We start from the raw sequence: 57,127 nt of genomic DNA on the forward strand, positions 1-57,127 counted from the left end.
GCAAACATGCACTTGCGCATGCAATTTGCCGAACTCTTAAAAATCTTTTCCACACCCTCTCCACCCTCCCGCATAATCCCGCGCAGTTTCTCCTGCCGGGAACGTTCCGGAGTCGTTCGAAGCGGGGAGAGATCGGCGCCTCCGGTTATGGGTTTACGAAGCCCGTTGCCCGGGGAGGCTGCGGCCAGAGGGTCACCCGTGGGTAATACGGCCCATGCGTGCTGGAGCGAGCACACAAGCTTTTCGGGCGCAAATGCCCAAAAAAGCGTAGCGGACCGGACGCAGACTTAAAAACGCCGGATGGGCGGTCGCGAGATCGCACTAATATAGAAAACGAGCGATCCCGCGACCGCCCGTCTTCCCGGAATACCCATGACGCCTCGACTGGGCAAGCCAGGTCGAGAACGCGAGTCATGCGCACCAGGAAATGCCAAAGCCCGGCCGTCAGGCGCGGCAACGGGAAGTTGAGCGCAAAGCTGGGCGGTCCAGAGAAACTGCAGCGTTAGGGGCGAACCAACAGATCGAAGGAGGCCGGCACGATGAACCCAAAACCCATTCTTTCCACCGCCGGCAATCCCTTCCCGCCGGGGCTGAAGCCGGTTTTCGTCCGGCTCGACCCGATACCGGGCATCCCGCCCGAGCGCATGCTGCCGCGCCCGCTCGATCCGAACCCGCCAAAATCGGATTTTTCGCATCTGGTCACCACCGAAACCTACCTCTACGCGCAGCCCGATGCCGGTACGCCGCGCTTCAAGCTCAGGTTCCAGCCGCGTGGCAGGGGCGTGAGCGAGGCGCAACATGCCGCCTACCGGCGCTCGCTCGAGCGGCATTTTCGCGCCCGCGGCGTCTATCTCAAGCTGATGCAACTCCTGTGCGGCGCGCTCGGCAATTTCCAGAGGTGCGGGCAGCATCAGTGCCGGCGCGAAAAGGCCTGCCGTGCCCGCCGCGACGAGGATGCGTTCAACATCGATCTCGCCGTCTTTCCGCCCTGCGTGCCGCTCGATCTCGACATCATCGCAAGCTACCGCGAGGCGGTGCGTGCCGAGGTCGACCGTCTGTGCGCCTGGCATGCGAAGCAGGATTCCGGTCCGGGCGATTTCGTGGCATGATCGCGTGGTTAGCCGGGGAAACGCCATGATTCGCTTCGTCATCATCGCCTTGGTTCTCGTAAATCCCGCTTTCGCGGACGACATGAATTTCTACATGAAGAACCAGCAGGATCGCGGGGTTGCGGTCGAACTGTTCAGCCATGACCGCAATGTGGTGTGGCCGGGCGACAACAAGGTCTATTTCCTCGAAGCCAAGGAAAAGAAGTCGGTGCCGGTGAGTTGCGAGGCCGGCGAGCGGATTTGCTATGGCGCCTGGATCAATGGCGACGACAGCGTTTTCTTCGGCGTCGGGCCGGACAATGACCAGCCGCCTTGCGAATATTGCTGCTTCCTGTGCCTGGCCAAGTCGACGCAGGTCATCTCCATCACGCCCTGAAAGGGCTGCGAAACAGCGGCAATGCGCCGTCCGGCGTCGTGGTCGTGGCTTTATCCCAGGGCCGCTATGGTCTAGGGCTTGAGGATCATTCCTCCAACTTCCCCGGACCGCATGTAAAATGAACGCTCGCCCGAAGCCCTCGCCGCTTGTCCCCGCTCCCCTTTTTCTCGGCATAGATACCGGCGGCACCTACACCGATGCGGTGCTCTGGTCGGACAGCGGCGGTGAAAAGGGGACGGTTCACGCCAAGGCGAAGTCGCTGACCACGCGCCACGATCTGGCGGTCGGTATTTCGGGCGCGGTCGACGCGGTTTTGCAGAAAGCCGGCACCGATCCGGCCGGCATCAAGCTGGTGTCGATGTCGACCACGCTTGCCACCAATGCGCTGGTCGAAGGGCAGGGCGGGCGCGTGGCGCTGGTCATGATCGGGTTTTCCGAGGCCGATCTCGACCGCGACGGCCTGCGCAAGGCGCTGGCGTCCGATCCCGTGCTTTTCGTGCCCGGCGGCCATGACGTGCATGGCAACACCGCCGATCTCGATCTTTCCGCACTGGAGGCAGCGCTGCCCGAGTTGGAAAAATCGGTGTCGGGCTTTGCCGTCTGCGCCTACTTCGCCACCCGCAATCCGGCGCATGAACTGGCCGCGCGCGACCTGATCCGCGAACGCACCGGGCTGCCGGTTACGGCCAGCCACGAATTGTCGGCCAAACTCGGCGGACCGCGCCGGGCGCTGACGACGCTGCTCAACGCCAGGCTGATCGCCATGATCGACCGGCTGGTCGCCGCGACTGAGGGTTTTCTGGCAGCGCGCAACATTTCCGCGCCGCTGATGGTGGTGCGCGGCGACGGCGCGCTGGTTTCGGCGGCCTTCGCGCGCCAGCGCCCGATCGAGACGATCCTTTCCGGCCCGGCCGCCAGCCTCGTCGGCGCCCGCCACCTGACCGGCCTCGCCAACGCCATCGTTTCGGACATCGGCGGCACCACGACCGACGTCGCCGTGCTGGACCGCGGCCACCCCAGGCTCGACCCGGAGGGGGCGACGGTTGGCGGGTTCCGCACCATGGTCGAGGCTGTCGCGATGCGCACCTTCGGCCTTGGCGGCGATTCCGAGGTGGGATTGCAGCCGGGTGCGCTCGATCCGAAACTCCTGCTCGGGCCGCGCCGGCTTGTCCCGCTGGCGCTCGCCGGGATGATGAACGCCGACGCGGTCACGTCCGAACTGGAGCGCCAGTTGCGCGATCCGAACCCGAGCCGCATGAGCGGGCGTTTCACCATCCGCACCGGCGTTCCCGAACGGCTTGCGGCGGGCTTGTCGAAGGCGGAGGCGCATCTCTACGAGGCGATCGGCACGGTGCCGCTGGCGCTGGACCGGCTGCTCATCTCCAATGCCCAGAACGCGACCTTGAACCGGCTGGTGGCGCGGGGCCTTGTCCATGTATGCGGTTTCACGCCGTCGGATGCCGCCCATGTGCTGGGCCGGCAGGCAAACTGGAATGCAAAGACCGCCCAACTCGGTGCCGAACTGTTTGCCCGCAAGCGTGACGGGCGCGGGCAGCTCATCGCCACTTCGGCCGAGCATTTGGCGCAGCGCGTGCTGAGCACGCTTACCCGGCGTTCGGCTGAAGCGGTCCTGGAAACGGCCTTCGCCGAGGATGGGATGGACGGCGCCGCGACGGTCGCGCATGCGCTGGTCCAGCGCGCGCTCGATGCACATGGGGACATCGCGCGCCTTGCTGTCTCGCTCGATCGGCCGGTCATCGGTCTCGGTGCGTCGGCGGCGCTGCATTATGCCGGCTTGCCGGCGCTTGTCGGCAATGAATGTCTGGTGCCGGACGATGCCGGCGTCGCCAACGCGCTGGGTGCGGTGGTCGGGCAGGTGCGGGTTTCTGCGGAAGCGCGCGTCAGCCAGCCGCAGGAAGGCGTGTTCCGTCTCGCCTCGGGCGAGACCATTCGCGATTTCGAGACCGAAGAGCCGGCTATCGCCGCTGCCCGGGAAGACGTGCGCCGGATCGCCGCCGGCCGTGCCGAGGAAGCCGGCACCGACAATGCCGAGATCGAGGTTACGTGCCAATTCCACGTTTCGATGGTGCAGGACCAGCGCATGTTCGTCGAGGCGCTTGTCGTGGCGGTCGCATCGGGCAGGCCGCGGATCGCGGTTTGATCCATTGCGCGCAGGCAAAGCGGAAGGGCGTATGATCGGGCTTCATCGTAAGCCGAATTGACCGTTTCGCCCGGTCATGGCAAACGCCCCTCATGCTGCGCTGAAATAGCTGCGATAAGGACTTGGAGAAATTTGAAATGACTGAACGTATCGAAATAGCCGGACTGAAGGTTGCGCGGGAGCTTCACGATTTCGTCGTGAACGAAGCGCTGCCCGGCACCGGCATCACGGCCGATGCGTTCTGGAACGGCTTCTCGGCCATTGCCCATGACCTCGCCCCGAAGAACCGGGCGCTGCTGGCAACCCGCGATGCCATGCAGGCAAAGCTGGATGAATGGTACCGCGCCAACGGCGCGCCGATCGACATGGAGGCCTATAAGGGTTTTCTGAAGGAGATCGGCTATCTGGTGCCGGAAGGGCCGGCCTTTGCCGTGACGACGACGAATGTCGACCCGGAGATCGGCGTCGTCGCCGGTCCGCAACTGGTCGTGCCGGTGATGAATGCGCGCTATGCGCTGAATGCCGCCAATGCGCGCTGGGGCTCGCTCTACGACGCGCTCTACGGCACCGACGCGATACCCGAGACGGACGGGGCCGAAAAGGGCAAGGGCTTCAACCCCAAGCGGGGCGAAAAGGTCATCGTCTGGGCCAAGGCGTTTCTTGATGAAAGCGCGCCGCTTACCACGGGTAGCTGGGCCGGCGTCAGCGGGTTCACGGTGGCGAACGGCATGCTTCGGCTGGCAGCCGGTAGCGGCACCACCACGCTTGCCGATCCAAAACAGTTCGCCGGCTATCGCGGCGACGCCGCCAACCCGCAAGCGGTGCTACTGGTCAAGAACGGCCTGCATGTCGAGATCGTGGTCGACCGGAACAACGCCATCGGCAAGACCGATGCGGCCGGCATCGCCGACATGATCGTGGAATCGGCGCTGACCACCATTCAGGATTGCGAGGATTCCATCGCGGCCGTCGATGCCGAGGACAAGGTCGTCGTCTACCGCAACTGGCTTGGCCTGATGAAAGGCGACCTTTCCGAGGAAATCAGCAAGGGCGGCAAGAGTTTTACCCGCAAGCTGAACCCCGACCGCGCCTATACCGCACCCGACGGCGCTACGCTTTCGCTGCCGGGCCGTTCGCTGATGCTGGTGCGCAATGTCGGCCACCTGATGACCAACCCGGCGATCCTTCTGTCGGACGGCACGGAAATTCCGGAAGGCATCATGGATGCGGCGATGACGGCGCTGATCGCGTTGCACGACATCGGACCGAACGGCGCGCGCCGGAACTCGCGCGCCGGTTCCATGTACGTGGTCAAGCCGAAAATGCACGGGCCGGACGAAGTGGCGTTTGCTGTGGAGCTTTTTGCACGGGTCGAGAAGCTGCTCGGCCTGCCGGAAAACACCATCAAGATGGGCATCATGGACGAGGAGCGGCGCACCACCGTCAACCTCAAGGAAGCCATCCGTTCGGCCAAGGATCGCGTCGCCTTCATCAATACAGGTTTCCTCGACCGTACCGGCGACGAGATCCACACCTCGATGGAAGCCGGCCCGATGATCCGCAAGGATGACATGAAGCAGGCCGCGTGGATTTCAGCCTATGAGGACTGGAACGTCGATACCGGCCTCGAATGCGGGCTTGTCGGCCACGCGCAGATCGGCAAGGGCATGTGGGCGATGCCCGACATGATGGCGGCGATGCTGGTCGAGAAGATTGCCCACCCCAGGGCAGGTGCGAATACGGCATGGGTGCCGTCGCCGACGGCGGCGACCCTACACGCCACGCATTACCATCGGGTCGATGTGCAGGCTGTGCAGGAGAAGCTGAAGAACCGGCCGAAGGCAAAGCTCGAAGACATCCTGTCGGTGCCGGTAGCGGTGCGCCCGAACTGGTCGCCCGAAGATATCCAGGCCGAGTTGGACAACAACGCGCAGGGCATTCTGGGCTATGTCGTGCGCTGGATCGACCAGGGCGTCGGCTGCTCCAAGGTGCTGGACATCCACGATGTCGGCCTGATGGAAGACCGCGCCACGCTGCGCATTTCCTCGCAGCACATCGCCAACTGGCTGCGCCACAAGGTCTGCACCGAGGAGCAGGTCATGGAGACGATGAAGCGCATGGCGCTGGTGGTGGACCGCCAGAACGACGGCGATTCGCTCTATCGGCCGATGGCCAAGGATTTCGACGGTTCGATCGCGTTCAAGGCCGCCTGCGACCTGGTGTTCAGGGGCCGCGAGCAGACCAACGGCTACACCGAGCCGTTTTTGCACGCACGGCGTCTGGAGTTGAAGGCGCGCGAGAAGGGTGCTTCGTAAACGGCCATGATCGTCCTCGCCATCGATTGCGCTGCCAGCCTGTGCGCGGCTTGCGTCTATGATGCGGTCGCGCAGAGGGAACTCGGCCGCAGCGTGCTCGATCTCGGCAAGGGCCATGCCGAACACTTGATGGCGGTAATTGCCGACGCTCTGAAAGAAGGCGGCGTCGGCTACCCCGACCTCGGCGCGATTGCCGTCTCCACCGGGCCCGGTTCCTTTACCGGCGTGCGCGTCGGCGTCTCCACCGCGCGCGGACTGGCGCTGGCACTGAAAATCCCGGCCATCGGCGTGACCACGCTGGAAGCCCTGGCGCAGGAAGCGCGAACACAATTTCCGGGCCGTGCGGTGCTGACGGCGTTGGATGCCGGGCGCGAAGAATTCCACGCCGCTTTCTATGATGAAGCAGGGATCTTGCGCCATGGCCCGGCCATAGCGACGCTGTCCGAAATGACCGGCATGGCCAACGCCAGCGCTCCGGTGCTGGCCGGGACGGCGGCGGAAAAAATCGCGACCGGCGCTTTCGACCTTGGGCCGACCGCGGCGACAGCCGATATAGCAATATATGCAAGGCTGGCGATCGCCAGGGGCGCTGGCGAAAAACCCCATCCGGTCTATTTGCGCGAAGCCGATGCCAAGCCGCAGGCCGGTTTCGTCCTGCCGAGGACTTCCTGATGCGCATCCCTTTCCTGTCGTCGGGGCGAAAGGAGTTTGCGTTGGAACCGTTGACGGTGGCCGACAGCGAGGCCGTGTCCGCGCTGCATCGCGAGGACTTTGTCCGGCCATGGGACGCGGCCGAATTTTCTTCGCTGCTCGAACAGAACACCGTCTTCGGCTATGGTGTGCGCGAGGTCGGCCACGGCGCCAAGGCTCCTGTGGGCTTCGTTTTGGCGCGGCTGGCTGCGGGCGAGGGGGAAATCCTGACCGTCGCCGTCGCCCGTTCGCATCGCCGGCGTGGCTTGGGCTGGCAGTTGATGGACGCTGTCTTGCGCGAACTGCATGCTCACCGCGCCGAGGCGCTTTTTCTTGAAGTGGACGAAACCAATGCTCCGGCGATCGCGCTGTACCAGCGGCTTGGCTTTCGCGAAGTGGGCCGGCGCGCCAATTACTACCGCTCCAGCGAACACGGACCGACCGGCGCGCTCGTCATGCGTCGCGATCTGCGGTAGCGACGGATAATGATCGTAAGAATCCGGATTTTCGTTGCCGTGGCGTTCATCGCAATCAGCACGCTGGCGCTTGCGCCGCTGCAGATTATCGCGATGAAAACGGGCCTATGGCGCGAGACGGTCATTTTGAAATGGTGGCACCGCGCCATGCTCAAGGGGCTGGGCATTCGCGTCCATGCGGTCGGGACGCTGTCGGACAAGCGCCCGCTGCTGGTCGCCTCGAACCATATTTCCTGGACCGACATCATGGTGCTGGGCTCGCTGGTCGACGTAAAATTCATCGCCAAGTCCGAACTGGAGGGATGGCCGCTGCTGGGCTGGCTGTCGAAGCTGCAACGCACCGTGTTCATCGAGCGCGAGCGCAAGCGCAAGTCGGGCGACCAGGCGAGCGAAATCGCGACAAGGCTGGGCAAGGGCGACGCCATGGTGCTGTTCGCCGAAGGCTCGACCGGCGACGGCAATATCCTGCTGCCGTTCAAGAGCACGCTGTTCGGCGCTGCTTCGATGGCGATCGGCGAGGGCGCGGTCGAGGAAGTCTTCATCCAGCCGGTGGCGATTGCCTATACCCGCCTGCATGGCGTGGCGTTCGGCCGGCATGACCGAGCCATCTCCGCCTGGATCGGCGATCAGGATCTGCTGCCGCACGTCAAGGCGCTGCTTTCGCAGCGCGCGCTCGATGTGGAAGTGCATTTCGGCGAGCCAGTGGTGTTTGCGCGCGGCTCGAACCGCAAGGAGGCGGCGAAATCGGTGGAGTGCCGCGTCCAGGGCATGATGGAAACCGCATGGCGCGATCCGCGCCCCAGCCGCTCTTCTGCCCCCAATCGCCCGCAACCATAGAATCGTCTGTTTTTTGTCATGGAAAGGCGTTAGAAGCCGCCGCATGGAATTGGACATTACAGTATCGCCGGCCAATGAGGTTGGCTTGGCGGACAAGGGGCCGGGCGCAGGGACGAAAAAAGTCTTCGTCAAGACCTATGGCTGCCAGATGAACGTCTACGATTCGCAGCGCATGACCGATGCGCTGGTCGCCGACGGCTATGTTGCGACCGACGCCATCGGCGAGGCCGATCTGGTGCTGCTGAACACTTGCCACATCCGCGAGAAGGCGGCGGAAAAGGTCTATTCGGAGCTTGGCCGCATTCGCGACATGAAGGCCGAGCGCGCGCTGGAAGGGAAATCGCTCACCATCGGCGTTACCGGCTGCGTCGCGCAGGCGGAAGGCGCGGAGATCATCCGCCGCGCGCCTTCCGTCGATCTGGTCATCGGCCCGCAGACCTACCACCGGCTGCCGGACGTGCTGGCCAGGGTGCGCGGCGGCAAGAAGGTCGTCGAGACGGAATACGCGCTCGAAGACAAGTTCGAGCACCTGCCGCAGCCGAAGCGCGCCGAGATTATCCGGCGCGGCGTCACCGCGTTTCTCACCGTGCAGGAGGGCTGCGACAAGTTCTGCACCTTCTGCGTGGTGCCCTATACGCGCGGCTCGGAAGTCTCGCGCTCGGTGAGCCAGATCGTTGCGGAAGCGGAGCGGTTGGCGGAGGCCGGCGTGCGCGAGGTGACGCTGCTCGGCCAGAACGTCAATGCCTGGCACGGCGAAGGCGAAAGCGGGGCAGAATGGGGCCTTGGCCGGCTTTTGACGCGGCTGGCGGAAATTCCGGGGCTGGCGCGCCTGCGCTACACGACCAGCCATCCGCGCGACATGGATGACGAACTGATCGAGGCGCACCGCGACCTGCCCCAATTGATGCCCTATCTGCACCTGCCCGTGCAGTCCGGTTCCGACCGTATCTTGAAGGCGATGAACCGCAGGCATACGGCGGCGGATTATCTGAAACTGCTCGACCGCGTCCGCGCCGCGCGTTCTGACATCGCCATCTCCGGCGATTTCATCGTCGGCTTTCCGGGCGAGACGGATGCCGATTTCGAGGCGACGATGCAACTGGTCCGAGACGTAGGCTATGCCTCCGCCTTCTCGTTCAAATACTCGCCGCGCCCCGGCACGCCGGGCGCGGAAATGGATGGGCATGTGCCGGAGCAGGTCAAGGACGAGCGCCTGCAGCGGCTTCAGGCATTGCTGGTGGAACAACAGCAGGCGTTCACCGTTTCAATGGTCGGCAGGACGATGCCAACCCTGATCGAGAAGCCGGGCCGACAGGCCGGCCAGAAGGTCGGCCGCTCGCCCTGGCTGCAGCCCGTAATAGTTGATGAAAAAGCCGGCGAGATCGGCGACATTATCAATGTGCGAATCACTGGAACGGGCTTCAACAGCCTGCATGCCGAATTGGCCGCCGAAAGCCCCGCATGACGGGTTCGGCAGATGAGGAGAGACGGTTGAGCGCAACTGAACTCAAGGATACCCCCCCAGTCGGGGCTTCCGACATGGCGCATATCGTCCTCACCTTCGACAACAACAAGCTTGCGAGCGCTCTGTACGGCCAGTTCGACGAGAATCTGGCCCGGCTCGAGCAGAAGTTGGGCGTCGATATCCGCTCGCGCGGCAACCAGTTGACGATCAAGGGTTCCGCGTCCGCCGCCGAACAGGCGCGCCGGGCCCTGGATAATCTCTACGGGATTTTGCAGAAGGGCGTCGATATCGGCCAGTCGGACGTGGACGGCGCCGTGCGCATGGCCATTGCCGCCGACGATCAACTGACCCTGCCGACACTGGAGCGCAAGGGCAAGATGGCCGCCGCCCAGATCACGACCCGCAAGAAGACCATCTACGCCCGCTCGCTCAACCAGGACGCCTATATGCGCGCGCTGGAACGCTCCGAACTGGTGTTCGGCGTCGGCCCGGCCGGCACCGGCAAGACCTATCTGGCGGTGGCGCATGCGGCGATGCTGCTGGAGCGCGGCATGGTCGAGCGCATCATCCTGTCGCGTCCAGCGGTGGAGGCCGGCGAGCGGCTTGGCTTCCTGCCCGGCGACATGAAGGAAAAGGTCGATCCCTATCTGCGCCCGCTTTACGACGCGCTTTATGACATGATGCCGGCCGACAAGGTCGAGCGCGCCATCGCCGCCGAAGTGATCGAAATCGCGCCGCTGGCTTTTATGCGCGGCCGCACATTGGCGCATGCCGCCGTCATTCTCGATGAGGCGCAGAACACCACGCCGATGCAGATGAAGATGTTCTTGACGCGCCTTGGCGAAAATTCGCGCATGATCGTGACCGGCGATCCGACGCAGATCGACCTGCCGCCGAACACCAAGTCCGGCCTGGTCGAGGCCTTGAGGGTGCTGGACGGCATTCCGGGCATGGTGACGGTGCGCTTCAACGACGGCGATGTCGTGCGTCATCCGCTGGTCGCCGAGATCGTCAAGGCCTATGATCGCGACGGCAAACTCGCCCGCGGCCTTGGCGGCGGGAACTGACACATGGCACTCGCTTGACACCCATTTCGACTGACGATCAACCGGTAGGAAAGCTGCCGGTCGAAATCGACCTTTTCGTGGAGGCCGGCGCATGGCCGGACGAAGCGGAATTGCTGCGCATGGTCGAACGCGCCGTTTCCGCAACGCTTGCCGAGATCGGCACAAAAGGCGCGTCGGAACTCAGCCTCGTCTTTTCCGACGATGCCCATGTCCAGGCGCTCAATGTCGGCTGGCGCGGCAAGGACAAGCCGACCAACGTCCTGTCCTTTCCGGCTTTTCCACCCTCGCGCGGCAGCCTGATGCCACCCATGCTGGGCGATATAGTTCTGGCTTGGGAAACGGTGGCGCGTGAAAGCGAACTGGAAAACAAGCCGCTGGCGCACCACATCACTCATCTCGTGGTTCATGGCCTGCTGCATCTGCTGGGTCATGATCACATAGTCGACATGGAAGCCGAGGAGATGGAGGCGCTGGAACGCGCGGCGCTTGCAAGGCTTGCCATTCCCGATCCCTACGCGTAACACCAAAACAGAAATTGACCGGACGACAATGAACGAAAAAGCAGAGATTGCCGCCCGCCCCGAGGCAGGCAATGGCATCAGGCCTTCCGAGAAATCGGAAGACGAATCCGGGCCTAGTACCACCGCGGCCGCAGGTGCGGCGGAGCATGCCCCTGCCGGTCCATCGCTTCTCCAGCGTGTCACAGGCCTGTTCAGGCCGCGCAACGGCCCGTCCTTGCGCGAAGAAATCGCCGATGCGCTGGCGGAAACGGCAACCGACGCAAGCGCCTTCTCGCCCGGCGAGCGCGCCATGCTCAACAACATCCTGCGGTTGCGCGAAGTGCGCGTCGAGGACGTCATGGTGCCGCGTGCCGACATCGAGGCGGTCGAGATCGATACGACGCTCGGCGAATTGCTGAGCCTGTTCGAGCAGTCCGGCCACTCGCGCATGCCGGTCTATTCCGAGACGCTGGACGATCCGCGCGGCATGGTTCACATCCGCGACGTTCTCGCCCATATCACCAAGATCGCGCGCGTCAAAAAGGGCAGGGCGACGAAGAAGGCGCCGGCGCCTACCGCCCTCGACCTGGCCAGGGTCGATCTCACCCGTTCGATCCACGAACTCACGCTCATCCGGCCGGTGCTGTTCGTGCCGCCGTCGATGCTCGCTTCCGACCTGATGGGCAGGATGCAGGCGGCGCGCACGCAGATGGCGCTCGTCATCGACGAATATGGCGGCACCGACGGCCTCGCTTCGCTGGAAGACATCGTCGAGATGGTCGTCGGCGATATCGAGGACGAACACGACGACGACGAGCCGATGATCACCCAGGCCGGCGACGGCGTGTTTATCGTCGACGGCAAGGCGGAGATCGACGACGTCACCAAGATGATCGGCGACGAGTTCGCGGCTGGCGAGCACGGCGAATCCGTCGATACGATCGGCGGCATGATCTTCAACACGCTGGGCCGCGTACCGGCGCGCGGCGAAGTGGTGCAGGCGATACCGGGCTTCGAGTTCCATGTCCTCGACGCCGACCCGCGCCGGGTAAAGCGCGTTCGCATCGTCCATAGCGGGAAGGCGGAACGCCGCCGCCGCGCCGCACGTACGGAACAGGCGTAAAACCCTTCCGACCAAGGCGGGGGATTTGCTGTTCGACCCGATAGAGCGCGCACAAGTGCCGCTGGTAGATTTAGGGCGACGCGCCATTTGGAGCGCAGGCCGCGGCCTGATAAATCTTCTGCCATGATTCGCATGACGTGGAAGCCCTGATGCACCGCCTTGCCGGTCGGATAATTCTGCTGTGGGGGTGGCGGCGCGCTCTGGCAGCGTTCCTTGCCGGAGCGCTGGCCGTGTTGGCGCAGGCGCCTTACGACTTCTTCGCCGTCGGTTTCGTTTCCTTCCCGATCCTTGTCTGGCTGCTGGACGGGGCCACCGGCGATGCCTCCGACGGCTGGCTCAAGCGCCTGCGCCCGGCGTTCGCGACCGGCTGGTGGTTCGGCTTCGGCTATTTCCTTGCCGGCCTGTGGTGGATCGGCGAAGCGCTGTTGGTCGAGGCCGACAGCTTCGCCTGGGCCTTGCCGTTTGCCGTCATCGGCATTCCCTTCGCACTCGCCTTTTTCTACGGTTTCGCAACCATGGTCGCGCGCCTGTTCTGGAGCAGCGACATCGGCCGCATAGCGGCGCTCGCCTTCGGGTTCGGTCTTGCCGAATGGCTGCGCGGTTTTCTGTTTACCGGCTTTCCGTGGAACGCCATCGGCTATGCGGCTATGCCGGTTCCCCTGCTGATGCAGAGCGTGTCGGTGGTCGGCATGAACGGCATGAGCGTGCTGGCGGTTTTCGTCTTCTCGTTGCCGGCCTTGCTGGCGGCGCGCCGGCATGTTCGATCAGGCGTCGCCCTTCTGGTTGTCCTGATCGGCGCGCATGTGGCCTTTGGTTATTTCCGGCTTACCAATCCGATGGATGCGGCGGTGAAAAGCCTCGATGTCCGTATTGTCCAGCCCAATGTCGATCTTGCGGAAAAATGGGACGCCTCGGTTCGGGACCGCATTTTTGCCGGCCTGATGGATCTGTCTGCCAAGGCGCCGGAGGATGGGCAGAATAAGCCACGGCTTATCCTTTGGCCGGAGACATCCGTGCCGTTTCTGTTTACGCAACGCCCCGATGCGTTGGCAGCCCTCGGAACCGTGCTGGGCGAAGGCCAGACGCTGGTTGCCGGCATTGTTCGAGAAGAGGGTGCGGCCGCATCGGAGGTCGACAACCGCTATTATAACTCGGTCGTGGCCATCAACGATCACGGCGAAATCGTCGATGCGGTGGACAAGGTGCATCTGGTTCCGTTTGGCGAATACCTGCCGTTTTCCGGGTTATTGCGTCGCCTGGGCATAGAGCAGCTTGTCGCTGGACCGATGAATTTCGAGGCCGGCACCGAACGGCACCCGATCAAACTGCCCGGTGGCATTAACGCTGTTCCGTTCATTTGCTACGAAGTCATTTTTCCCGATCTGGTGGCAGTTGACGTAGCGTCAGCCGACGTTATTGTGAACCTCACAAACGATGCCTGGTTTGGGGACACACCAGGCCCTTATCAACATTTCAGGCAAGCGCAGGTTCGTGCGGTAGAAAATGGCTTACCCCTGTTGCGAGCCGCCAATAACGGCATTTCTGCCGTGATCGACTCGCGCGGGCGCATCGTGGATGCGTTGGCGATCAACGTTCGCGGTGCGATCGACGTGAAGGTGCCGGTCGGCAGGCAGAGCGTGGTTTCGGCCGGCCAACGGCGTATTAACGGGTTTGCGCTAATGCTGCTGATGCTCATCGCGGCAGGCTTATTCAATGTAAGGCAAAAGCGACGTGTGAATTGACAGGATATATATATTAGAATTTCATAGTGTGCTCGCCTGACGCTTACGCATGGGCCGGAGTGACACGAGAAGCCGGCTGTTTCTTCGGGATAGAAAAGAATAATGCCGAGAAATTTCGGCGAGGAAAAGATGGCAGAAGAAAACAAGAAGCAGCCGAATCCTATCGATATTCACGTAGGCAGCCGCATCCGACTTCGCCGCAACATGCTCGGCATGAGCCAGGAAAAGCTCGGCGAAAGCCTCGGCATCACCTTTCAGCAGATCCAGAAATACGAGAAGGGAACCAACCGCGTTGGCGCCAGCCGGCTTCAGGCGATCGCTTCGATCATCGGCGTGCCGGTTTCCTTTTTCTTCGATGACGCGCCGGGTCAGGAGGCTGCCGGCAATCGCGGTTTCGCCGAGGATGCTTCAGCATCCTTCGCCGTTGAATTCTGCTCGACGCCCGAGGGGCTTCAACTCAATCGTGCCTTCTACAAGATCAGCGATAAAAAAGTGCGCAAGGGGATCGTCGACCTCGTCAAGGCGCTCGCCGCAGACGACGCGGACTGACCTGCCCCTGCCGGCAACTGGCGGCCAGTCGGTCGGTGTCGCCCTGCATGGGTTCCCTATTCCGCGGCCGGCAAGGTGTTTTTTCCGCTTTTGACGACGGAAAATGATTTTTCTTCCCACGACGCCGGGTTGCTTGCGGGTTACTTACGGTTTCGGGGCTGCCGGAATGGCCGTGGATGCACTTGACGAGCCGGGACAGGCACCGATAACAGGTGTCGCGCCTGTCGTTTGCGTCGCCTGTCTTCATCGTCCGATGCAAACCATTCAGGTCAATGTCTGAATCAGGAAACCACTGAAATCGGCAGTTTTGCAGATTGCTTTTCAAGAGGGGACACCCGTGCGCCGTCAAAACTATTTCTTTACCTCGGAATCCGTATCCGAAGGCCACCCCGACAAGGTATGTGACCGCATCTCGGACGAGATCGTCGACCTTGTCTACCGCGAGGCCAAAAAGTCGGGCATGAACCCCTGGGACGTGCGCGTCGCCTGCGAAACGCTGGCCACCACCAACCGGGTCGTCATTGCCGGTGAACTGCGCGTTCCCAATTCGCTGCTGAAGAAAGACAAGCAGGGGGGCATTCTGGTGGATGCCGAGGATTTTCCGGTCATCAACCCGGCGAAGTTCAAATCCGCCGCGCGCAAGGCCATCCGTGAGATTGGCTACGAGCAGGCTGGCTTCCACTGGAAGACGGTCAGGATCGACGTGCTGTTGCACGGCCAGTCGGCCGACATCGCGCAGGGCGTCGACAATGCGTCCGATCGGCAGGGAGAAGAGGGTGCCGGCGACCAGGGCATCATGTTCGGCTACGCCTGCCGCGAAACGCCGGATCTGATGCCGGCGCCGATCTATTACAGCCACAAGATCCTCGAACTGCTGGCCGCCGCGCGTCACGCAGGCGAGGGCGATGCCGGCAAGCTGGGTCCTGACGCCAAGAGCCAGGTGACCGTCCGCTACGAGAACGGCAAGGCTGCCGAAGCCACGCAGATCGTGCTTTCGACTCAGCATCTCGATGCAAGCTGGGACTCCAAGAAGGTTCGCAGCGTCGTGGAGCCCTATATTCGCGAGGCGCTTGGCGACCTGCCGATAGCCGCCGACTGCAACTGGTACATCAACCCGACCGGAAAGTTCGTCATCGGCGGTCCCGACGGCGATGCCGGCCTCACCGGCCGCAAGATCATCGTCGACACCTATGGCGGCGCGGCCCCCCATGGCGGCGGCGCTTTTTCCGGCAAGGACACCACCAAGGTAGACCGTTCGGCGGCCTACGCGGCGCGCTATCTTGCCAAGAACGTGGTCGCCGCGAAATTGGCCGAACGGTGCACGATCCAGCTTTCCTATGCCATCGGCATCGCCCAGCCACTGTCGGTCTATGTCGACCTGCACGGCACCGGCCATGTCGACGAAGGCAGGCTGGAAGCGGTGTTGCGTACGGTGATGGATTTGTCGCCGTCCGGCATCCGCCGCCATCTCGACCTCAATAAGCCCATTTACGCCAAGACGTCGTCCTATGGTCACTTTGGCCGCAAGGCGGGCCGCGACGGTTCTTTCTCCTGGGAAAAAACCGATCTCGTAAAGGCGCTCAAGGACGCCGTCGCAGCCTGATTGCGACCGCAGATGAGCGAACATGACAGACCGGTCCGTTCGACCGAAGCGTTCTTCGGCCGGCGGCGCGGCAAGACCATCCGCCCGCAGCAGGCGGAAGCGCTTGAACGCGGGTTTGCCGCCTACCGGCTCGACCTGACGTCGCCGCCGCCCGCAGACCTGCGTACGCTGTTTGAAGCCGAGGTCTCGACTGTCCGCCTCGAAATCGGCTTTGGCGGCGGCGAACACCTGCTGCATGAGGCGGGCAGCGACCTGTCCAGCGGCTTCATCGGCGTCGAGCCGTTCGTCAACGGCATGGCCAAGATGATGATGGCTATCCGCAAGCAACCGCTTACCAATCTGCGCGTCCATGACGACGATGCCACGCAATTGCTGGACTGGCTGCCGCAGGCTTCGCTGGACAGCATCGACCTGCTTTACCCGGACCCCTGGACCAAGAAGAAGCACTGGAAGAGGCGGTTCGTCGCGCCTGTCAATCTCGGCCGTTTCGCGCGGGTCCTGAAACCGGGAGGCCGTTTCCGGTTTGCTTCCGACATCGACAGCTACGTGAACTGGACGCTGCTGCATTGCCGGGCGCATGGCGCTTTCGAGTGGCAGGCGGCTGCCTGCGAGGATTGGCACGAGCCTTATCCCGGCTGGCCCGGAACGCGCTATGAGGCGAAGGCGCTGCGCGAGGGCCGCCGGCCTGCCTATCTGACGTTCCGGCGCCTGTGACCATGCCTGCGGGCATTGCGACAACATTGTATTGACAAGGCCCGTGCGTAAAAGTTTGTATGTCTATCCGTCCTGTCAGGGTGCCGCCGCGCACAAGCCGATCCTTTGGCCAGCCCTTTGAACGAACAAGTTGAAAAACGGGGAACATCATGAAGAAACTGACTTTTGCTCTGTCTGCGGCCTTCATTCTCGCCAGTGCCAGCGCCTGGGCGGCCGACTACAAGATCATGGCGCCGGCGGCGCCCGGCGGCGGCTGGGACCAGACCGCACGGGCGATGCAGACGGCGCTGCAGGATGAAAAGATTTCCTCCAACGTACAGGTCAACAATATTCCCGGCGCTGGCGGCACCATCGGCCTGGCGCAGTTCGTCAATAATGGAACCGGCGATCCTTCGCAGCTTATCGTCGGCGGCTATGTCATGGTCGGCGCGATCCTGACCAACAAATCGCCGGTTACCCTCGCCCAGGTTACGCCGATCGCCCGCCTGACGGGCGAATATGAGGTGCTTGTCGTTCCGACCGCATCGGACATCAAGGACATGGCCGGTCTGGTCGAAAAACTGAAGGCCGATCCGGGCGCGGTGTCCTGGGCCGGTGGCTCTGCCGGCGGCGTCGATCACATCACGGCCGGCCTGATCGCCAAGGCTACCTCCGTCGATCCCACCAAGGTCAATTACATCGCGTTTTCGGGCGGCGGCGAAGCGCTCGCAGCCATTCTGGGCGGGCAGGTGACCGTCGGCATTTCCGGCTATGGCGAGTTCGAATCGCAGATCAAGGCCGGGCAGCTTCGCCTCATCGGCATTTCCAGCGACGAGAAAATCGAAGGTATCGACGCTCCCACCTTCAAGGAAGGCGGTGTCGACGTTTCCATCCAGAACTGGCGCATGGTGGCCGCTGCTCCCGGCATCACGGACGAGCAGAAGGCGGCTATCGGCGCGGACATCGAAAAAATGGTGCACTCCGCTACCTGGCAGAAGATCCTGGCTGACAAGGGCTGGGCCGACACCTACCTCGCGGGCGATGCTTTCGCCAAGCAGCTCAAGGCCGATACGGATTCGACCGAGGCCATCCTGAAGGACATCGGCCTCGTAAAATGAGCCAGACGCCCAGCGAAGAACCCACGCCGGCGAAGGCGGGCACCCCGGACAAGGCGGTGCTTGTCATCGCGGCCGGGCTGGCGTTGCTCGCCGTCGTCATCGTCTGGAGCACGGCGTTGATGGGGACGGGCGGGGCTTATTCCCGCGTCGGCCCCACGACATTCCCCTATGTCATCGCCGCGGTGCTGTTCGTGCTGGCGATCTGCACGGTGGTGTCGGGGATGCGCGGCAGCTTTCCCGCGCGTGAACCGGAGGCGATTGCACCGGTTCTGATGATTGTCGGCGGTCTCGTCGGCCAGATGCTGCTGCTCAAGGCGGCGGGATTTTCGATTGCCACCGGCATCCTCTTCGCGGCAACGGCGCGCGCCTTCGGTCGCGGGCCGTTGTGGATGACGTTTCCCATCGGCATCGTCCTGTCTTTCGTCGTCTGGTTCATCTTTGCCAAGGGCCTGCAATTGACGCTGCCGGCCGGACCGCTCGAAACATTTATCACCTCCTGAAACGGGCTTGGTAACGCGGCATGGATACCTTTACTCTTCTCGCGCACGGGTTTCTGGTCGCTCTTGAGCCGATGAACCTGTTCTATGCCCTGGTCGGCGTCACGCTGGGCACGGCGGTCGGCGTGCTTCCCGGCATCGGGCCGGCGCTGACGGTGGCGCTGTTGCTGCCCGTTACCTACAAGCTCGATCCGGCAGGCTCGCTGATCATGTTCGCCGGCATCTACTATGGCGGCATGTATGGCGGTTCCACGACGTCGATCCTGTTGAATACGCCGGGCGAAAGCGCGTCGATCGTCACCGCGCTGGAGGGCAATAAAATGGCCCGAAAGGGCAGGGGCGGCCCGGCTCTGGCAACGGCCGCCATCGGCTCCTTCGTTGCCGGCCTCATCGCCACGCTCGGCCTTGCGCTGATCGCGCCGACCATCGTCAAGATGGCGCTGTCCTTCGGGCCGGCGGAATATTTCGCGCTGATGATCCTGGCCTTCATGACGGTATCGGCGGCGTTCGGCGATTCGGCATTGCGCGGCCTGACGGCGCTGTTTCTCGGTCTCACGCTGGGCTTGATCGGCATCGATCTTCAGACCGGACAGGCGCGGCTGGCGTTCGGCGTGCCCGATTTGCTCGACGGCATCGAGGTGACGACGCTTGCGGTTGCGATGTTCGCCATCGGCGAGACGCTGAGCGTTGCCGCCTCAAAGTCCGGCGACGACGACAAGGTCGAATCCGTCAAGGGTTCCGTGTGGATGAGCCGCGAGGACTGGTCGCGGTCGTGGAAGCCATGGCTTCGCGGAACGGCGATCGGGTTCCCGATCGGCGCCATGCCGGCCGGCGGCGCCGAGATCGGCACGTTCCTTTCCTATTCGACGGAAAAGGCATTGGCCAAAAAGCCGGAGGAATTCGGCCATGGCGCCATCGAGGGCGTTGCCGGACCTGAAGCCGCCAACAATGCCTCGGCGGCTGGAACGCTGGTGCCGCTTTTGACGCTGGGCCTGCCGACGACGGCGACCGCCGCGATCATGCTGGCCGGCTTCCAGCAATTCGGGCTACAGCCCGGACCGCTGCTGTTCACCAATAACTCCCAGCTTGTCTGGGGTCTGATCGCCAGCCTTCTGGTCGCGAATTTCATGCTTTTGGTGCTGAACCTGCCGCTGATCGGCCTGTGGGTGAAGCTTCTCACCATTCCCAAGCGCTGGCTTTATGCGGGCATTCTGGTTTTTGCCACGCTTGGCACCATCGGCGCCAATCCGTCGGTGTTCGAACTCGGCATCCTGCTGGCCTGCGGCCTGCTCGGCTATGGCCTGCGCCGGTTCGGTTACCCCATCGCCCCGGTGGTGATCGGGCTCATCCTCGGGCCGATGGCGGAGCAGCAATTGCGCCGCGCGATGGCCATCAGCCAGGGCGACGTGACCGTCCTATTCCATTCGTGGATTGCGATCGGCCTGTGGACGCTGGCGATTGCCGCCGTGGTCGTGCCGATGATCATGCGGGCGCGAGGCAAGGGCCAGGTGCTGGCCCAACTGGCAGGCGACGAAGACTGAGCTTCGTGTCTGCCATGCATGCCGGCGCTTAAAGCATCGGACCGAAAATTGGTCCCGGTTTTCGGATTATTCCGATGCTCCATCAAAGTGTTAGAGCGTCCTTTGTGCGTCCGATCGGACGCACGGCGCTCAAAAGTGCCGGATCTTGTTGAACTGGCGCGGGTCGATGCCGAGCACATGCAGGTCGCGGTCGAACGGCCGGCGGCCTCCTTCGACGGCGGCGGCAACGATGATTGCGCTGCCTAACAATTCGACCAGGCGACCGACCGACGAATTCTTCATCCTACTGATCATGGGTATACCCCTTTGTCTCAATTCTCGCGCTAATTGTGCGCTGCAACATATATGGGCGTTCCTTTGGCCGATACGAGGGGCCTTCGTGCATGGAAGCCATGCCTTTCCGGTATGGGTCGCCCTTGGGGCAAGGCGGGGCTTGAAATTTCCGGAAAGGCGGTCTATCTTCCAGTCAAATTCTTGGTCGGCATGACGAAGAGTGGGTCCAACCGGTCCCGCTCTTTTTTGTTACCTGGAGTGCGGAATCGAAAAGCCGATAGTGGCATCCGGTCATGCGTGACCGAAAAAGGAACTAGATGACAGTGACGGCAGGCGACGACATCGGCGACGACCGCATCGTCCGCGAAAGCGGCATCGAAGCGCGGGTTGCGGCGATCATCCAGCCGGTGCTGCGCGCCATCGGCTTTCGCCTCGTGCGGGTGCAGCTTTCGGCCCAGAACGGCGGGACGCTGCAGGTCATGGCCGAACGCGAAGACGGCACCATGACGGTCGAGGATTGCGAAGAGGTCAGCCGCGCGGTGTCGCCGGCGCTCGACGTCGACGACCCGATCGAGAAGGCCTATCACCTCGAAATATCGTCGCCGGGCATCGACCGCCCGCTGGTGCGCAAGTCGGATTTTTCGACTTGGACCGGCCATCTGGTGAAGATGGAGACTTCGGTCCTCGTCACCAGCAGGAAGCGCTTCAAGGGCAAGATCGAGCAGGCCGATGCCGAAAGCGTCGTTATCCGCAACGAAAAGCCGGCCGATGGCGAAGATCCGATGGTGCGCGTTCCCTACGACGCGATCGCCGAGGCGCGGCTGATCCTGACCGACGACCTCATCCGTGACGCCTTGTCGCAAGACAACCGGGCGCGCAAGGAAGCGAAGAAACGCCGCGGCGAGCCGGACGATTCGCCCAATGACGCGGCGCTTGATGACATGACGCCCGATAACGTGGCCCCCGATAACGTGGCTCGCGACGAAAACGAACTTTGAACCGTGATTGAGCAGCCGGGCGCCAAGGCCCGGTAACAGGCTCGGGAGAAAAAAATGGTTGTAAGCGCCAACAGGCTTGAACTGCTGCAGATCGCCGATGCGGTCGCGCGTGAAAAGTCGATCGACAAGCAGATCGTCCTCGATGCGATGGCCGACGCCATCCAGAAGGCGGCGCGCTCGCGTTACGGCCAGGAGACGAACATCCGCGCCGACATCAACCCGAATACCGGCGAGATGAAGTTGCAGCGCCTGATGGAAGTGGTCGAGAAGGTGGACGACTACGCCACCCAGATCGCGCTTTCCACCGCCCGCGAGCGCAACCCCGACGCCCAGCTTGGCGACTTCATTGCCGAGCAGTTGCCGCCGATGGATTTCGGCCGCATCGCCGCCCAGTCCGCCAAGCAGGTTATCGTCCAGAAAGTGCGCGAGGCCGAACGCGACCGCCAGTATGACGAATACAAGGACCGCATCGGCGAGATCATCAACGGCACCGTCAAGCGCGTCGAATACGGCAACGTCATTGTCGATCTGGGCCGGGGCGAGGCGATCATCCGCCGCGACGAACTCATTCCCCGCGAAAACTACAAATATGGCGACCGGGTTCGCGCCTATGTCTACGACGTGCGCCGCGAGCAGCGCGGTCCGCAGATATTCCTGAGCCGCACGCATCCGCAGTTCATGGCCAAGCTCTTCACCATGGAAGTGCCGGAAATCTACGACGGCATCATCGAGATCAAGTCGGTCGCCCGCGATCCGGGCTCGCGCGCCAAGATCGCCGTGATTTCCCGCGATTCGTCCATCGATCCGGTCGGCGCCTGCGTCGGTATGCGCGGCTCGCGCGTGCAGGCCGTGGTTGGCGAACTGCAGGGTGAAAAGATCGACATCATTCCGTGGTCGCCTTCGGCCGCTTCCTTCATCGTCAACGCGCTGCAGCCGGCGGAAGTCGCCAAGGTGGTGCTGGACGAGGATGCCGAGCGCATCGAAGTCGTGGTGCCGGACGACCAGCTTTCGCTGGCCATCGGCCGCCGTGGCCAGAACGTGCGTCTTGCCTCGCAATTGACCGGCTGGGATATCGATATCCTGACCGAGCAGGAAGAAAGCGAACGCCGCCAGAAGGAATTCGTCGAGCGCTCCGCCCTGTTCATGGATGCGCTGGACGTGGACGAGATGGTCGGCCAGGTGCTGGCTTCCGAAGGCTTCACCAGCGTCGAGGAAGTCGCCTATGTGGAGGCGGAAGAGATCGCCACCATCGACGGTTTCGACGAGGACACGGCTTCCGAAATCCAGCAGCGTGCGCGCGAATATCTGGAGAAGATCGAAACCGAGCACGATGAAAAGCGCAAGGCGCTGGGCGTGGCCGACGAGCTTCGCGAGATTCCGGGCGTGACCACCGCCATGATGGTGACGCTTGGCGAGGATGGCGTGAAGACCATCGAGGATTTCGCCGGCTACGCCGCCGACGACCTGACCGGCTGGAAGGAACGCAAGGACGGCGAAACCAAGGTGTTTCCGGGTGTGCTCGCCAACCATGGCGTGTCGCGCGCGGACGCCGAGCAGATGGTTCTGGCCGCCCGCCTGAAGGCGGGCTGGATCACCGAGGACGAGCTTGTGGTGGATGAGGAAGCCGCCGACGAAGCCGTCGGTGCGTGAGGTGAAACCGCATCGCACACAACCCGCTTTCCGCAGAAATGAACGATCGCACCTGCATCGTTACCCGCAAGCAGGCCGAACCGGATGATCTGATCCGCTTCGTCGTCGGCCCGGATTCGGTCGTCGTCCCGGATATCAAGAGAAGTCTGCCCGGCCGTGGTTGCTGGGTGACCGCCGACCGCCTACATATGGACAAGGCGGCGGCGAAGAACTTGTTCGCGCGCGCTTTCAAGGCGCAGGTGACCGTGCCTGCCGAACTAGGCCTCATGGTCGACGGGTTGCTCGCCAAATCCGCGCTGGGCATGCTTGGCATGGCGCGCAAGGCGGGTGCCATCGGGCTTGGCGCGACCAAGGTTGAAAGTGCGGTGCGCTCCGGCCTGGCGCTTTTCGTGCTGCATGCCACGGAAGCTTCGGAAGACGGCGTGCGCAAGATCAGCCAGGCACGGCGGGCGACAGTGCATCTGGGCGGACCTTCCGTCCTTGCCTACAAACTTTTCTCCGAGGCCGATTTGAGTTTGGCATTGGGGGGCACAAATGTGATACATGCTGCCGTTCTCGCGGGCGACGCGGGCAAGGCGGTCCTGAAGCGCATGGTTGCGCTCGACCGATACAGGGGCGGAACCCCGGATGATCTGGCAATGCTTGCGGCCGTTGCTGACGAAGATGGCGCCGCAGAGGATATGGAATGAGCGATACCAAATCGGGCGACGACAAGACACTGAGCGTCAAGAAGACCTTGACCCTGAAGCGTCCGGGCGTGGAGCAGGGCGTCGTGCGCCAGAGCTTTTCGCATGGCCGCACCAAGCAGGTCGTGGTTGAGACCAAGAAGCGCAAGTTCTCGATGCCCGGCGATAAGCCGGAACCGGTGGCCGCGCCCGCTTCCGTCTTCGCGCCGAAGCCACAGGCTCCCGTTGCCGCTCCCGTCGTTGTGGAAGCGCCCAAGGTCGTGACGCCTCCCCCCCCGCCGGTCGACCGTGGCGGCGTGGTGCTGAACGAACTGTCGCGCAGCGAAATGGAAGCGCGCCGCCGCGCTCTTGAAGGCTCGCAAGCCCGCGACATCGAGGATCGCCAGCGCGCCATCGAGGACGGCAAGCGCCGTGCCGAGGAAGACGAGCGCCGCAAGCGCGAGCGCGACGAATCCGCTCGCCGTCAGGCCGAAGAAGAGTCTCGCCTGCAGGCCGAGGCCGAATCGCGCCGTCGCGCCGAGGAAGAAGCCCGCCGCCGCGCGCCGCAGGCTGCCGACATGGTTGCGGCCGACGACGAAGAGGTCAAGCCGAAACGCGTCGGCGCCGTAGCCGGCGCGCCGGTTCGCCGCCTGGTCACGCCCGAAGTGGCGCGCCCGGCCAAGCCGACCAAGAGCGAGGAAGATCGCCGCCGTGGCAAGCTGACCCTCAACACGGCGCTTGCCGGTGAAGAGGCGCGTGCGCGTTCGCTTTCGTCGATGCGCCGGCGCCAGGAGAAATTCAAGCGCGCGATGCATAATGAGCCGCGCGAGAAGGTAATGCGCGAAGTGATCTTGCCCGAAACCATCACCATCCAGGAGTTGGCGCAGCGCATGTCCGAGCGCTCCGTCGACGTGGTCAAGTACTTCATGAAACAGGGCCAGATCCTGAAGCCGGGCGACGTCATCGACGCCGACACGGCCGAACTGGTCGCCACCGAATTCGGCCACACCGTCCGTCGCGTTGCCGAGTCCGACATCGAGGAAGGCCTGTTCAACATCGCCGATAACGAGGAAGACCTGGTCAGCCGCCCGCCGGTGGTGACGATCATGGGTCACGTCGACCACGGCAAGACGTCGCTGCTCGACGCCATCCGCAACGCGCATGTGCAGACGACCGAAGCCGGTGGCATCACCCAGCATATCGGGGCCTATCAGGTCGAGAAGAACGGCCAGAAGATCACCTTCATCGACACGCCCGGCCACGCCGCCTTTACGGCGATGCGTGCGCGTGGCGCGCAGGCCACCGACATCGCCATTCTGGTGGTGGCGGCCGACGATAGCGTCATGCCGCAGACGATTGAGTCGATCAGCCATGCCAAGGCCGCCGGCGTGCCGATCATCGTGGCGATCAACAAGATCGACAAGCACGATGCCGATGCGCAGAAGGTCCGCTCGGAACTGCTGCGCCACGAGGTGTTCGTGGAATCGATGGGCGGCGAAGTGCTGGATGTCGAAGTGTCGGCCAAGAACGGCACCAACATCGACAAACTGCTCGAAGCGATCCTGCTGCAGTCCGAAATCCTCGACCTCAAGGCCAATCCGGACCGCACCGCCGAAGGCGTGGTCATCGAGGCGCAGCTCGACAAGGGGCGCGGTCCCGTCGCCACGGTGCTGGTGCAGACCGGTACGCTGATGCCCGGCGATATTCTCGTCGCCGGCAACGAATGGGGCAGGGTGCGCGCGCTGGTTACCGACCGTGGCGCGCAGATCAAGGAAGCCCTGCCTTCCATGCCGGTCGAGGTGCTTGGCCTGCAGGGCACGCCGCTGGCCGGCGATCGCTTCGCCGTGGTCAACAACGAGGCCCGTGCCCGCGAAATCACCGAGTACCGCCAGCGTCTGGCGCACGACAAGGCGGTTGCCCGCAATGCCGGCCAGCGTGGTTCGCTCGAGCAGATGATGTCGCAGTTGCAGAACACCGGGTACAAGGAGTTCCCGCTGCTCATCAAGGGCGACGTGCAGGGCTCGATCGAAGCCATCGTTGCGGCGCTCGACAAATTGGGCACCGACGAAGTGCGGGCGCGTATCGTCCATGCGGGCGCCGGCGGCATCACCGAAAGCGACGTTTCGCTGGCCGAGACGTCCGGTGCTGCCATGATCGGCTTCAACGTGCGCGCCAATCCGCAGGCACGCGTCGCCGCAGTGGCTGCCGGCATCGAAATTCGCTACTACAACGTCATCTACGACCTCGTGGATGATGTGAAGGCAGCGATGTCGGGCCTGCTGTCGCCGGAGCGTCGCGAGACCTTCATCGGCAATGCCGAAATTCTCGAAATCTTCGACATCACCAAGGTCGGCAAGATCGCCGGCTGCCGTGTCACCGAAGGCAAGGTCGAACGTGGTGCGGGCGTACGCCTCATCCGCGACGACGTCGTGATCCACGAAGGCACGCTCAAGACGCTCAAGCGCTTCAAGGACGAAGTGGCCGAAGTGCCGGGCGGCCAGGAATGCGGCATGGCCTTCCAGAACTACGAGGACATGCGTGCCGGCGACGTCATCGAGTGCTTCCGTGTCGAGATGGTGACGCGGACGCTTTAAGGGCTCCGCACGCAACGACCATGAGGGAGGGCGGCAAGTGCCGCCTTCCCACCATTTTGAGCACCTGTCGCGGTCCCATCCCGCCACGCGTGTCTCCAGGACCAGAGAAAAATGCTCCATTCCGCAAAAGGCCCATCCCAGCGCATGCTTCGCGTCGGCGAACAGGTGCGTCATGCCCTGTCCGAGATGCTGCAGCGCGGCGACATTCTCGATCCGCTGATCGAAACGACGGTCATCTCCGTATCCGAGGTGCGCATGTCGCCCGATTTGAAGATTGCCACCGCCTTTGTTTCGCCGCTTGGCGCCAAAGACGCCGATGCGGTCATCGAGGCGCTCAACAAGCATGCGAAATTCGTGCGCGGGCGGGTTTCGTCGGCGCTCAGGCAGATGAAATACATGCCGGAGTTCCGCTTTCGGCTGGATACGAGTTTCGACAATTTCCAGAAGATCAACCAGCTTTTGCATTCGCCTGAAGTGGCGCGCGATCTCGACCGCGATGAAGACGACAAGGATGAGAAATAGTGGCGCGTCGCGGCAAGAAGAAGGGCCGGCCGATTTCCGGCTGGGTGGTGCTGGACAAGCCCGTCGGCATGGGTTCGACGGACGCCGTCTCCAAGGTGAAGTGGCTGTTCCAGGCTGAAAAGGCGGGCCATGCCGGCACGCTGGACCCGCTGGCGTCCGGCATGCTGCCGATTGCGCTGGGAGACGCAACCAAGACGGTGCCTTATGTGCAGGACGGCGCCAAGATTTACCGCTTTACCGTGGCATGGGGGCAGGAACACTCCACCGACGATCTGGAAGGGCCGGTGACGAAGAGTTCGGATACGCGCCCATCGGAAGCGGAAGTGGCGGCGCTTTTGCCAAAATACACCGGCGTCATCATGCAGATACCGCCGCAGTTTTCGGCAATCAAGATTGCCGGCGAGCGCGCTTACGATCTGGCCCGCAGCGGGGCTGCAGTGGAGATTCCGGCGCGCGAAGTTGAAATCGGCCGTCTCGAAATCATCGAGCACGGTGCCGACAGCACGATTTTTGAGACGGAGTGCGGCAAGGGCACCTATGTGCGTTCCCTGGCTCGCGACATGGGCCGCGACCTCGGTTGTTTCGGCCACATCGCCGATCTGCGCCGCATGGAGGTCGACCCTTTCACGGCGGACGATTTCGTCACGATTGCCCAGTTGGAGGCTGCCCGCTTCGGCGACCAGCCCAAGGACGTGCCGCTGGCTGAGGCGACGGGTGAAGACGTGGCCGAAGTGGAGCCTGCTCGTCTGCCGGATCGTTTCGACGACATCGACGCGCTTCTGGTCGACACGGTTGCAGCCCTCGATTGCCTGCCGCAGGTGGCCGTCAGCGACGATGCCGCGACCAAGATCAGGCTGGGCAATCCGGTCGTCATCCGCGGCCGCGATGCACCCGTCGAGGCCGAGGAGGCTTGCGCCACGGTGCGCGGCCGGCTGGTCGCCATCGGCGCGATCGAGCAGGGCATGTTCAAGCCCAAGCGCGTCTTCGGCGGCTGAAACCCCGACGCGTCTCTTGACACCGGCGATGGGTCGACGCCCATAGGAACCATCGCAAGGGCGGCCATGACCATGAAGCGTACCAAGGTGAAGAAGCGGCGGACACCGGTGGGCGCATCGCCCGGAACGCTCATCGCCGACCCGACTGCCAGCCGCAGCGAGCTTCGGCTGACGCTGATTTCGCCCGAGAAATGCAAGACCATCGACAATGCCAGCATTGCCGATGTCGCGGCTCATTGCGACAAGCAGCACACCTTGTGGCTGGACTGCGTCGGGCTTGGCAGCATCGAGCTGATCAGCGAGATCGGCCGCATCTTCAATCTCCATCCGCTCGCCCTGGAAGACGTGGTCAATACCGGCCAGCGGCCCAAGACCGACTTTTTCGACGATCATGCCTTTGTCGTGCTCTCGATGATCGACGATGTCGCCGCGCATCGCTACGAGCAGATTGCCGTGTTCTTCGGCGAGAAATTCGTCGTCACCTTTCAGGAACGCAAAGGCGATCCGTTCGACCCCGTGCGCAAACGCATTGAAAGCCTGATGCCCAATCGCCTGCGTTCGCGGGGTTCCGACTATCTGGCTTATGCGCTGATCGACGCCATCGTCGACAGCTATTTCCCGCCGGTCGAGGCGGCCAGCGAGTTCATCGACGGTATCGAGGACCAGATGATGAATTCGCCGCAAAAGCAGCAAATGCGCAAGCTTCACGAGTTGCGGCGCGGTACCAACGTCCTGAAGGGGACGTTGTGGCCGCTGCGCGACGCGCTTGCCGCCTTGATCCGCAGCGAGGCGCCTTGCGTGAGTGCCGACACGAAAATTTTCCTGAACGACACGCTCGACCACGCGATGCGCCTGATCGAACTGGTCGAGACGCAGCGCGATACGGTAACGGGCCTGATGGAGATGCACCTGTCGCTGTCCCAGGCACGCACCAACGACATCATCAGCTACCTGACCATCGTGTCCGTGATCTTCATGCCGCTGACTTTCCTCGTCGGTGTATGGGGCATGAATTTCGACCCCGACACATCGCCCTGGAACATGCCGGAACTGCGCGCCTATTACGGTTATCCGTCGGCGCTGCTGTTCATGGCGGCCGTGGCTGCCGGTCTCATCGGCTTCTTCAAGTGGAAAAAGTGGCTGTAACGCCGCTTTTCAAATGCCGCTGGCTTTTCCGGTCAAACTGGACTATATGCGCCGCAACATCGCGCCATGTCGCTTTGTTTCATTGACCCCTGCTGGACGACATCCCGGCTGTGGGCGCCTCGTTTCCTCAAACATAAAGGAAAAGTACGATGTCGATTACTGCCGAACGCAAACAGGAATTGATGGGCGAATTCGCCACGGCCAAGGGCGATACCGGTTCTCCGGAAGTCCAGGTTGCCATCCTTTCCGAGCGCATCAAGAACCTGACGGACCATTTCAAGGACCACAAGAAGGATAACCATTCCCGCCGTGGCCTTTTGGCTCTCGTCTCCCAGCGCCGCAGCCTGCTCGATTATCTCAATCGCAAGGACAGCGCGCGCTACCAGACGTTGATCGAGAAGCTCGGTCTGCGCCGCTGACTAATTGACCGGCGGGCTCTACGCCCGCCGGTCGCGCATTCGGGCAGGCCATCTGGTCGGCCCAACCCGGTTTCGAGACGGCACAGGGCCGCTCGGGACTGCCATGGACGGTCATGGGGCAGGATTGCAGGACGCTCGCGCGGCACCAGGGCCGCATTTACCGGAGCTTCCCGTTGTCTTGCCCGTGGCTGGTCCGCAAGGAAGCCAGGAAAAGAACACCCGCGCACAATCAAAGAGCGCGGCCTTTTCCCATATGAAGGACAAGAAATGTTCAATTACCACAAAGTGGAAATCGAGTGGGGTGGGCGTCCGCTTACCCTTGAAACCGGTAAGATCGCCCGCCAGGCGGATGGCGCTGTGCTCGCGACCTACGGCGAGACCAAGGTTCTGGCCACCGTCGTCTCGATGAAAGAGCCGAAGCCGGGCCTCGATTTCTTCCCGCTGACCGTGAATTACCAGGAAAAGACCTACGCCGCCGGCAAGATTCCGGGCGGCTATTTCAAGCGCGAAGGCCGTCCGAGCGAGAAGGAAACGCTGGTTTCGCGTCTCATCGACCGCCCGATCCGCCCGCTGTTCGCCGCCGGCTACAAGAACGATACCCAGGTGGTCGTCACCGTCGTCCAGCATGATCTCGAAAACGATCCGGACATTCTCGCCATCGTCGCCACTTCGGCTGCGCTGACGCTTTCCGGCGTGCCCTTCATGGGCCCGATCGGCGGCGCGCGCGTCGGCTACATCAACGGCGAATACGTGCTGAACCCGCATGTCGACGAGATGCAGGAATCCAAGCTCGACCTGATCGTCGCCGGCACCACCGACGCCGTGCTGATGGTCGAGTCGGAAGCCAAGGAACTCGGCGAAGAGCTGATGCTCGGCGCTGTCATGTTCGGCCAGAAGGGTTTCCAGCCGGTGATCGACGCGATCATCAAGCTGGCCGAGGCTGCCGCCAAGGAACCGCGCGACTTCACCGCGCCGGACAATTCCGCCCTTGAAGCCGAGATGCTGAAGATCGTCGGCGACGAACTCAGCGTTGCCTACAAGAACGTCGACAAGCAGCAGCGTTATGCCGCGGTCGATGCCGTCAAGGCCAAGGTCAAGGCAGCGTTTGCTCCGGCCGAAGGCGAAGACGCCAAATACACGTCCGAGCAGATCGGTTCCGTGTTCAAGGAACTCCAGGCCAAGGTCGTGCGCTGGAACATCCTCGACACCGGTTCGCGCATCGACGGCCGCGACCTCTCGACGGTCCGCAAGATCGTCTCGGAAGTCGGCGTCCTGCCGCGCACCCACGGTTCGGCGCTGTTCACACGCGGCGAAACCCAGGCGCTGGTCGTTGCCACGCTGGGCACCGGCGAGGACGAGCAGTATGTCGATAGCCTGACCGGCATGTACAAGGAGAAGTTCCTTCTCCATTACAACTTCCCGCCCTATTCGGTTGGTGAAACCGGCCGCATGGGTTCGCCAGGCCGCCGCGAAATCGGCCATGGCAAGCTTGCCTGGCGCGCCATTCGTCCGATGCTGCCGACCGCCGACCAGTTCCCCTACACGCTGCGCGTCGTCTCGGAGATCACCGAATCCAACGGTTCGTCCTCGATGGCCACCGTCTGCGGCACCTCGCTGGCGCTGATGGATGCCGGCGTTCCGCTGGCAAAGCCGGTTGCGGGCATTGCCATGGGCCTTATCAAGGAAGGCGAGCGCTTCGCGGTTCTCTCCGATATCCTCGGTGACGAGGATCACCTCGGCGACATGGACTTCAAGGTCGCCGGCACCGAAGGCGGCATCACCTCGCTGCAGATGGACATCAAGATCGACGGCATCACCGAGGAGATCATGAAGATCGCTCTCGGCCAGGCCAAGGACGGTCGTTTGCACATCCTGGGTGAAATGGCCAATGCGCTGACCGGCGCGCGCGCCGAACTCGGCGAATTCGCTCCGCGCATCGAGGTCATGCACATCCCGACCGACAAGATCCGCGACGTGATCGGTTCGGGCGGCAAGGTCATCCGCGAGATCGTGGAAAAGACCGGCGCCAAGATCAACATCGAGGATGACGGCACGGTCAAGATCGCTTCGTCGAACGCCAAGGAGATCGAGGCGGCGAAGAAGTGGATCCACACTATCGTCGCCGAGCCGGAAGTCGGTGAAATTTACGAAGGCACGGTCGTCAAGACCGCCGACTTCGGCGCTTTCGTCAACTTCTTCGGCCCCAAGGACGGCCTCGTCCACATTTCGCAGCTTGCCAACGACCGCGTCGCCAAGACGTCGGACGTGGTCAAGGAAGGCGACAAGGTATGGGTCAAGCTGATGGGCTTCGACGAGCGCGGCAAGGTTCGCCTGTCGATGAAGGTCGTCGACCAGGCCACCGGCAAGGAACTGGCCAAGGAAAAGAAGCCTGAAGGCGAAGAAGACGCCGCCTGATTGGGCTGATTTAGCGATCAAACGGGCGTGCCATCATGGCGCGCCCGTTTTCGTTTTATCGCCAGTTTTGATGAGATGACACTCTACGTTGCCCCTCTCTTTCCTGCCGGACATCTCCCCCACAAGGGGGAGATCATTCACCTCAGCGTGTTCGCCAATTCACGACGTCGCAGAACGGGTGGGTCCATCGCGGCCGGCTGATCTCCCTCCTTGTGGGGGAGATGTCCGGCAGGACAGAGAGGGGCGCTGTCCCGCTGCGGTCGGCCAACAGCACGAACAAAGAAACCGGTATCCATGTCCACTGAACCGCTAAAAACCCTGTTCCACCCCTTCGAGGCCGACGCGATTGCCTTGCCGGCCAAGGGCGCGAAAATTCTGTTTCTAGGCGCGGAACCCGGCTTTCGCTTGCCGGACGGGTTTGAGGCGTCGCTCGATCTCGTGCAGGGCTTTCGCCCCTCCTTGCGGGTGCTTGAAACGGCCGGAAACATGGTAACGCCTCGCCCGCAAGCCGAAGGCTGCGACATGGCGCTCATCCTCGCCGGCCGCCATCGCGGCCAGAACGAACTGCGCATCGCTGATGCGCTGGAGCGCACCGCACCGGGCGGGTTGATCCTAGTCGCCGGTAGCAAGGACGATGGCATCGCGCCCTTGCGCAAGCGCATCGGGGAATTGGTGGCGCTTGAGGGACATCTGCCGAAACATCACGGCATGGCCTTCTGGTTCCGGCGGCCGGAAAGCGACGAGGTGGCCAAGACGCTTCGTGCCGCCAATCCCGAGCTTCTGGTCGAGGATCGCTTCCATACCGCACCGGGCATGTTCTCCTTCGACCGGGTGGACACCGGCTCGAAACTGCTGGCCGATCATCTGCCCCGCGACCTTCGCGGTCACGTTGCCGATTTCTGCGCCGGCTGGGGTTATCTGTCGGCGGAAGTCCTGGCGCGCTGTCCCGGTGTGACCGGCCTCGATCTCTATGAGGCGGATTTCGAGGCGCTGGAGGCCGCGAAACGCAATGTTGTCAAAGGCGCGATCGAGCCCCGTTTTTTCTGGATCGACCTGCTTGCAGAGCCGGCCGAGCAGCGCTACGACGCCATCGTCATGAACCCGCCCTTTCACCGGGCGCGCGCCACTGAGCCTGAAATCGGTGCCGGCATGATCCGCGCCGCAGCCAAGGCGCTCAAGCCGGGCGGGCGGCTGTTCATGGTGGCCAACCGGCAATTGCCCTATGAGGCGACGCTGGACGCCGCGTTTTCGAGCTATGGCGAGATCGTCCGCGAGGGCATGTTCAAGGTGTTTTCCGCACGCCGCTGAAACCCGCTTCTAGCGCAGATTGGCGAAGCGCCGTTCCAGCACCTGGCGCTCAGCGACAGCGGTGCCCGCCTCGACCGTCAGCGGCGCCGGCAGGCCGAACAGGAAGCCTTGCACCACCTCGCATCCGGCCGCGCGCAGCAGCGTCGCCTGGTTCTCCGTCTCCACCCCTTCGGCGATGATGGAAACACCAAGGGCGCGCGAAAGCCCGACAATGGTGGAGACGACCGCGCCGGAATTCGAATCGGTATCCATGCGGCTGACGAAGGAGCGGTCGATCTTGAGTTTTCCGAACGCGAAATCGATCAGGTAGCTGAGATTGGAATAGCCGGTGCCGAAATCGTCGACGGCGACCGAAATGCCCATTTCGGCAAGCCGCTTCAGGATCGCGGCGGCGCGGACACGGTCCTGCATCATCGCCGTCTCGGTAATTTCCAGTTCAAGCCGGGAGGGCTCGATGCCGGTTTCGGCAATCGTGCTGCGGACAAGGCCGATGAAGTCCTTGGTCATGAACTGCACCGGCGAGATGTTGACGGCGACGAAGCAGTCGTCGGGCAGGTAGCGGGCATCGGTGCAAGCCTTGCGCAGCACCCATTCGCCGATGGGCACGATCATGCCGGTTTCCTCGGCGATCGGGATGAATTCCATAGGCTGGATCATGCCGCGTTCGGGATGCTTCCAGCGGATCAACGCCTCGTAGCCCACGGTGCGGCCGGTAGAAAGGTCGAATTGCGGTTGGTAGTGCAGGCCGAAATCGCCCCGCAGGAATGCCGGGTGAAGCTCGGACTCGACCCACTGGCGGTGTTCGGCGACCTTTCCCATTTCAGGCTGGAAGACGGACCAGTTTCCCACCCCGCTGGCCCGTGCATGCTGCAGGGCCAGGTTGGAATGCCGCAACAAGAGAACCGGATCGGTTCCATCCTTGGGCATGGCGACGACGCCCATGGAAATGCTGACGGCCTGCAAATGCGTGGATAGCTGGTAAGGCTCCGTCATCGTGTCGATCAACCTGCTGGCAATCGATTCCATGGAGCCGGCGGTGATTTCGCGGTCGGGAAGCAGGATGGCGAACTCGCTGGCCCCGATGCGCCCCATCACCAGGCCATCGGGAACGCAGCCTTGCAGGCGCTGCGCGAAAAGGCGGATCAGTTCGTCGCCCTGGCTGTAGCCGATTGCATCGTTGATCGCCTTGAACCGGTCGATGTCGATATCGAGGAGATAGACCGGCTCGCCCGTTCTCGCCGTCGCCAATGCGGCTTCGGCGATTTTTCCGACCATGGCGGGCCGCGCCAAAAGGCCGGTCAGCTTGTCGAAATTGGTTTCCGAGAACACATAGTCGGCGGACTCGTCGACGCCGGCATAAAACGACATCGCCGCACCGGCGGCGGCAAGCGCGCAAAGGGCGGCGATAATGCCGACCACCGTTGCGGCGTCCAGCCCGGCCAGCCCGTCGCCAAACCCGAACTTCAGGCCCCAGATACCAAGGATAAAACTGCCGATGCCGGAACTGGCAATGGTGATGAGCCGAAACGTCGGCGTCCGGTTTGGGTTTTTGACGAAAGACATAGAGCACGTCCCCTGGAAGGCGCGCTTATAGCCCAACTCTACTTAAAATGCGTTTCCGTGCTTCGCTACAATTTTAACGAAAGCTATTCCCGTCCGCCATCCATTTCCTTGAGCGCCTCAAGCGTCGGCATGGAGACGATGTGGTAGCCACTGTCGACATAATGGATTTCGCCGGTAACGCCGGAGGACAGGTCGGACAGGAGATAAAGCGCGGAGCCGCCGACCTCGTCGATGGTGACGGTGCGGCGCAGCGGCGAGTTGCGCTGCTGGTAGCCGAACATGTGGCGGGCATCGGCAATGCCGGCGCCGGCAAGGGTGCGCACCGGACCGGCGGAAATGCCGTTTACCCGGATCCCGCGCGGGCCATAATCATTGGCGAGGTAGCGCACGCTGGCTTCCAGGCCTGCCTTGGCGACACCCATGACGTTGTAGTTCGGCATGACGCGGACCGAGCCGGCATAGGTCAGCGTGACCATCGCACCGCCGTCCTTCATCAGGGCCGCGGCATGGCGCGCGACCTCGGTGAACGAATAGCAGGAAACGACCATGGTGCGCACGAAGTTGTCGCGGGTGGTGTCGGCGTAGAGGCCCTTCAACTCGTTCTTGTCGGAGAACCCGATGGCATGGACGATGAAATCCAGTCCGCCCCAGGCGTCGCGCAGCGTGTCGAATGTCGCGGCGATCGACGCACTGTCTTCGACGTCGCAGGGAACGACGAGCGACGCGCCGACCTGTTCGGCCAGCGGCTTGACCCGGCGTCCGAACGCTTCGCCCTGATAGGTGAAGGCGAGTTCGGCACCCTGTTCGGAAAGCTTCCTGGCGATGCCCCAGGCAATCGAATGATCGTTGGCCACGCCCATGACAAGCCCGCGCTTGCCCTTCATTAATCCAGTCATGGCGAGCAGTCCTTCGAGATGAGCGAGTAGCGAATAACGAATAGCGAGGTGTGAACGAAGGAAAGGTGAGCTGCGCGATAGGTAGGCATCTATCTATTCGCTACTCCCTATTCGCTCACGTGTAGCGCTGAAAGACCAGCGTGGCGTTGGTGCCGCCGAAGCCGAACGAGTTGGACAGCACGGTATCGATCCTGGCGTCGTCGATGCGCTTGCGCACGATCGGCATGCCCTCGAATTCCGGGTCCAACTGTTCGATATGCGCGCTCTCGCCGATGAACTTTCCCTGCATCATCAGGATCGAATAGATCGATTCCTGCACGCCCGCCGCCCCCAGCGAATGGCCGGTCAGCGACTTGGTCGAGGTGATGTAGGGCATCGCGTCGCCAAATACCTCGCGGATGGCGCCCATTTCCTTGGAATCGCCGACCGGCGTCGAGGTGCCGTGCGTGTTGATGTAGTCGATGGGCGTCGAAACCGTGGCTATCGCCTGCCGCATGCAGCGCTTGGCGCCTTCGCCCGATGGCGCGACCATGTCATGGCCGTCGGAAGTAGCGCCATAGCCGACGATCTCGGCATAGATTTTCGCGCCGCGCGCCTTGGCATGCTCCAGTTCCTCAAGGACAAGAACGCCCGCGCCGCCGGCAATAACGAAACCGTCGCGGCTGACGTCATAGGCGCGCGACGCCGTGGCAGCCTGGTCGTTGAACTTGGACGACATCGCGCCCATGGCGTCGAACAGGTCGGACATGGTCCAGTCGAGGTCTTCGTGGCCGCCCGCGAACATCACATCCTGCTTGCCCCACTGGATCAGTTCGGCCGCGTTGCCGATGCAATGCGCCGAGGTCGAGCAGGCCGACGAGATCGAATAGTTGACGCCGTGGATCTTGAACCATGTGGCCAGCGTGGCCGACGCCGTGGACGACATCGCCTTCGGCACCGCGAACGGGCCGATGCGCTTGGGCGAACCGTTCTTCAACGTGGTTTCGGCCGCTTCGACGATGACGCGGGTGGACGGGCCGCCCGAACCCATGACGATGCCGGTGCGCTCATTGGTGATGTCGCTTTCCTCAAGCCCGGAATCGGCAATGGCCTGGACCATGGCGACATGGTTCCACGCCCCGCCGCGCGACAGGAAGCGCATGGCGCGGCGATCGACCAGTTCCGTCGGATCGAGCGTCGGCGCGCCCCAGACCTGCGAGCGAAAGCCATGTTCGGCAAAGGATTCGGAAAAGCTGATGCCGGATCTGGCATCGCGCAGCGAAGCCTGCACCTCGGCTGCGTCGTTTCCGATGGACGATACGATGCCGAGGCCTGTCACTACGACGCGTCTCATGGGCGGGTTCCTTCCAGAGTCTCGGTGCCGGTCAGGCGGCTGCTTCCTGCTTCGACAGGCCGACCTTCAGGTCGGTTGCCTTGTAGATAGGTTCGCCATCGGCTTTCAGCCAGCCATCGGCGATGCCGAGCACCAGTCTTCCGCGCATGACGCGCTTGAAATCTATGCCGTATTCTACGCGTTTGACGGACGGCGTGACCATGCCCTTGAATTTTACCTCGCCGGTGGACAGCGCCATGCCCTTGCCGGGTTCGCCCAGCCAGCCGAGGAAGAAGCCGGTGAGTTGCCACATGGCATCGAGGCCAAGGCAGCCGGGCATGACCGGGTTGCCGATAAAGTGGCAGGGGAAGAACCAGAGATCGGGCTTGATGTCGAATTCGGCGCGGATGAAGCCCTTGTCGAATTCGCCGCCGGTTTCGCTGATCTCGGTAATGCGGTCGAACATCAGCATCGGCGGGGCCGGCAGTTGGGCGTTGCCCGGCCCGAACAGTTCGCCGCGCGCGCAGGCGAGCAGTTCCTCGTAGCCGTAACTGGATTTACCCACCATTGAGCGCCATCTCCAATCTGTTCGGGCGGCATACGCCCCTGCTTTTGGTTTTCCTGACACGTTTCAGGCCGAAAACCGACATTTGCGATTAACCTGCCACTCTTGCTGGGTCAATGCGCGCTATTGATCGTATAGCGCCGAACGAATATATGTTGAAGCACAAGCAGAGGTAATCCGTCTTCTGTTTCGACCGTTTCTGCCTTTCGGGACCGAAATGAGGCGTTTCGGTAAAAGATGACGTTGAACTGGCCAAGGGAAAGAGTTGCTGTGGACAAGCGGGTTCGAGATGCCGGCCTCAGGCCGACACGTCAGCGCATAGCGTTGGCCGACCTGATTTTTGCCAAGGGCGACCGCCATCTTTCGGCGGAAGAACTGCATGAGGAGGCGCAGGCGTCAGGCGTGCCCGTGTCGCTGGCAACCGTCTACAATGCGCTGCATCAGTTCACGCAGGCCGGTCTTCTGCGCATTCTGGCCGTGGAAGGCGCGAAGACCTATTTCGACACCAATACCTCCGACCATCACCACTTCTATGTCGAAGGCGAAAATAGGGTCTTCGACATCGACAGCGGGCAGGTGACCGTCGGTAATCTGCCGGAGCCGCCGGAAGGCATGGAAATCGTCAATGTCGATATCGTGGTGCGACTGCGCCCGCGCCGCAAGGCCGCCGATCTGGAGCCGCGCGAAGCCGATTGATCGGGCGGGAATCGCTGACCGTCTTTCAGGAATCACAAAACCGCTTGTTTCGGTCGTCTCGGGGTCGAAACGTCAGTCCTTGACCTTTTCGCCGGGATAGGCGCCCCACAGCGACGACTGGCTGAGCCAGCCGGTGTGGCCGTCGAAAGTCATTTCGCACCACTGGCCGTTGCACGCCTTGATCGAGCCGATGACACCCGGTTCGATAATGGCGATCACGGACGCTTTTTCGTCCGGCTCGCGGAGCAGGTTGATGCGGGTTTCCTTGCCTCGTTGCCAGGGCGTGACGATGGCCGTGCGCCGGCCCGACAGCAGGGACTGGTTGATCCAGCCTTCCGAGCCTTCCGCGTCGCGCACCCGCCGCCAGGTGTCGTATTCCTGCACGATCTCCATCGGCAGGCCGGATTTCGTGTACATCCATTCCACGGAATAGTTCACGCCCGGTCCGACGCGGGAGTTGACCCGGCCTGACTTGAGGCTGACGAAGCGGGGCAGGGGCAGGCCGCTGGGCCCAAGCGTCACGCTTTGCACGGGGGCCGCGGCACTTTGCGCGTCCGCATGGGTGGGGAATGCCATCGTGCCCAGGAATGCTGCGCTGAGGGCCAGGCGAAGCGACGCGAAACCAGACACTTTGTTCGTTTCTCCAACAGGACGGGCCGGCGTCAGGCGCCTTTTTCTTTGTCATCGGCGGCGCTGCTTGATACATGACATTCATGCCGCGGCCGGTTTCCAGTTTGGCTGGTCTTGGTTAAAGAGGTCTCAACAGGTTCGGGTTCGAGGATAAAATGGCCGGCAAAAAGAAGCCCCTCGTCATCATCACGCGCAAACTGCCAGACGCGGTCGAGACGCGCATGCGCGAACTGTTCGACGCGAGGCTGAACGTCGAGGACCGGCCGATGACGCAGCCCGAACTGGTTGCGGCGGTGCGCGAGGCCGATGTGCTGGTGCCGACCATCACCGACACCATCGATGCCGCGCTGATCGAGCAGGCGGGCGAGAACCTCAAGCTGATCGCCAATTTCGGCAACGGCATCGACAAGATCGACGTCGCTGCCGCCGCCAAGAAGGGCATCACCGTTACCAACACGCCCAACGTGCTGACGGAAGACACGGCAGACATGACCATGGCGCTGATGCTGGCGCTGCCGCGCCGGCTGACCGAAGGCGCCAATGTGCTGACCGGCGACAACCGCTGGCCCGGCTGGTCGCCGACCTGGATGCTCGGCCGGCGCATCTGGGGCAAGCGGCTGGGCATCGTCGGCATGGGCCGCATCGGCACCGCCGTCGCCAAGCGGGCCAAGGCGTTCGGCCTTTCGATCCACTACCACAACCGCCACCGCGTGCTGCCGGCGGTGGAGGAGGGGCTGGAGGCGACCTATTGGGAAAGCCTCGACCAGATGCTGGCCCGCATGGACATCATCTCGGTCAATTGCCCTTCGACGCCGGCCACGTTTCATCTGTTGTCGGCGCGCCGGCTGGCCTTGCTCCAGCCTACGGCCTACATCGTCAATACCGCGCGCGGCGACATCATCGACGAAGACGCGCTGGTCAAGCTGATCCACGAGGGCAAGATTGCCGGCGCCGCCCTCGACGTGTACGAAAACGAGCCGGCCCTGAACGCCAAGCTTCTCAAGCTGGCCACCAAGGGCAAGATGGTGCTGTTGCCGCATATGAGTTCAGCCACCATCGAAGGCCGCATCGACATGGGCGAGAAGGTCATCATCAACATTCGCGCCTTTGTCGACGGCCACCGCCCGCCCGACCGCGTACTGCCGCTGCGGACGTGAGTCCTAGAGGGTCACCGTCAACTCGCCATTTTCGCTGATCGCGACCGTCTTGCCGCGATATGCGTCGAAGCTTTCGCGGGCCAGCCGCAGCGCCGGCGGTGTCGGCCAACCCATCTCCCGCGCCACGATCAGCCCGAGCAGCAGGATCGCGTCAGGCTCGTGCAGCACGAGTGCTGCCGGTGCATGGCCGTTATGGACGAGTTCCAGCAGGACCGCCGAGGCGGACGACGAGCCGATGGTTCCCGGCAGGAACAACACGCGCCCGGCGATGGTCTGGCCGCATTGCGGATGCCGTACATCGGCGATCCGCCCGGTTTTTGCATCGACCCCACCCCAGAAGCTGATCGGAGCGGTCAGCACCAGCGCCTCGCCCGCACCAGCGCCTCCCGGCACCAGGATTTCCGCGACGCCGGTCATGTCGCGATGTCCTCGAAAACGGGCTTGCCAAGAACGGCGCTTTCGACGCAATCCGCCAGCGAGCCGTAGAGCACGAAATAGCCGGTATTGCCCGGCGCGTAATGGGCGAACTTGCCTGAATTGGTCATCAGCACGCCGTCAGTCAGCACAGGCAGGATCGGCGTCACCACCACGCAGGTGTCGGCGACGATGGTGACGCCGCTTGCCTCGAGCGATGCACGCCTGCCGTTCTGTTCCAGAAGCGCAAGCACATGGCGGCCGGTGCAGGCATAGAAGGGCACGCTGAGCCGCCGCCCGGCGATCAGCCGCTCCAGCGTCTCGAATTCCGCCGCCGAAAGATGCGGACTGCCGATGGCGACGGCATCGATGGCTTGCGGCTTTACCGCCGTCGAAAGGGCTGCGCGTGCCGCAGCGACCATTTCCACTGTCACGCGGATGACGGTTTCGGGTTCGACGCCGCCAAGGGCGGCATCAGTGTCCGGGGCTTCCGGGGTGACGCCGGCAATGTGAAAAAGCCCGACCGCGCCGGAAGATGCCGCAGCGGCGCCAAACGCCTTCAGCGCATCCTCGCCCGGATGGCGCGAAATGCCGGAGACGACGCCCACGGCGCTGCCTGCCTCGCGCCCGTAAAGGCTGCCGAGGATCGGCCAAGCGATTTCGGAGTGGAGGAAGGCTGCGGGCAGGCCGGAAACGTCGAACAGCAGCGTCGCGCGTCTGTTTTCCGGCCGGTGCAGCCCATAATCGGGGGCATGGCCGGCAATGGCGCAGGCGATGTCGAGAAAATCGCCATAGCGGTTGGTGCGTGCGCCCAGAACCGAATTGCAGAACACGACGGCGTTGGATTCGCCCCAGGCGACATCGCTGCCCTGCGCCGGGCGATGCCCGGCCTGATAGGGCGCGCAGGTCCAGCTTGGTTCGCAGCCGAGCTTGCGATAGGCCTCCATCATCCGCTTTGCCATGCCGCGCTGCGGCTCTTCCAGCCGGACCTTGGAGCAGCCCATCAGGTCGAGCGCGCCGACATTGAGCGTCGCGCGCACCGCGACCTTCGCGCCGCCTGCGACCAGCCTTTCGGCAAACAGCGTGCCGGAATCGCCGTGATAGAGCGCGCCGTCTATATGCGCCGAGGCGATCGGGATGAGGCGTTGCGCGCCGAGCAACCGCGCGCTTTCAGCGACGATGCGCATGGCCATGGCCGCGCCGTCGCTTCCCGCCGCGATCGAGCGCTGTTCAGGGGTAAGGTCGAGCGCCAAGCGCTATCACTCCTTCGGGCTTGAATAGCGGATGGTGTCGAAGCGGGCGGCAAGCGCATCGTAGAGCAAGAGCCGGCCGACCAGCGGTTCGCCAATGCCGGTAATGAGCTTGATCGCTTCCATCGCCTGCAGCGTGCCGATGACACCCGGCAGCGCGCCCAAAACGCCGGCGGCGGCGCAAGATGGCACCAGGCCAGCCGGCGGTGGTTCGGGGAAAAGATCGCGATAGGACGGGTTTTGCCGCCCGTCGCTTGCCCTCTCGAACGGCTTCAGCACGGTTATCGATCCGTCGAAGCGGCCGATGGCGGCATGCACCAGCGGTTTGTGTTCCGCAGCACAAGCGTCCGCAACCGCATAGCGCGTCTCGAAATTGTCGGAACCGTCGACCACGACATCGTAGCCGGCGACGAGGGCAGGGGCGTTTTGCGCCGTCAGGCGCAGGGTGTGCAATTCGACCACGACATGGGGATTGATCCGTGCAATCGACTTTTCCGCGCTTCCCCCCTTGGTCTGGCCGACGGCCGCCGTTTCGTGGATGACCTGACGATGCAGGTTGGACAGCGACACGGTGTCGTCATCGACGATGCCGAGCGTGCCGACGCCGGCGGCGGCCAGATATTCGAGCACCGGCGAGCCGAGCCCGCCCGCGCCGATCACCAGCACCCGCGCGCGCTTCAGCTTCTGCTGGCCCGCGCCGCCGATCTCCGGCAGCACGATATGGCGGGCATAGCGTTCCAGTTCTTCGTCGGTGAGGGTGGTCATGGGGAAACCATAGTGCGGGCCGGAATGCTTGTCAGTAGCCGGTCGTTGGCCCAACCGCGCCGTGATCGACGCTCAGGAACTGCGCGCGGCCCTTGAGGCTGGCAAACAGCGAGGGTTCCGTGCCGGTCATGAAGACCTGGCAGTTCAATTCCTCGAGGATGGAGAACAGGGCTGCGCGCCGCCCGCCGTCAAGATGTGCGGCAATCTCGTCCAGAAGCAGTATCGGCCGCATGCCCGACATTTCACCGGTCAGCCGCGCATGCGACAGGATGATGCCGACCAGCAGCGCCTTTTGTTCGCCGGTCGAGCAGAGTTCGGCGGGCATCGCCTTGGGCCGGTGGCGCACGACGAGGTCGGAGCGGTGCGGCCCGTCCAGCGTGCGCCCGGCGGCGCGGTCGCGCTCGCGTCCGGAGGCAAGCATCCGGCGAAACCGTTCCTCGACGTCGACCGCGGCAGCCGAGCCGATCTGCGCCTCCAGTTCGCCGGAAAGCGCCAGGTCGGCCTGCGGAAAGGGGCTGTCATTCGGCAATCTTTCGATCATGGCCGCAAGCAGGCGCGCCAGTTCGACCCTGGCTGCGGCAATCGCCACCCCGGTTTCGGCCATCTGCGTTTCGATGGCTTCGAACCAGGGGTCGTTGCGCGATCCTTCGGCAAGCAGGCGGTTGCGTCCGCGCATCGCTTTTTCATAGTCGAGCGCACGTTGACCATGGCCGGCATCGACCGCCAGGACCAGCCGGTCGAGAAAGCGGCGACGGTCGCCCGCCGGTCCGGTAAACAGCGCGTCCATGGCGGGCGTCAGCCACACGACCCGCAGCCATTCCAGCATGGCATCGGTCGAACGCGCCGACGCGCCGTTGATGCGCACCCGCCTTGCCGCATCGCCGGCAATGATGCCGGTTCCGATTTCGACATCGCCTTGCGGGCCGTCAAGTGCGGCGTGAAGGGCAAAGCCGCCGTCGCCGCCTTCGCGCGCGACATCGCCGTAGGGCGCGCGGCGCAGGCCGCGCCCCGGCGTAAAAAGTGAAATCGCTTCCAGAAGATTGGTCTTGCCCGCGCCGTTGTCGCCGGTGAACACCACCGCACCGGGCCGCAAATCTATGGCCAATCCGGCATAATTGCGAAAATTGGTCAGCGACAGTCTGGTGAGGTGGGTTGCGCCGTTAGCTGGCATAGGCGTGCGCCACAGGGTAACTGATTTCCAACGGGCGCCTACACCCGCATCGGCATCAGCACGTAGAGCGTGGTCTCGTCGCTGGCGTCGTGGATCAGCGTCGGAGAACCGGCATCGGCCAGCATGAACCTCGCCTCGCTGCCGGTCAGTTGCGCTGCGACATCGAGCAGATAGCGTGCGTTGAAGCCGATCTCGATCGGGTCGGACGAATAATCCGCCGCAAGTTCTTCGGTGGCGCTGCCGGAATCGGGATTGTTGACGGCAAGCGTCACCTGGCCCTCAGCGATGGACATCTTGACCGCGCGTCCGCGTTCCGACGAGATGGTCGAGACACGGTCGACGGCAGCGGCAAAGCTCTGCCGGTCGATGACCAGCTTCTTGTCGTTGCCGGTCGGGATGACGCGCTGGTAATCCGGGAAGGTGCCGTCGATCAGCTTCGAGGTCAGCACGACGGAGCCGATGGTGAAGCGGATTTTCGTTTCCGAAAGCTCGGTGGTGACGGCAACGTCCGGATCGTCGACCAGCTTCTGCAATTCGCTGACCGTCTTGCGCGGAATGATGATGCCCGGCATGCCTTCCGAGCCGGCCGGCGCTTCCATCTCGGCGCGCGCCAGCCGGTGGCCGTCGGTTGCCACCGAGCGCAGCTTGAGCTTGCCGCCCACTTCATGCGTGTGAAGGTAGATGCCGTTCAAATAATAGCGCGTCTCTTCGGTCGAGATGGCGAACTGGGTCTTTTCGATCAGGCCCTTGAGGGCCGTCGAGTCGAGCCGGAAGATATGCGAGAACGAACCCGCCGACAGTTCTGGAAAGTCGGATTGCGGCAGGCATTGCAGGCGGAAACTGGAGCGGCCGGAGGCGACCGTCATGGCGTTGCCGTCTTCGTCCGTCTTGAGCATCACTTCCGCGCCGTCGGCCAGCTTGCGCACGATGTCGTAGAGCAGATGCGCCGGCACGGTCGTCGCGCCACCCTGCTCGACCCTGGCGGGCGTTGCCTCTGTGATTTCCAGGTCGAGGTCGGTCGCCTTCATTTCAAGGCTGGCACCATCGGCGGCGAGAAGCACGTTGGACAGGATCGGAATCGTGTTGCGGCGCTCGACCACGCGGTGGACGTGGTTGAGGGATTTCAGGAGATTTGACCGTTCCAGGATGACGCGCATGACGATAGAGGCTCACTTGACTGAACAAGCGGGTCGCCGATGATCGGTACCCGCAGAATGTCTGAACAGGGTCAGATTTGCGCCAAACTGACAGGAAAATCCATTCAAACGCAAGCCCGCGAAGCCGGTTCAGGACGGCATCGCAGGCTTTTTGGGGATAACGCCGCCGAAACGGCGTTCAGCAGCATTCGGCCTGCGTTCAAGCCTGGTCGTTGATCAGCCTGCGCAGCAGTTCCAGTTCCTGCGCCAGCGTGTTGTCGCCGCCGGAAAGGTCCTCGATCTTGCGCACCGCATGCAGCACCGTGGTGTGGTCGCGTCCGCCGAAGCGCCGGCCGATTTCCGGCAGCGAACGCGGTGTCATCACCTTGGCCAGATACATGGCGATCTGCCTTGGCTTGACGATGGTGCGGGTGCGGCGGTTGGACAGAAGCTCGGTCTTCGAAACGTTGTAATGGCGGGCAACGATGCGCTGGATGTCCTCGATGCGGACCCGCTTCGGCTCGCCGGTGCGGTAGATATGGCCGAGGATCTCGTCGATGCGGTCGATGGTGATTTGCGGCTCGAACGACTGGCGGAACAATAGCTGGTTGAACGCGCCTTCCAGTTCGCGGCCGCTGCCGGTCACGGTGCGGGCGACATGGTTGAGGATTTCCTCGGAAATATCCAGCGGCGTGCCTTGGGCCGTCGCCGTCTCCAGGCGAAGCTTGAGCATGTCGAGGCGCATGGAGAAATCCGGCGCCGACATTTCCAGCGCAACACCGCCATTGAGGCGCGAGCGGACGCGCGGCTCCAGCGATTCCAACTCGGAAGGCGGGCGGTCGGCCGCAACCACTACCTGCTTGGCGCTGTCGAGCAGCATGTTGATGAGATGGCAGAATTCATGCTGGATCGACTTGCCCTGCAGGAACTGCATGTCGTCGATGATGAGGAGGTCGATGTCGCGCAACTGTTCCTTCAGCGTCAACGCGTTGTTGTCGCGGATGGCGGTGGCGAAGCGCCACATGAAATACTCCGCCGTCAGATAAACGACGCGCGATTTCGGGTTCTGCCGCAATGATTCGGCCGCGATAGCCTGTAGAAGATGCGTTTTGCCGAGACCGACCGAGGCGTGCAGGAACAGCGGGTTGAAGCGCACGGCATTGGACTGGGATTCCGCCACGGCGCGGGCCGCAGCGAACGCAACCCGGTTCGACGGGCCTTCGATGAAGGAGGAGAACGTATAGCGCGGATCGAGCGGCGAGCCGAGAACGCTTTGGCGCATCTCGCCATCGGCGGGACGCCCATGCGGCATGGCCGAACGCTCGGGCCGGCCCGCTACCGTGCTGGAGGCAAGCGCTGTCTGGGTCTGCCGCGTCGCCTTGGATGCGGGCAGGGCCTCGGCCTGGGGGCTGGGAATATGGCGCGTGGCCGTCCGCACGATGATTTCGATCTTCAGGAGGTCCGGATCTTCCTGCTTCCATAGTTCGCAGATGACGTCGAGATAGTGCCCGTTGATCCACGAGCGCAAGAATGCGGTCGGGACCGAGATGCGAATGATCCCCTTGGACGCTTCCGCCAGTTTCATCCGGCCGAACCAGCTTGAATAGACTTCGGTGCCAAGGCGCGCCTTCAACTGGATCTTGACGCGCTCGAACCTCGATTCCGCTTCGCTGGACGCCGCCATCCGATCCCCATGGGCCAAATTTACCTGAAGAGGGAGGTTGCCACCAAACTCCCTGTCGACGCCGCTTTGCATGCTTAAATTCCTTGTACCTGTTTGCGCCGGGGGTGCGCCTCCTGCACCCTTGGTCCGGCGATCTGCCATTCCTTGGAAATTCGCAGCCGCCGCCGGCCACAAACCCAGTCCCCCCGAGGAACTAACGCTCCTCGGAAATGCCCGCCCCGCAAGGCATAGCAACAGCGTCCGGCAAACTGCCGGACCGGTAACAATGCTACGCTACCCCAGTCCCCACGCATCGAAAGGCAAACCAAACCCGTTCGCGGAGGTTGCCCCGCGTTGTGAATTCCGCCAATTTTGGCTGGCCTATTTAGGTAGGTAGAGAGCCGCTGGCCCTTCCCTTTCGATGGAGGGACACTACCGAATTCCCTGTGGACAGGGCAAGGGCGCGACTAACACATTTTTAACGAATCTGGTTACCGGGACGGTTGCCGGGAGCTTGCCGGCAGGGTCGCTTCAGGCAAAGCCGTTGTGATTCAAACTCTTTTCCGGGAAACCGGAAAACGGGTCGCGCCGGTTAATTTTTTTTTATAATTCGCTTGACAGCAACTTGTCCCCGCTTGGCGGCCGGCGCTGTGCAGAACCTGTGCATTACCTGTTGTAAATATTTGAAAAGAATAACTTATTTGTGACAGGCGACGCGACGCTGCCGCGGTTCGGCCTGCTGCTGAAACATTCGTCTCGATGAATATGCCGGCAAAGATTTAAAGGCGTCGGGCGTCGGATACAAATTGCTCTTTTTTAAACCATTGCCGGCAAACGCAAAAAGCCCGGCGCGGTGCGCCGGGCTTTTACGAAAATCCAAAAATGCGGTCAGGCAGTCAGCGTCTTGACGCGATGGGCCAGACGCGAAACCTTGCGGGACGCGGTGTTCTTGTGCAGGACGCCCTTGGTGGCGGCGCGCATCAATTCCGGCTCGGCTGCCTTGAAGGCGGCTGCGGCAGCGACCTTGTCGCCGGCCGCCAGTGCCTCTTCGACCTGGCGGACATAGGTGCGAACGCGCGAGCGGCGGTTCTTGTTGATGGCCGCACGGCGGACGATCTTGCGCGTGGCCTTTTTGGCCGAGGAGGTATTGGCCATGACGCCTCTTTCCGATCTCTGTGGTGAGCGCCTGCGGAAGTCGCAACGCGCAAAAAACAACGGGCAGCCGCGGGGCCGCCTCGATTGGTGCGGCTTATAATTCAGCTTTCCCGGCGCGTCAACGCTGAACCCCGGTCTTTTTGCGGTCTACGATGATCTCCTTTGCGGTCTGCGACGATCATCGATTGACGAAATTCGCTTTCCGCTTCTCGGTAAAGGCGGCCATGCCTTCTTTCTGGTCCTCGAGCGCGAACATGGAGTGGAAAAGGCGCCTTTCGAAACGCAATCCCTCGCACAACGTCGTCTCAAAGGAGCGGTTGACGGCTTCCTTGGCCATCATCACCGCCGGCAGCGAAAAGTCGGCGATCTTCGTGGCCGCCTTCAGCGCTTCCTCGAGCAATGTCTCGGCCGGCACGATTCGCGAGACGAGGCCGCAGCGCTCGGCCTCGGCGGCGTCCATCATGCGGCCTGTCAGCACCAGGTCCATGGCCTTGGCCTTGCCGACGAAGCGGGTCAGACGTTGCGACCCGCCCATGCCCGGCATGACCCCAAGCGTAATCTCCGGTTGGCCGAACTTGGCGTTGTCGGCCGCGATGATGAAATCGCACATCATCGCCAGTTCGCAGCCGCCGCCCAGCGCATAGCCGGCGACCGCCGCGATTACCGGCTTGCGGGCGCGGGTAAACTCTTCCCAGCCGACGAAGAAGTCCTGCAGATAGGCTTCCACATAGGATTTGGATTGCATTTCCTTGATATCGGCGCCCGCCGCGAAGGCCTTTTCCGAGCCGGTGACGACCAGGCAGCCGATGCCGGCGTCCGCCTCGAATACCTTTACCGCGGCGAGAAGGTCGGCCAGCACCTGCGAGTTCAGCGCATTGAGCGCCTTCGGCCGGTTCAGCGTGATCAAGCCGACCTTGCCGCGCGTTTCCGTCAGGATCGTCTCATAGGCCATGGTTTTTCTCCTCGCATTCGCAACAAGCCATTCGATCTATCGCAATGCCGGCCCGCCCTCAATGCCAGCCGACTGTTGGGGCCGATAGATTGTCGGGGACGGGGCTTTCCTTCAGCGCTGGCACGTCGGGCAATAGAAGGTGGAGCGGCCGCTCTGGACGATGCGCTCTATATGGCCGTTGCAGCCGGGCGTCGGGCAGGGCGCTTCTTCGCGGTCGTAGACGGCGAAGGAATGCTGGAAATAGCCAAGGCTTCCATCGGCGTGGACATAGTCGCGCAGCGAAGAACCGCCGGCCGCGATGGCGTCTGCGATGACCGAACGGATGGCGGTGGCGAGACGCTCGCTTTGCTCACGGACCTTCTTGCCCGGCCCGGCGATGGTGCCGGCCGCCCGCAGCGGCGACAGGCCGGCGCGCCACAGCGCTTCCGACACATAGATGTTGCCAAGGCCGGCAACCAGCCGCTGGTCGAGAAGGGCAGCCTTGAGCGGTGCCTTGCGATCCTTGAACAGCGACGCGAGCAACGCGCCGTCCAGCGTATTGCCGGTCGGCTCGACACCGAGGCCGGCCAGCATCTTGTGTTCGTTGACCGGTCCCTCGGCAAACAGCATGAAGCCGAAGCGGCGCGGATCGTTGAAGATCACGCGGGCAGTGTCGCCCGCCGCCGAAACGAGGTGAAAGACGACATGGTCGTGGGCCGCGTTCTTGGAGCGGTCGTGGTGAAAAGCGCCGGGCACCTGTTCGGCGTCCTGCATCTCGATGCGGAAAGAGCCCGACATGCCGAGATGGCAGAGGAGGTTAGGCCCGCTTTCCATTTCCAGCGTCAGATATTTGGCGCGCCGGCCAAGCGACACGACCGTCTTGCCGCGGAGCCTTTCCGAAAACCGCTCGGGGAAGGGAAAGCGCAAATCGGGCCGGCGTGCCTCGACGCGCAGGATGCGCGCGCCTTCCAGAACGGGTTGCAGGCCGCGCCTTACCGTTTCGACCTCGGGCAGTTCAGGCATGGCCGCCTATCGCGTGCAGGAATGACGTGCCGTGCTCGCTGCGCGACAGGCCAAGATGTTCGGCGACGGTAGCTCCAATGTCGGCGAAGGTCGGCCTCAGGCCGATGCCGCCGCCTTTGAAGCCGGGTGCGACGCCGAACACCGGAATGCGTTCGCGGGTATGGTCGGTGCCGCGCCATGTCGGGTCGTTGCCATGGTCGGCCGTCAGCACGAACAGGTCGCCGGGTCTCAGTCTCGCCAGTGCCTCGGGCAAGCGCCGGTCGAAGGCTTCGAGCGCCGCGGCATAGCCCGGAACGTCGCGGCGGTGGCCGAACTCGCTGTCGAAATCGACGAAGTTGGCGAAGACGAAGTCGCCGTCGCCCGCATCGTCCATCGCACCGAGCGCCTTGTCGAACATCGCCATGTTGCCCGCGCCCTTGCGGGTTTCGGAGACGCCGCGATGGGCGAAGATGTCGCCGATCTTGCCGATGGCGATGACGCGCCGGCCTTGCGCGGTCAATCGGTCGAGCAACGTCGGCTGAGGCGGCGACACGGCATAATCGCGGCGGTCGGGCGTGCGATGGAAGGTGGCGGCGGTTTCGCCGATGAACGGTCGCGCGATCACGCGCCCGATCTTGAGCGGGTCGCACAGCCGGCGCACCACCGTGCAGAATTCATAGAGCCGGTCGAGGCCAAAATAGGTTTCGTGCGCGGCGATCTGGAGCACCGAGTCCACCGATGTATAGCAGATGGGCTTGCCGGTCCGGATATGCTCCTCACCGAAATCCTCGATCACCGTGGTGCCGGGCGCATGGCGGTTGGCCAGGATGCCCGGAACCTTGCCTTCGCGGATCATGGCGTCGGTCAGCGAGGCGGGAAAGGAGTGCACCGTGTCGGGGAAATAGCCCCAGTCGAAAAGCGCGGGCAGGCCGGCGATTTCCCAATGGCCGGACGGCGTGTCCTTGCCGCTCGAAACTTCCTGCGCCGCGCCGTGAAAGGACGATGGAAGTAGCCGCGCAGCCCCGTCCTCGAACAAGAACCCGGTGGCGATTTCGGCTGCGTGCCCCAGCCCAAGGGCGGCCATGTTGGGGATGGCGAGCGGGCCTTGGCGCAGGCCCAGCCTGTCGCCCATGCCTTCAGTGCAGGCCTGCGCGATATGCCCGAACGTGTTGGCGCCGGCATCGCCATAGCGCGCCGCGTCGGCAGCACCGCCTATGCCGAAAGAATCGAGTACGAAAACGAAAGCGCGCGCCATCCGAACCTGTGTGCATCAACCTGACGGCTGAGACATAGGAGTGCGCTCGCTCAATGGCAATCGGCAACTGGAGCCGGCCCTAGAGGAAACGCATCAGCAGGTGGCGCACGCGACCGATGTGCTCATGCGCGGCCGCAGATAATAGGTTTCGCTCATCGAGATGTTGCTGAAGGCGGAAGAGAGGCCCAGCGGTCGCTTGTCGCTCTCGGCGGCCCAGGCGATGACAGGCTTGTATTCAAGCGAACTCTGCACCCGCACGATATGGGTGCCGGCGATCTTGAGGGCATCCGGAACCGTGGTCTCGGATTCCTTGGCCTCACCGGCAGAATCGACGCCCTTCACCAGGCGGCGCGACCACGATACCTCGGCCCTCGGCGGGGTATCGCCGGTTATCTCGATCTCGGTGATGATGATTGTCGGGTCCGACCGGTTATAGGGCTGCAGCGTGGCCTGGCCGATCTGCATGATGGCCTTGAGGCTGGCAGGGGTTACGTTTTGCTGTTGAGCCACGAGATCGGCCACCATCGAGCCGATGCGGCTGACCTTCTTGCTGGTCTCGATGCCCTGCGACACTTCCATCGTGACGAAATACATGGCCAGCAGCAGGGGGGCGATGAATGCGAACTCGATTGCCGCCACACCGCGCCGGTCACGGCAAAGCCGGATCGCTTGCCTGATGCAGGCCGAAGCCTTGCGATGTGCCCCCGCACAAACCGACATCTTGTTGTCCTTCCCGTTGCCCCGTGCCGCCGTCAAATCAGTTGTCGAATGGTTCGTTTTGCCAGGTCGTCGAAGCGTAGTGCAGCGTCTTGCCCTTGCCCGCATTCGACATCCACGTGCTCATGAAATCGGTCATCACCGGCCATTTGTAGAACACCCGCAGCATGTTGATCGTGCCGGAGTCGCCGGGCGAGACAGTGAATGCGTTACCCGTTCCGCTCAACACGATGTCGCCATTGTTGATCGTGAAACCGGCAGCTGCGGCTTCGGCGAAAGTGTCGTATTTGCGCAGGTCGACCGACAGGCCGGGACAACCCTTGGCGACCATGATCTCGAGCCTGGAGCAGATTTCCTTCTCGACCTTGTCGGTGGCCTGCGGGGCCGTCAGCCCGGTCGTTCTCATCTGTCCCGTCCGGAACTGACGCGCCACGTCGTCGGTCGCATTGGCCATCACTTCCTGGCCCGCAAACGAGATGCAGCTTTCGAGAATGGCGAAAACCAGCATGGAGAAGGGGATTGCAAGCGCCACGAACTCGATCGCGGTGCTGCCGCTGCGGTCGCGAAGGAACCGCCTGAGAAACCCGGTAGGTGCTGCCTTTTGTCTGACGCCTGCGGGCTTGGAATGGCTGCTCATGTCCGGTCCCTGCCGATCCTGATGCGGTTATCGGCCGGGACTGTAGCGGAAATCCGTTGAAGGCCGGTTTGGATGGTCGTTCAATTTGACGGATTTCGCTTTACCCGGCGCTAACCAGAAACAGGCCCGGCCGTGAACGAACATCGTCGACCCGATCAGTTCCCGCCGCTCAGTTCGCCCTCGGACTTCTTTTCGGCATCGGTCTTGAAGGAGCTTTCGCAATACGGCGTGCACGACATCGTCTGGACCTGCGCGCGGCGATAGATGCGGACCGACGATGCGTCCTGCCGAACCACAGTGACCTGTTCGTCGATGATCGGGCTGCCGTCGCTGTCGAGCACGACGAGGTTGGTAACGCCGAACCCCTTGCCGGTCAGAACGATGGTCGAGGCATCCTGGACCGAAGCATCGGCGATGCCCGGATTGCCGATCACGATCGTGTCGGCGGCGCGCGCCAGCTTGACGATCTTTGCCTCGTTCATCGTGACTTCGATTCCGGCTCCAGCCTGGGCAGGCAGGCAGGCAGTCGCAAAAACCGCGGCGGCTATCGCAAAGGATCTGAAGTTGGCCATGGTGCTCCCCGGGACCCAAACTGTTCAACAGACAATGAACGAGATTGGTGAACCAACGGTTAAGCAGCACTTGCGGCAGGCCGGTTCGCTGCGGCTCACCGATCCTTAACGGAATCGCGTTAATCTTTCAGCGATACATTGGCCCTTGTACGGTGCTCGAAACAAATGCTTGAAGCGTTGATTTTCGTCGTTTTTCCGTTCTGCATGGTGTTTGCCGCGATCTCGGACATGCTGTCCATGACCATCGCCAACCGTGTCCCGTTGTTGCTGATCGTCGTTTTTGCGCTGGCGGCCCCGCTGACCGGCATGGATTGGGCGGCCTTTGGCTGGCATTTCGCAGCCGGCGCGTTGGTGTTGAGCGTGACCTTTGGGCTTTTCGCCATGGGCGGCATGGGCGGCGGAGATGCCAAGCTGCTCGCCGCAACCGCCATCTGGATGGGCTTCAATGTCCAACTCATAGAATATCTGGTGATTTCGTCTTTCCTGGGCGGCGTCCTGACCCTGGGCATCCTGGCCTATCGCAAGTCGACGCTCGCCGTCTTTACCCGCCACAGCGCCTTCCTGCAGCATCTGGCCAACGAGCAGACGGGTATTCCCTATGGCATCGCGCTGGGGATCGGCGGCCTGCTGACCTATCCGGACACGTCCATGATGACATGGGCGCTTGCACGACTGGCGGGTTGACCGCGCGGATACCCGGCTATTGGGGGCCGGTTAAAAGCGCTCGTTACTGAAGTCCGGGAGATCGAATGCTTCGAACATCTCTAAACGTTAAATTAATCACAATCGTAAGCATTGCGTTAACTATAATTTGACGATTGCCGCTGCAATGTTCCGCTTGGCTAGGTGGTTTGCCAAGGGCGAGGGTTCGGACATATGCCAGCATCCCGACTTATAATTCTGGGCGTGGCGGTAGCTGCTGCGGGCGGCGCCGGATACGTAGCGAAGAACATGGTGGCGATAGCGCCGCAGGAAGTCGTCGTCGATGCCGGACTGCCGACGCCGAGCATCGCGCTGAAGGATGTCCTCGTGCTTTCCGGCGACGTGCCGATCGGCGATCCCGTGGGCGCCAATCTCGAATGGCAGGCCTGGCCGGCCGATGGTCTCAACGAGAATTTCATTACCCGCGCCGCCGAGCCGGACGCGGTCGAAAAGCTGAAAGGCTCCGTCGCCCGCATGGCGATGTTTGCCGGCGAGCCGCTGCGCCGGGCCAAGCTGATCCCCGAGGGGCAGAGCTTCATGTCGTCGATGCTGCCGGCCGGCAGCCGCGCCGTCGCCACGTCGATCGCGGCCGACACGTCCGCCGGCGGCTTCATCCTTCCCAACGATCATGTCGACGTCATCATGACGCGCCGGGCCGATGCCACAGGCTCCACCGGGTTTACCACCGAGACGATCCTGCAGAACATCCGTGTGCTGGCGATCGACCAGACCATCCAGGAGGATGAAGAGGGCAAGAAGACCAGGGTTGGCCAGACGGCGACACTGGAGCTGACGTCCCAGCAGGCGGAAATCATCACCGTGGCCCAGCAGATGGCCGATCGCCTGACGCTGGCGCTGCGCTCGGTCAAGGACACGCAGGAGAAAGCCACCGGTGAAGCCGACTACCTGGTTTCCGGGAATGGGCGGCGGGGAACGGTGCGCCTGATCAAGTCCGGCGAAGTTTCCGAAGTAGGGGCAAGGAAATGAGGTCCATCAGAAAACTGCCGATCGTCTTTGCCGCCGCCGCCAGCCTGATGCTGGTGGGAACTTATGCGCAGGGCGTCGATCAGGCGAGTGCCGCCGGCGCGGCGCGGGTAACGGCATCCAAGGCGGTGCAGCGGGTCAAGCTTGGCCTGAACAAATCGGTCGTCATCGACCTGCCGAGCGATGCCTATGACATCCTGGTCGCCAATCCGGCCGTCGCCGACGCCGTGACGCGCACCGCAAGGCGCATCTATCTGTTCGGCAAGTCGGTGGGCGAAACCAACATCTTCGTCTTCGGACCCAATGGCGAGCAGATCGTCAGCCTCGACCTTTCCGTCGAGCGCGACGTCGCCGGGCTCGAGGATTATATCAAGCGCTTCATCCCGACATCCGAAGTCAAGGTCGAATTGCTCAACGACAACGTCGTGCTGACGGGAACCGTCGATACGCCGCTCGACGCCAAGCGCGCCGCCGACCTTGCCAATATCTTCGTGTCAGGCGGCGAGGCGACGACCGGCCAGTATTCGCAGACGGCAGCCGGCGGATCCGCGCAAAGCGGCGTCAGCATCGACAACCCGGATTCGCAACGACGAACCTCGCAGATCGTCAACCTGCTGCAGATTGTCGGCGAGGATCAGGTGACGCTGAAAGTGACAGTCGCGGAAGTAAGCCGCTCCGTCATGAAACAGCTCGGCGTCAAGCTGATCGGGCAGGCGGACGGAATTTCGTTCCAGTCTCTTGCCTCAACGGCGGAATCCGTCGCGCAGGCTGGTACCAGGGGATCGCCGGTCGGCAGCCTGCCCAGCTATCTGAGCGGCACCATGAACGCCATGGAACAGTCGGGCGTCATGAAGACGCTGGCCGAACCCACGCTAACCGCCGTCTCCGGTGAAAAGGCGACCTTCAAGGTCGGCGGCGAATATAACGTCGTTTCCGGGGTAACCAATGAAAACGGCGTGCGCACGACCACGCTGAACAAGATCGATTACGGCATCGGTCTCGAATTTCAGCCGGTGGTGCTGTCGGCGGGACGCATCAGCCTGAAGGTCAGAACATCCGTTTCGGAGCCGACCTCCGACGGTGCCGTCCAGATGGAAGGCAGCAACATTCTTTCGCTTCGCAAGCGGCTTGCCGACACCACCGTCGAACTGCCGTCGGGCGGGTCCATGATGATCGCGGGCCTGGTCAATGACGATGTTCGCCAGACCATCAATGCGGTGCCTGGATTGACCAAGATTCCCGTGCTTGGCGCGCTCTTCCGGAGCCGTGAGTTCGTCCGCAATGAAACCGAACTGGTCATCATCATCACGCCTTATCTGGCGCGGCCGGTGGCTCGCAACGAACTTGCCAAGCCCGACGACAACTTCACTCCGGCAAGCGACGGCGCGGGCATTTTCCTAGGCCGCGTCAACCGCGTCTATGGAACCATGCAGACCGATAGACCGAACGGCCGCTACCACGGCGTCGTCGGCTTCATTTACAAGTAAGCGGGGAACCCGGTCATGTCTCAGTCAGCATTCAAGGCCAGGATGGAAGTCGCCGCATCGCGCTCCGGCCGCTCACGCGCCTGTCTTCTGGCAGCACCCATCCTGGCGGTGGCCGCCATCGGCCTGTTGTCGGGTTGCGCCAACCGCGACAGCGTCACGGTCGGTTCGATCCCGGACGACTATCGCACCAACCATCCGATCGTGATCTCCGAAAAGGACGAGAAGATCGACCTGCCTGTGGGCGCTGGCGACCGGGGCATGACGCAATACCAGCGCCAGACACTCGCGGGCTTCCTCGACGGCTATGACAAGAGCGCGGCACCCGCGCTGACCATTCTGGTTCCATCGGGATCGGCCAACGAAATCGCCGCCGCCTCGGCAGGGCGCGATTTCGTCAAGTTCGCGGCGAAGAACGGCATCCCCCGCAACCGCATCGCGGTGGCGTCCTACCAGGCCAGTTCGTCGGAAACCTCCGCCCCCATCCGCGTCAGCTACTCGCGGCTTCGCGCCCACACCGACAAATGCGGCCGGTGGCCCGACGATCTGCTCCAGAACGTGGAGAATAAGCATTACGCCAATTTCGGCTGTTCGTCTCAAAACAACCTTGCCGCCCAGATTGCCAACCCGGCCGATCTGCTCGGGCCGCGCAAGCAGACCCCAATCGATGCCGAAAATCGCAGCACGGTGATCGACGTCTATCGAAATCGAGAAATTTCGGGTGAGTTTCTCGGTAATTCGGAAGTGACGTATTGAGCCGGGCCAAAGGCACGCAAGTCACGGAAAGAGCATGACGATGAGCAATCTGGCTTTTGAAACCAGCGTCGACAGTGTCGAAACCTCGCATCAGGATATTTCCACGATGCAGGCGCTGCGGCCGATACCGCGCATTTCCATCCAGGCCTTCTGCGAGACGGAGGGCGTCTCCGGCCCCATCGAACGGGCCGGCGAGGATCGTCGCATGGCCAAGGCCCATCTGAAGGTTCATATGGGCGGCATCCCGACCGCGGTCGAATTCTACCAGTCGGCGCCGACGCCTAACCTCATCATCCTGGAGTCGCGGGCCGAGCCGAAGCAGTTGCTGGAACAGCTCATTCAATTAGCCGAATATTGCGACCCGACTTCGAAGGTGGTCGTCATCGGCCATTACAACGATGTCGGCCTTTACCGCGAACTGATCCGGTCCGGCATTTCGGAATATGTCATCGCTCCGATCTCGATGGCCGATGTCGTCAGCGTGATCTCGACCATCTTCGTCGACCCCGAAGCCGAGCCGATCGGCCGCTCCGTCGCCTTCATCGGCGCAAAGGGTGGCGTCGGTTCCTCCACCGTGGCCCACAATGTGGCCTGGACGATGTCGACGCTGTTCAGGTCGGAGGTGATGGTCGCCGATCTCGACCTCGCATTCGGTACCGCCAACATCAATTTTGATCAGGACCCCGCCCAGGGCATCGCCGAGGCGGTTTTCTCGCCGGAGCGCATCGACGAGGTCTATCTCGACCGCCTTCTCGCGCAATGCGCCGAAAACCTCTCCTTGCTTGCGGCCCCGTCCACGCTGGAGCGCGTCTACGATTTCGACGCCGACGCCTTTGCCCATATCATCGACACGGCCCAGCGCACGGC

At 62.9% G+C, this 57,127-nt stretch carries 54 protein-coding genes (1 of these 54 running past the window's edge); 35 read left to right on the top strand and 19 right to left on the bottom strand.

Annotated elements, in window-relative coordinates:
- Positions 1-539 precede the first annotated feature (539 nt).
- The 18 genes from ACX3P0_RS05105 to ACX3P0_RS05190 all read left to right on the top strand — a co-directional run bounded on the left by ACX3P0_RS05105 (position 540) and on the right by ACX3P0_RS05190 (position 19,862).
- Positions 540-1,109, top strand: coding sequence for a hypothetical protein (locus ACX3P0_RS05105; RefSeq protein ID WP_459087017.1), 570 nt, complete (start codon positions 540-542; stop codon positions 1,107-1,109).
- A gap of 25 nt (positions 1,110-1,134) precedes the next feature.
- Positions 1,135-1,485, top strand: a complete 351-nt coding sequence (locus ACX3P0_RS05110; RefSeq protein ID WP_459087019.1) for a hypothetical protein — start codon at positions 1,135-1,137, stop codon at positions 1,483-1,485.
- A gap of 118 nt (positions 1,486-1,603) precedes the next feature.
- A complete protein-coding gene (locus ACX3P0_RS05115) occupies positions 1,604-3,646 on the top strand; it encodes a hydantoinase/oxoprolinase N-terminal domain-containing protein (protein ID WP_459087021.1) in 2,043 nt (680 codons plus the stop codon).
- A gap of 137 nt (positions 3,647-3,783) precedes the next feature.
- On the top strand, positions 3,784-5,961 hold the full coding sequence (locus ACX3P0_RS05120; protein ID WP_459087023.1) for a malate synthase G: 2,178 nt from the start codon (positions 3,784-3,786) through the stop codon (positions 5,959-5,961).
- A 6-nt stretch (positions 5,962-5,967) separates the two neighbouring features.
- Positions 5,968-6,633 carry a tRNA (adenosine(37)-N6)-threonylcarbamoyltransferase complex dimerization subunit type 1 TsaB gene (tsaB, locus tag ACX3P0_RS05125; RefSeq protein ID WP_459087024.1) on the top strand — a complete coding sequence of 222 codons (666 nt, stop codon included), beginning with the start codon at positions 5,968-5,970 and terminating at the stop codon, positions 6,631-6,633.
- Positions 6,633-7,127: a ribosomal protein S18-alanine N-acetyltransferase gene (gene rimI / locus ACX3P0_RS05130; protein WP_459087026.1), complete on the top strand. Its 495-nt coding sequence runs from the start codon at positions 6,633-6,635 to the stop codon at positions 7,125-7,127. Before tsaB ends, rimI begins: the two co-directional genes overlap by 1 nt.
- A 9-nt stretch (positions 7,128-7,136) precedes the next feature.
- A complete protein-coding gene (gene olsA, locus ACX3P0_RS05135) occupies positions 7,137-7,964 on the top strand; it encodes a lyso-ornithine lipid O-acyltransferase (protein WP_459087028.1) in 828 nt (275 codons plus the stop codon).
- A 43-nt stretch (positions 7,965-8,007) separates the two neighbouring features.
- Positions 8,008-9,429, top strand: coding sequence for a tRNA (N6-isopentenyl adenosine(37)-C2)-methylthiotransferase MiaB (miaB, locus tag ACX3P0_RS05140; protein WP_459087029.1), 1,422 nt, complete (start codon positions 8,008-8,010; stop codon positions 9,427-9,429).
- Between the two features lie 74 nt (positions 9,430-9,503).
- The gene (locus ACX3P0_RS05145) at positions 9,504-10,496 is read left to right on the top strand and encodes a PhoH family protein (RefSeq protein WP_459080654.1); all 993 of its coding nucleotides are present in this window, start codon (positions 9,504-9,506) and stop codon (positions 10,494-10,496) included.
- Positions 10,497-10,519: 23 nt separating this feature from the next.
- Positions 10,520-11,017, top strand: a complete 498-nt coding sequence (ybeY, locus tag ACX3P0_RS05150) for an rRNA maturation RNase YbeY (protein ID WP_459080653.1) — start codon at positions 10,520-10,522, stop codon at positions 11,015-11,017.
- Positions 11,018-11,045: 28 nt separating this feature from the next.
- On the top strand, positions 11,046-12,119 hold the full coding sequence (locus ACX3P0_RS05155; RefSeq protein WP_459087031.1) for a hemolysin family protein: 1,074 nt from the start codon (positions 11,046-11,048) through the stop codon (positions 12,117-12,119).
- Positions 12,120-12,268: 149 nt separating this feature from the next.
- Entirely contained in the window at positions 12,269-13,861 is a 1,593-nt protein-coding gene (gene lnt / locus ACX3P0_RS05160) for an apolipoprotein N-acyltransferase (RefSeq protein WP_459087033.1), read from the top strand.
- Positions 13,862-13,990: 129 nt separating this feature from the next.
- Complete coding sequence (locus ACX3P0_RS05165) at positions 13,991-14,410, top strand: helix-turn-helix domain-containing protein (protein ID WP_459080652.1); 420 nt, start codon at positions 13,991-13,993, stop codon at positions 14,408-14,410.
- A 337-nt stretch (positions 14,411-14,747) separates the two neighbouring features.
- Positions 14,748-16,013 carry a methionine adenosyltransferase gene (metK, locus tag ACX3P0_RS05170; protein ID WP_459087034.1) on the top strand — a complete coding sequence of 422 codons (1,266 nt, stop codon included), beginning with the start codon at positions 14,748-14,750 and terminating at the stop codon, positions 16,011-16,013.
- A 12-nt stretch (positions 16,014-16,025) separates the two neighbouring features.
- Positions 16,026-16,727, top strand: a complete 702-nt coding sequence (gene trmB, locus ACX3P0_RS05175) for a tRNA (guanine(46)-N(7))-methyltransferase TrmB (RefSeq protein ID WP_459087036.1) — start codon at positions 16,026-16,028, stop codon at positions 16,725-16,727.
- 149 nt (positions 16,728-16,876) lie between these two features.
- On the top strand, positions 16,877-17,824 hold the full coding sequence (locus ACX3P0_RS05180) for a Bug family tripartite tricarboxylate transporter substrate binding protein (RefSeq protein ID WP_459080631.1): 948 nt from the start codon (positions 16,877-16,879) through the stop codon (positions 17,822-17,824).
- Positions 17,821-18,324 (top strand): tripartite tricarboxylate transporter TctB family protein, encoded by a 504-nt coding sequence (locus tag ACX3P0_RS05185; RefSeq protein ID WP_459080630.1) that lies wholly within the window; start codon positions 17,821-17,823, stop codon positions 18,322-18,324. The genes ACX3P0_RS05180 and ACX3P0_RS05185 overlap by 4 nt, the downstream gene beginning before the upstream one ends.
- Positions 18,325-18,344: 20 nt before the next feature.
- Positions 18,345-19,862 carry a tripartite tricarboxylate transporter permease gene (locus tag ACX3P0_RS05190; protein WP_459087038.1) on the top strand — a complete coding sequence of 506 codons (1,518 nt, stop codon included), beginning with the start codon at positions 18,345-18,347 and terminating at the stop codon, positions 19,860-19,862.
- A gap of 129 nt (positions 19,863-19,991) precedes the next feature.
- On the opposite strand, the gene ACX3P0_RS05195 is transcribed toward ACX3P0_RS05190, so the two are convergent.
- A complete protein-coding gene (locus tag ACX3P0_RS05195; RefSeq protein ID WP_459087039.1) occupies positions 19,992-20,156 on the bottom strand; it encodes a hypothetical protein in 165 nt (54 codons plus the stop codon).
- 296 nt (positions 20,157-20,452) lie between these two features.
- Here ACX3P0_RS05195 and rimP point away from each other — a divergent pair, with 296 nt between their 5' ends.
- From rimP to ACX3P0_RS05245, 10 genes are all read left to right on the top strand, one after another.
- On the top strand, positions 20,453-21,133 hold the full coding sequence (rimP, locus tag ACX3P0_RS05200; RefSeq protein WP_459087041.1) for a ribosome maturation factor RimP: 681 nt from the start codon (positions 20,453-20,455) through the stop codon (positions 21,131-21,133).
- A 54-nt stretch (positions 21,134-21,187) separates the two neighbouring features.
- Complete coding sequence (gene nusA / locus ACX3P0_RS05205; RefSeq protein ID WP_459080627.1) at positions 21,188-22,783, top strand: transcription termination factor NusA; 1,596 nt, start codon at positions 21,188-21,190, stop codon at positions 22,781-22,783.
- 38 nt (positions 22,784-22,821) lie between these two features.
- Positions 22,822-23,472, top strand: a complete 651-nt coding sequence (locus tag ACX3P0_RS05210) for an RNA-binding protein (protein ID WP_459087043.1) — start codon at positions 22,822-22,824, stop codon at positions 23,470-23,472.
- On the top strand, positions 23,469-26,042 hold the full coding sequence (infB, locus tag ACX3P0_RS05215) for a translation initiation factor IF-2 (RefSeq protein ID WP_459080625.1): 2,574 nt from the start codon (positions 23,469-23,471) through the stop codon (positions 26,040-26,042). Before ACX3P0_RS05210 ends, infB begins: the two co-directional genes overlap by 4 nt.
- Positions 26,043-26,153: 111 nt before the next feature.
- On the top strand, positions 26,154-26,564 hold the full coding sequence (gene rbfA / locus ACX3P0_RS05220) for a 30S ribosome-binding factor RbfA (protein WP_459080624.1): 411 nt from the start codon (positions 26,154-26,156) through the stop codon (positions 26,562-26,564).
- On the top strand, positions 26,564-27,559 hold the full coding sequence (gene truB, locus ACX3P0_RS05225; protein ID WP_459087045.1) for a tRNA pseudouridine(55) synthase TruB: 996 nt from the start codon (positions 26,564-26,566) through the stop codon (positions 27,557-27,559). The genes rbfA and truB overlap by 1 nt, the downstream gene beginning before the upstream one ends.
- 66 nt (positions 27,560-27,625) lie before the next feature.
- Complete coding sequence (corA, locus tag ACX3P0_RS05230; RefSeq protein WP_459087047.1) at positions 27,626-28,705, top strand: magnesium/cobalt transporter CorA; 1,080 nt, start codon at positions 27,626-27,628, stop codon at positions 28,703-28,705.
- A gap of 149 nt (positions 28,706-28,854) precedes the next feature.
- The gene (rpsO, locus tag ACX3P0_RS05235; RefSeq protein ID WP_459080621.1) at positions 28,855-29,124 is read left to right on the top strand and encodes a 30S ribosomal protein S15; all 270 of its coding nucleotides are present in this window, start codon (positions 28,855-28,857) and stop codon (positions 29,122-29,124) included.
- Between the two features lie 267 nt (positions 29,125-29,391).
- Positions 29,392-31,539, top strand: a complete 2,148-nt coding sequence (gene pnp, locus ACX3P0_RS05240) for a polyribonucleotide nucleotidyltransferase (protein ID WP_459080620.1) — start codon at positions 29,392-29,394, stop codon at positions 31,537-31,539.
- A 294-nt stretch (positions 31,540-31,833) separates the two neighbouring features.
- On the top strand, positions 31,834-32,847 hold the full coding sequence (locus ACX3P0_RS05245; protein WP_459087049.1) for a class I SAM-dependent methyltransferase: 1,014 nt from the start codon (positions 31,834-31,836) through the stop codon (positions 32,845-32,847).
- 9 nt (positions 32,848-32,856) lie between these two features.
- Here the strand turns inward: ACX3P0_RS05245 and ACX3P0_RS05250 are convergent, their stop codons facing one another.
- The 4 genes from ACX3P0_RS05250 to fabA form a co-directional block, all read right to left on the bottom strand.
- The gene (locus tag ACX3P0_RS05250) at positions 32,857-34,410 is read right to left on the bottom strand and encodes a putative bifunctional diguanylate cyclase/phosphodiesterase (RefSeq protein ID WP_459087051.1); all 1,554 of its coding nucleotides are present in this window, start codon (positions 34,408-34,410) and stop codon (positions 32,857-32,859) included.
- An 83-nt stretch (positions 34,411-34,493) separates the two neighbouring features.
- A complete protein-coding gene (gene fabI / locus ACX3P0_RS05255; protein ID WP_459087052.1) occupies positions 34,494-35,306 on the bottom strand; it encodes an enoyl-ACP reductase FabI in 813 nt (270 codons plus the stop codon).
- A gap of 115 nt (positions 35,307-35,421) precedes the next feature.
- On the bottom strand, positions 35,422-36,639 hold the full coding sequence (fabB, locus tag ACX3P0_RS05260) for a beta-ketoacyl-ACP synthase I (protein WP_459087054.1): 1,218 nt from the start codon (positions 36,637-36,639) through the stop codon (positions 35,422-35,424).
- A gap of 31 nt (positions 36,640-36,670) precedes the next feature.
- Positions 36,671-37,186: a 3-hydroxyacyl-[acyl-carrier-protein] dehydratase FabA gene (fabA, locus tag ACX3P0_RS05265; protein ID WP_459087055.1), complete on the bottom strand. Its 516-nt coding sequence runs from the start codon at positions 37,184-37,186 to the stop codon at positions 36,671-36,673.
- Positions 37,187-37,420: 234 nt separating this feature from the next.
- Here fabA and irrA point away from each other — a divergent pair, with 234 nt between their 5' ends.
- Positions 37,421-37,879 (top strand): iron response transcriptional regulator IrrA, encoded by a 459-nt coding sequence (gene irrA, locus ACX3P0_RS05270; protein WP_459087057.1) that lies wholly within the window; start codon positions 37,421-37,423, stop codon positions 37,877-37,879.
- 72 nt (positions 37,880-37,951) lie between these two features.
- On the opposite strand, the gene ACX3P0_RS05275 is transcribed toward irrA, so the two are convergent.
- A complete protein-coding gene (locus tag ACX3P0_RS05275; protein WP_459087059.1) occupies positions 37,952-38,509 on the bottom strand; it encodes an SH3 domain-containing protein in 558 nt (185 codons plus the stop codon).
- 155 nt (positions 38,510-38,664) lie between these two features.
- Between ACX3P0_RS05275 and ACX3P0_RS05280 the strand changes: the two genes are divergently transcribed.
- Positions 38,665-39,666 (top strand): 2-hydroxyacid dehydrogenase, encoded by a 1,002-nt coding sequence (locus ACX3P0_RS05280; RefSeq protein WP_459087061.1) that lies wholly within the window; start codon positions 38,665-38,667, stop codon positions 39,664-39,666.
- A 3-nt stretch (positions 39,667-39,669) separates the two neighbouring features.
- Here the strand turns inward: ACX3P0_RS05280 and ACX3P0_RS05285 are convergent, their stop codons facing one another.
- From ACX3P0_RS05285 to ACX3P0_RS05345, 13 genes are all read right to left on the bottom strand, one after another.
- A complete protein-coding gene (locus ACX3P0_RS05285) occupies positions 39,670-40,083 on the bottom strand; it encodes an aconitase X swivel domain-containing protein (protein WP_459080611.1) in 414 nt (137 codons plus the stop codon).
- Positions 40,080-41,333, bottom strand: a complete 1,254-nt coding sequence (locus tag ACX3P0_RS05290; RefSeq protein ID WP_459087063.1) for an aconitase X — start codon at positions 41,331-41,333, stop codon at positions 40,080-40,082. The genes ACX3P0_RS05285 and ACX3P0_RS05290 overlap by 4 nt, the downstream gene beginning before the upstream one ends.
- A gap of 6 nt (positions 41,334-41,339) precedes the next feature.
- Entirely contained in the window at positions 41,340-42,095 is a 756-nt protein-coding gene (locus tag ACX3P0_RS05295) for a molybdopterin-synthase adenylyltransferase MoeB (protein ID WP_459087065.1), read from the bottom strand.
- A gap of 31 nt (positions 42,096-42,126) precedes the next feature.
- Positions 42,127-43,266, bottom strand: coding sequence for a DNA replication/repair protein RecF (recF, locus tag ACX3P0_RS05300; RefSeq protein WP_459087067.1), 1,140 nt, complete (start codon positions 43,264-43,266; stop codon positions 42,127-42,129).
- 38 nt (positions 43,267-43,304) lie between these two features.
- Positions 43,305-44,423 (bottom strand): DNA polymerase III subunit beta, encoded by a 1,119-nt coding sequence (gene dnaN / locus ACX3P0_RS05305; RefSeq protein WP_459080607.1) that lies wholly within the window; start codon positions 44,421-44,423, stop codon positions 43,305-43,307.
- Positions 44,424-44,622: 199 nt separating this feature from the next.
- Positions 44,623-46,158 (bottom strand): chromosomal replication initiator protein DnaA, encoded by a 1,536-nt coding sequence (gene dnaA, locus ACX3P0_RS05310; protein WP_459087069.1) that lies wholly within the window; start codon positions 46,156-46,158, stop codon positions 44,623-44,625.
- A gap of 795 nt (positions 46,159-46,953) precedes the next feature.
- Complete coding sequence (gene rpsT, locus ACX3P0_RS05315; RefSeq protein WP_459080605.1) at positions 46,954-47,220, bottom strand: 30S ribosomal protein S20; 267 nt, start codon at positions 47,218-47,220, stop codon at positions 46,954-46,956.
- A 178-nt stretch (positions 47,221-47,398) separates the two neighbouring features.
- Positions 47,399-48,172 carry an enoyl-CoA hydratase gene (locus ACX3P0_RS05320; RefSeq protein WP_459080604.1) on the bottom strand — a complete coding sequence of 258 codons (774 nt, stop codon included), beginning with the start codon at positions 48,170-48,172 and terminating at the stop codon, positions 47,399-47,401.
- 111 nt (positions 48,173-48,283) lie between these two features.
- Positions 48,284-49,174 carry a bifunctional DNA-formamidopyrimidine glycosylase/DNA-(apurinic or apyrimidinic site) lyase gene (gene mutM / locus ACX3P0_RS05325; protein WP_459080603.1) on the bottom strand — a complete coding sequence of 297 codons (891 nt, stop codon included), beginning with the start codon at positions 49,172-49,174 and terminating at the stop codon, positions 48,284-48,286.
- Positions 49,167-50,408: a phosphopentomutase gene (locus ACX3P0_RS05330; RefSeq protein ID WP_459087071.1), complete on the bottom strand. Its 1,242-nt coding sequence runs from the start codon at positions 50,406-50,408 to the stop codon at positions 49,167-49,169. Before ACX3P0_RS05330 ends, mutM begins: the two co-directional genes overlap by 8 nt.
- A gap of 93 nt (positions 50,409-50,501) precedes the next feature.
- Entirely contained in the window at positions 50,502-51,128 is a 627-nt protein-coding gene (locus ACX3P0_RS05335; RefSeq protein WP_459080601.1) for a TadE/TadG family type IV pilus assembly protein, read from the bottom strand.
- A 37-nt stretch (positions 51,129-51,165) separates the two neighbouring features.
- On the bottom strand, positions 51,166-51,762 hold the full coding sequence (locus ACX3P0_RS05340) for a TadE/TadG family type IV pilus assembly protein (protein ID WP_459080600.1): 597 nt from the start codon (positions 51,760-51,762) through the stop codon (positions 51,166-51,168).
- 155 nt (positions 51,763-51,917) lie between these two features.
- Positions 51,918-52,334, bottom strand: a complete 417-nt coding sequence (locus tag ACX3P0_RS05345; RefSeq protein WP_459080599.1) for a pilus assembly protein N-terminal domain-containing protein — start codon at positions 52,332-52,334, stop codon at positions 51,918-51,920.
- A gap of 165 nt (positions 52,335-52,499) precedes the next feature.
- On the opposite strand from ACX3P0_RS05345, the gene ACX3P0_RS05350 reads away from it, so the two are divergent.
- The 5 genes from ACX3P0_RS05350 to ACX3P0_RS05370 form a co-directional block, all read left to right on the top strand.
- Positions 52,500-53,018 carry an A24 family peptidase gene (locus ACX3P0_RS05350; RefSeq protein WP_459087073.1) on the top strand — a complete coding sequence of 173 codons (519 nt, stop codon included), beginning with the start codon at positions 52,500-52,502 and terminating at the stop codon, positions 53,016-53,018.
- Between the two features lie 192 nt (positions 53,019-53,210).
- The gene (gene cpaB / locus ACX3P0_RS05355) at positions 53,211-54,023 is read left to right on the top strand and encodes a Flp pilus assembly protein CpaB (protein ID WP_459087075.1); all 813 of its coding nucleotides are present in this window, start codon (positions 53,211-53,213) and stop codon (positions 54,021-54,023) included.
- Positions 54,020-55,507, top strand: a complete 1,488-nt coding sequence (locus ACX3P0_RS05360; protein WP_459080596.1) for a type II and III secretion system protein family protein — start codon at positions 54,020-54,022, stop codon at positions 55,505-55,507. The genes cpaB and ACX3P0_RS05360 overlap by 4 nt, the downstream gene beginning before the upstream one ends.
- A 15-nt stretch (positions 55,508-55,522) precedes the next feature.
- A complete protein-coding gene (locus ACX3P0_RS05365; protein ID WP_459087077.1) occupies positions 55,523-56,260 on the top strand; it encodes a CpaD family pilus assembly protein in 738 nt (245 codons plus the stop codon).
- Positions 56,261-56,300: 40 nt separating this feature from the next.
- A protein-coding gene (locus ACX3P0_RS05370) for an AAA family ATPase (RefSeq protein WP_459087079.1) crosses the window boundary here: on the top strand, positions 56,301-57,127 show its 5' portion. 457 nt of this gene lie beyond the right edge of the window; 827 of the gene's 1,284 nt are visible here — the first part of the coding sequence; the start codon lies at positions 56,301-56,303; the stop codon falls past the right edge of the window.

This window comes from Mesorhizobium sp. A556 (genome assembly GCF_054489545.1).

Coding starts and splice junctions, on each gene's coding strand:
- ACX3P0_RS05320 (WP_459080604.1), bottom strand. CDS start 48,172: ATGGCCTATGAGACGATCCTGACGGAAACGCGCGGCAAGGTCGGCTTG.
- ACX3P0_RS05195 (WP_459087039.1), bottom strand. CDS start 20,156: ATGATCAGTAGGATGAAGAATTCGTCGGTCGGTCGCCTGGTCGAATTG.
- ACX3P0_RS05185 (WP_459080630.1), top strand. CDS start 17,821: ATGAGCCAGACGCCCAGCGAAGAACCCACGCCGGCGAAGGCGGGCACC.
- recF (WP_459087067.1), bottom strand. CDS start 43,266: ATGCCAGCTAACGGCGCAACCCACCTCACCAGACTGTCGCTGACCAAT.
- ACX3P0_RS05295 (WP_459087065.1), bottom strand. CDS start 42,095: ATGACCACCCTCACCGACGAAGAACTGGAACGCTATGCCCGCCATATC.
- olsA (WP_459087028.1), top strand. CDS start 7,137: ATGATCGTAAGAATCCGGATTTTCGTTGCCGTGGCGTTCATCGCAATC.
- dnaA (WP_459087069.1), bottom strand. CDS start 46,158: ATGCAAAGCGGCGTCGACAGGGAGTTTGGTGGCAACCTCCCTCTTCAG.
- ACX3P0_RS05155 (WP_459087031.1), top strand. CDS start 11,046: ATGAACGAAAAAGCAGAGATTGCCGCCCGCCCCGAGGCAGGCAATGGC.
- ACX3P0_RS05335 (WP_459080601.1), bottom strand. CDS start 51,128: ATGTCGGTTTGTGCGGGGGCACATCGCAAGGCTTCGGCCTGCATCAGG.
- fabI (WP_459087052.1), bottom strand. CDS start 35,306: ATGACTGGATTAATGAAGGGCAAGCGCGGGCTTGTCATGGGCGTGGCC.
- lnt (WP_459087033.1), top strand. CDS start 12,269: ATGCACCGCCTTGCCGGTCGGATAATTCTGCTGTGGGGGTGGCGGCGC.
- pnp (WP_459080620.1), top strand. CDS start 29,392: ATGTTCAATTACCACAAAGTGGAAATCGAGTGGGGTGGGCGTCCGCTT.
- ACX3P0_RS05165 (WP_459080652.1), top strand. CDS start 13,991: ATGGCAGAAGAAAACAAGAAGCAGCCGAATCCTATCGATATTCACGTA.
- ACX3P0_RS05360 (WP_459080596.1), top strand. CDS start 54,020: ATGAGGTCCATCAGAAAACTGCCGATCGTCTTTGCCGCCGCCGCCAGC.
- infB (WP_459080625.1), top strand. CDS start 23,469: ATGAGCGATACCAAATCGGGCGACGACAAGACACTGAGCGTCAAGAAG.
- irrA (WP_459087057.1), top strand. CDS start 37,421: ATGACGTTGAACTGGCCAAGGGAAAGAGTTGCTGTGGACAAGCGGGTT.
- ACX3P0_RS05345 (WP_459080599.1), bottom strand. CDS start 52,334: ATGGCCAACTTCAGATCCTTTGCGATAGCCGCCGCGGTTTTTGCGACT.
- tsaB (WP_459087024.1), top strand. CDS start 5,968: ATGATCGTCCTCGCCATCGATTGCGCTGCCAGCCTGTGCGCGGCTTGC.
- mutM (WP_459080603.1), bottom strand. CDS start 49,174: ATGCCTGAACTGCCCGAGGTCGAAACGGTAAGGCGCGGCCTGCAACCC.
- rimI (WP_459087026.1), top strand. CDS start 6,633: ATGCGCATCCCTTTCCTGTCGTCGGGGCGAAAGGAGTTTGCGTTGGAA.
- nusA (WP_459080627.1), top strand. CDS start 21,188: ATGGTTGTAAGCGCCAACAGGCTTGAACTGCTGCAGATCGCCGATGCG.
- ACX3P0_RS05245 (WP_459087049.1), top strand. CDS start 31,834: ATGTCCACTGAACCGCTAAAAACCCTGTTCCACCCCTTCGAGGCCGAC.
- ACX3P0_RS05330 (WP_459087071.1), bottom strand. CDS start 50,408: ATGGCGCGCGCTTTCGTTTTCGTACTCGATTCTTTCGGCATAGGCGGT.
- miaB (WP_459087029.1), top strand. CDS start 8,008: ATGGAATTGGACATTACAGTATCGCCGGCCAATGAGGTTGGCTTGGCG.
- rpsT (WP_459080605.1), bottom strand. CDS start 47,220: ATGGCCAATACCTCCTCGGCCAAAAAGGCCACGCGCAAGATCGTCCGC.
- dnaN (WP_459080607.1), bottom strand. CDS start 44,423: ATGCGCGTCATCCTGGAACGGTCAAATCTCCTGAAATCCCTCAACCAC.
- ACX3P0_RS05105 (WP_459087017.1), top strand. CDS start 540: ATGAACCCAAAACCCATTCTTTCCACCGCCGGCAATCCCTTCCCGCCG.
- fabB (WP_459087054.1), bottom strand. CDS start 36,639: ATGAGACGCGTCGTAGTGACAGGCCTCGGCATCGTATCGTCCATCGGA.
- ACX3P0_RS05365 (WP_459087077.1), top strand. CDS start 55,523: ATGTCTCAGTCAGCATTCAAGGCCAGGATGGAAGTCGCCGCATCGCGC.
- ACX3P0_RS05145 (WP_459080654.1), top strand. CDS start 9,504: ATGGCGCATATCGTCCTCACCTTCGACAACAACAAGCTTGCGAGCGCT.
- ACX3P0_RS05210 (WP_459087043.1), top strand. CDS start 22,822: ATGAACGATCGCACCTGCATCGTTACCCGCAAGCAGGCCGAACCGGAT.
- ACX3P0_RS05120 (WP_459087023.1), top strand. CDS start 3,784: ATGACTGAACGTATCGAAATAGCCGGACTGAAGGTTGCGCGGGAGCTT.
- ACX3P0_RS05280 (WP_459087061.1), top strand. CDS start 38,665: ATGGCCGGCAAAAAGAAGCCCCTCGTCATCATCACGCGCAAACTGCCA.
- rpsO (WP_459080621.1), top strand. CDS start 28,855: ATGTCGATTACTGCCGAACGCAAACAGGAATTGATGGGCGAATTCGCC.
- ACX3P0_RS05350 (WP_459087073.1), top strand. CDS start 52,500: ATGCTTGAAGCGTTGATTTTCGTCGTTTTTCCGTTCTGCATGGTGTTT.
- ACX3P0_RS05180 (WP_459080631.1), top strand. CDS start 16,877: ATGAAGAAACTGACTTTTGCTCTGTCTGCGGCCTTCATTCTCGCCAGT.
- ACX3P0_RS05340 (WP_459080600.1), bottom strand. CDS start 51,762: ATGAGCAGCCATTCCAAGCCCGCAGGCGTCAGACAAAAGGCAGCACCT.
- trmB (WP_459087036.1), top strand. CDS start 16,026: ATGAGCGAACATGACAGACCGGTCCGTTCGACCGAAGCGTTCTTCGGC.
- fabA (WP_459087055.1), bottom strand. CDS start 37,186: ATGGTGGGTAAATCCAGTTACGGCTACGAGGAACTGCTCGCCTGCGCG.
- ACX3P0_RS05115 (WP_459087021.1), top strand. CDS start 1,604: ATGAACGCTCGCCCGAAGCCCTCGCCGCTTGTCCCCGCTCCCCTTTTT.
- rbfA (WP_459080624.1), top strand. CDS start 26,154: ATGCTCCATTCCGCAAAAGGCCCATCCCAGCGCATGCTTCGCGTCGGC.
- ACX3P0_RS05110 (WP_459087019.1), top strand. CDS start 1,135: ATGATTCGCTTCGTCATCATCGCCTTGGTTCTCGTAAATCCCGCTTTC.
- corA (WP_459087047.1), top strand. CDS start 27,626: ATGACCATGAAGCGTACCAAGGTGAAGAAGCGGCGGACACCGGTGGGC.
- ACX3P0_RS05190 (WP_459087038.1), top strand. CDS start 18,345: ATGGATACCTTTACTCTTCTCGCGCACGGGTTTCTGGTCGCTCTTGAG.
- ACX3P0_RS05285 (WP_459080611.1), bottom strand. CDS start 40,083: ATGACCGGCGTCGCGGAAATCCTGGTGCCGGGAGGCGCTGGTGCGGGC.
- rimP (WP_459087041.1), top strand. CDS start 20,453: ATGACAGTGACGGCAGGCGACGACATCGGCGACGACCGCATCGTCCGC.
- cpaB (WP_459087075.1), top strand. CDS start 53,211: ATGCCAGCATCCCGACTTATAATTCTGGGCGTGGCGGTAGCTGCTGCG.
- ACX3P0_RS05250 (WP_459087051.1), bottom strand. CDS start 34,410: ATGTCTTTCGTCAAAAACCCAAACCGGACGCCGACGTTTCGGCTCATC.